Origin of the sequence: Bradyrhizobium sp. NBAIM01, assembly GCF_020194115.1 — a bacterium.
Taxonomy (GTDB): Bacteria; Pseudomonadota; Alphaproteobacteria; order Rhizobiales; family Xanthobacteraceae; genus Bradyrhizobium; species Bradyrhizobium yuanmingense.
Genome location: NZ_JADYVU010000022.1, coordinates 1 through 56368, shown reverse-complemented (window position 1 = coordinate 56368; position 56368 = coordinate 1). Strand labels below are relative to the sequence as shown.

Sequence of the window (56368 nt, the reverse complement as noted above, 5' to 3'; positions counted from 1 at the left end):
GACACCCTCCCCGTTCGATCGAGGAGCTACCGCCGCCCGATATCCGGCAGCCCGCCTGCCTTACTTGAAGTGAAATGCTTCACAAGCCGCAATCCGGGATTGCGGTAGCCTCGTGCCATGGGGCGTGGCGAGTTGGAGGCGACAATGGAGCAGGACCTTCCGAAGCAGGCAGCGCGCACGCGATCCCCGGTGAAGGCGGCGGGTATCTGGCAGAGAATTCAATCCTGGGACAGCCGCCTCTCGGTCACCAAGGGACTGACGGCCGTGACCCTGCTGACCGGCTTCCTGGGCGGATATTTCCAGTACCTGAATTCCTATGAACAGAAGGTCGGCGAGCAGGCCAAGGCGGACATGCAGAAGGCGACCGACACCTTCCTCGAGATCTCGGACGCCTTCGCCGACGTGCAGATCCAGCAGGAGACCATGCTGCGCGAGCAGTTCGGCTCGCTGAAGGCGCAGGCAAGCCCCGCTTTCATTCCGGTGGACTCCAAGACATTCGGCTCGTTCTCGGACTATTGGAAGGCGCGCACGTCGCTGCGGCGGAACGGCGCCATCTTCGCGCGCAAGGCGGAGATCTACATCGACTGGCCCAGCGACCTCGGGCGCGACCCGGCCGCAGAGCACACGCTCGACCAGGATCCCCTGACGGCAACGCTGCTCACCAAGTACAATTTCGATTGCGATTCCGACGCCAACCTTCCGCAGTTCAAGGGTGCGATCTTCAATGGCGCCGATCCCGGACGCCCCAGCGACGAATTGTGCAACGACCCGACGGCCAATGGGCTCAAATCCTACGTCAACCTCTGTGCCAGGCGGGCGGATGGCGAGATCGATGCGTTGCAGAAGGTCGTGACCATCAACTGGTGGAGCGCCAAGCACCACGTCCTGGTGATGCACCATTGCTTCGAGGTGCTCCGCGGCGGACCGAATGCGTTGCAAGCTCCGGCCTCCGGCAACGACGTGCCGAACGATCGCAAGCTCGACAAACCACGCGACAGCAATGAGCACAGGCTACAGCTTCAGGCCCGCCGGCTGGACGCGTTCATGACGCTGACCATGGCGCAGCTGGATCGCATCAGGGTGCGATACCGCCCCACCGGCTTCTTCTGCCATGTTCCGCTCGCGCGCGATGCCATCGGCTATTTCAGCAACCAGTGCCTGCCGAACCAGCCGGTCACGAGCGAGCGCAGCTGAGTCGTAGCGCGGAGACACCTTCCGGCGCCGGCAGCCGGCGTGATCGGCCTGTCATGACGGCCTGTTAGCGTCGGCCGCGTCGATCAACCCGAAAGGACAATCCATGGATCTGAAGGCCGGCGATGTCGTGATGCTGAAATCCGGCGGTCAGCCGCTGACCGTCGCGGAGGTGAAGGAGAACGAGGCGCTGTGCCTGTGGATGGGCATGGAAGGCGACCTGTTCCGCGAGACGCTGCCGCTCGCCGTGCTCGTGCAGGTGGAAGAAGACGACGAGGACGAGAAGACGAAGATGATGACGAGGAGTAGGCACTTCTCGGACTGCATTTCTCGTGCGAGCCGAGTTCGGCTCCGGCGCGCCCGATGTCCGCTTCCCTGTCAACCACAGGGCGATAGCGGACATCGCTGGATGTCGCAGAAGCGCAAGCGATGGATTTCGCAAGCGAAGCTCGCCGCCAATGGCTCGACGGTGAAGGCGCTGTGCGTCGAGGGCCTCACCGCGGCCCCGATGACGGGCGCGGGTTGATCAGACGAGGATACGAGGCGCCGCCGTGGCCTTGTCTCCGGAATTCGGCGTCCCCGTCGGTTCGATCAAGAGGATGTGCACTTCCCCACGCGCCACCGGCCGGTGCTCAACGCCCTTCGGCACGACAAAAACCTCGCCGGGGTTGAGGGTGACCGTGCGGTCCCGCAGCTCGATGTCGAGCGTCCCGCTGAGCACGAGAAAGAAGTCGTCCGTGTCCTCGTGCTTGTGCCAATGAAACGGCCCCTCAAGCTTGGCCACCATGATGTCGTTGTCGTTATAGGTCGCCACCGTGCGCGGGGAGAAGCGATCAGTAAAGGTTGCGAGCTTCTCGGCGAGATTTGCGGGTGCTTTCATGGCGTCTCCCTGGACAAGCAGCAGTCTGGTCCGCGTTTGCAAGACGAGCTGCGCCGGTTAGCACGAGCTGAATCACAATACGAGACTGCTGCGACGCCAGGAGTGGCGCAAGGATGGGTTTCGCAACGGCGAAACCCATCCCTACGAGCTGATGTCGGTCAGATCAGAACCGATAGTTGATGCCGCCCTTGGCTGTATGAAGCTGAACCTCGGTGTCCGTGAAGGACGCTCCGGGGAATGCAAGAGCATTGCCGTTCGACTTTCCGAGATTGATGTAGATGTACTCGGCCTTGAACGTCCAGCGCGGGTCGAAAGCCCATTCAATGCCGCCACCCGCGGAGAAGCCGACCTGGACGTCGGACGATGACGCGCTTCGCGTCAGGGCCGGGAAGAAGCCGTTGAAATTGGCGATATTCGGCGTGGCGAGATTGGAGGTGAAGATGCTGTTCTTGACGTGGCCCCAGGCGAAGCCACCGGTACCGTAGATCAGCACATTGTTCGCCGCGTATCCGAGACGTCCGCGGATCGTGCCGAAGACGTCGATTTCCTGCTTGAGATTGAATACGCCGGTGAAGGCGCCATTGTCGCCGCCGATCGTTCCGGTGACGCTGAAGGGACGGCTCGCCGTTTCCCTGATGGCAGCGCCGCTGACATCCGCTTCCAGACCATACACGAACGTGCCGGACTGCCAGTTATAGCCGATTTGGCCGCCGCCGAATCCGCCCTTGGGGCTCACATCCAGGGTGAACGGCCCAGTGCCACCCGTGACGACATAGCCGGGCACCGTCCCGGTTGCGAGCGCGCCGGGATCGAAGGTCGCCGTCGGATCGCTCCAGCCATAACCGCCATGCACGCCGGCGTAAAAACCGGTCCAGCTGAATGCGACCGGCGCGGGCGGCGCCTTGGTGTAGGCCCTGGCAAGATCGGCCGCGGAGGCGGCGTGGGAGAGACACACAGCCGAGGCCAGAAGGGCAGCAGAGACGATGGATTTGGAGACAATGGATTTCATGACTTCCCTCGAACGCTGTGCGCGTGACAAGGCGGCACCGCTTGAGCCAAGGTATAGAGGTGGTCTCGCAATATTGCTGTAGCGTCGGCGACACAGCGTGGAACTGCGGAACACGGTTTGTGCGCGCGAAGTTCGCCTGACGCGACGCCGCCCAGATTTTCGCGACATCAGATGCTCCTCAGACGCCAAGAACGCCATTTCAGCCGGCGTCGTTAGACCACGAGCTGCCTCGCCGCTGCCGAGATCATCACCAGCCCGCCGGTGATCACGGCGGCATCGAGGATCGCGGTGCGGATGTGCACCGGCATCGACGAAGGCCTTGGCGAAGAACGCCGGGCACGGCCATACCGAAGCAGAAGCTGCAGAAGCTAGATATCGGCGAAGCCCGAGACGATGGTCAATCTTTCTGGTCGCCTCTGATGCGGGCCACGGCTTGATCGGCGAGCGTAGCGAGCGCGGCTTCTTCCAGCGGGAAATCCGCTGCGAGCCAAGCGTCTTCAGCGAGCGCCAACACATGGCCGAGCGCAGGTCCTTCGGCGAGACCGCGGGCGATGAAGTCGGCGGCCTTCAGCGGAAATTTCGGCGCGGTCCAGCGCTGCGGCAGCTCGGCAAGCGCGCGCCAGCGTATCGAGGTGACGTCGCCGCCGTTGCGTGCCCAGCCAAGCAATACGCGATCGTGATAGCTCTCGGGCCCGAGCCGGTACAGCAAGCGCCGTGCATTGGCTTCGTCCTTGGTGGCGAGGCGCCACCAGCGGTGCCCCATCGAATCCAGCGCCTTGGCCTCGGCATTGGAGAGCCGCAGGCGCACGGCGAGGCGCTTGGCGTCTTCGGTGACGGCGACCGAGAGCGCGGCCAGGCGCCGCGTGCTGCTGGGCCTGAGGCCGAGTTCGCGCTCGATCGCGATCATCGTGTCCAGGGGACCCGTATAGACGACGCCGCCGATCAGCGTTTGCAGCAATCCGCCCTCGGCCATGGCCCGCGCGGCCGCAGCCGCACCGCCGGCGACCAGCAGCTTGAGCATCTCCATGCGCACCCGCTCGGCCGACAGGCTGGCCAGGCCCGCGCGTCGGCGGATGCAGGCGAGATAGCCGTCCGGGTCGGGATCGCCGGCGCCGAAGGCGGCATGGATGCGGAAGAAGCGCAGGATGCGTAAGTAATCCTCGGCGATGCGCTGGTCGGGATCGCCGATGAAGCGCACGCGCCGCGCCTTGGCGTCGTTGATGCCGCCGACATAATCGTAAACCACACCGCGTGCATCGACCGACAGGCCGTTCATGGTGAAGTCGCGCCGCTCGGCATCCTTCACCCAGTCGCGGCCGAACGCGACCTTGGCCTTGCGGCCGAAGGTCTCGGTGTCCTCGCGCAGCGTCGTGACTTCATAGGGGTGGGCATCGATCACCAGCGTGACCGTGCCGTGGTCGATGCCGGTCGGCACGCTCTTGATGCCGGCAGCCTTGGCCCGCCGTATCACCTCGTCGGGCAGCGCCGTGGTCGCGATGTCGATGTCACCCGGCGCAAGGCCGAGCAGCGCGTTGCGCACGGCGCCGCCGACCACCCGCGCCTCCTCGCCATGGGTGCCGAGCAGCGCCAGGACGCGCGCGGTGCCGCCTGCGGTCAGCCAGGGCGCATCGGCGAGTAAAGGCTCCGCGCTCATGGACCCGCCCCTACTTTTCCGTGCCCGGCACGAGCTTGCCGTCCTCGATATGGGCGGGGACGTAGGTCGAATCCGGCGGCGCGCCGGAGAACTCCGCCAAGCCGATGAGGCCGGCGATGACCAGCACGATCGCCACCAGCGCAAGACGCGCGACGATCGCGACCGGCCATGAGGAGCGTGCGAACACACCGGACCGCGTCGCCGCCAGGAACAGCGCATAGACGGCAAAGGGGATGAGGAAGATTCCGATCTCGGTCAGAACCGTCCGGATCATGACGAATAGATCCGCTCATACAGCACACGCAGCATGCCCGCCGTCGCCCCCCAGATGTAGCGTTCCGCGAACGGCATCGCGTAGTAGGACCGCGGCGTGCCGCGGAATTCCTTGCTGTGCACCTGGTGGTTCACCGGATTCATCAGGAAGGATAGCGGCACCTCGAAGGCATCATCAACCTCGGAATGGTTGATGCTGAGCGAAAAGCCCGGCCTGACCCTGGCAACCGTCGGCAGGATGCGGAAGCCGAAAGCGGTGCCGTAGAGATCGAGATAGCCGAGCGGCTCGACGAAGTCGCGTGCCAGCCCGACCTCCTCCTCGGCCTCGCGCAGCGCCGCATCGAGCGGCGAGGCATCGATCGCGTCGATCTTGCCGCCGGGAAAGGCGATCTGGCCGGCATGGTCGTTGAGATGCGCCGAGCGCTGCGTCAGCAGGATGGTGGGCTCGGGATGGTCGACCACCGCGATCAGGACCGCTGCGGGACGCACCGGCTGCTCGCGCGCGATGATCTCGAGCATCTTGTCGGTGCCGGGATCGCCCGAGGCGGGGATGATGTTGGGATCATAGAGGCCGGGCGGCACGTCGAAGCCGAGCCTCGCCTTGGAGCGGGCGAAGAAATCCGCAGCGCCAAGCGCGACCGGCTCGTTCGTCAGGATAGGGTTGTTCAAATTCAAAGCGCCGCCCTCACCTGCTCCGCATCGGCCATGGCGAAGAACTCGCCGGCCGACTCGACACCGAACATCGGCTGGCCATCGACCATCCGCTCCTCGCCCATGTCAACCAGATCGTAATAGAGCGCGCGCGTCACCTTGGCCCAGAGGTCCGCGCGGACGTGCAGATAGGGCGTCAGCCCGCCATCCCTAGCCTGCTCGAAGCGCAGCCGGTGCGCCGCGTCGCAGGTGACCCAGTCGTCGACATTGGTGCGGAAGTGCAGCACGCGATGGCTGCCCTCGCCGTCCTTCTGCATCTCGACCGCCATGAACGGCGCATCGTCGACGCGGATACCGACCTTCTCCACCGGCGTGACCAAGAAATGCTTGTCGCCCTCGCGCTTGAGAATGGTCGAAAACAGCCGCACCAGGGCGGGACGCCCGATTGGCGTCCCCATGTAGAACCAAGTACCATCGGAGGCGATTCGGATGTCGAGATCGCCGCAAAACGGCGGATTCCACAGATGCACCGGAGGCAGGCCCTTCTTGGCGCCTTCGGCATTGGCAGCGCTTTTGGCGGCGGCAGTCAGTCCCTCGAGACCCCGATCGGCGCTCTGCCCTTGGTTCGCCATGGTTTGCCCTGACTTTGTGATTGGCACGATTGGTGCAGGTCTACGTTGTACTTAGGTGCGCGGTTCCATCCGGAATAGCCCGGTGTGGAGGTCGCCACTTCGTGATGCCGTACATACCCCGAAGCCGATAAGGTGGGGATAGGTTAATTCAACGAATACATGGCTTTCCTGCAAGTCTAGCATGGGGCCCATGATCTGGCGTGATGACCTGACGTGACAGGCTGACGATGCAAGCAAGCCGCGTTGCACAGGCTGAAGGAGCAAGCGAATGGCGGAGAGTGTCGAGAAACTCGAGGACGGGATCGTCCGTTCGGCCGAGCAGGTGTCGAGCCAGGTTCGCGCGGCCAAGGACGCGATCGCTTCGGTCATCTTCGGCCAGGATCGCGTGATCGAGAACACGCTGGTCACCATCCTCTCCGGCGGCCATGCGCTCCTGATCGGCGTGCCGGGCCTTGCCAAGACCAAGCTGGTCGAGACGCTCGGCGTCACGCTCGGTCTCGACGCCAAGCGCATCCAGTTCACGCCCGATTTGATGCCCTCGGACATCCTCGGCGCCGAAGTGCTGGACGAGAGCACCGCGGGAAGGCGCGCCTTCCGCTTCATTGCCGGTCCCGTGTTCGCGCAGCTCCTGATGGCCGACGAGATCAACCGCGCCTCACCGCGCACGCAATCGGCGTTGTTGCAAGCGATGCAGGAGCAGCACATCACCGTCGCCGGCGCGCGTCACGATCTGCCGAAACCCTTCCACGTGCTCGCGACGCAGAACCCGCTGGAGCAGGAAGGCACCTATCCGCTGCCCGAAGCCCAGCTCGACCGCTTCCTGATGGAGATCGACGTCGACTATCCCGACCGCGATGCCGAGCGCCGCATCCTGTTTGAAACCACGGGCGCGGAGGAGACGCTGGCCAAGGGCGCGATGACGCCCGATGCGCTGATCACCGCGCAGCGCCTGATCCGGCGCCTGCCGGTCGGCGATTCCGTGGTGGAAGCAATTCTCTCGCTGGTGCGCTCGGCCCGCCCGGGTCCGGACTCCGGCGAAGCCGGCAAGTTCATTGCCTGGGGTCCCGGCCCGCGCGCCAGCCAATCCCTGATGCTGGCGGTACGCGCGCGTGCGCTGATCGACGGGCGCCTGGCGCCCTCGATCGACGACGTGCTCGACCTTGCCGAGCCCGTGCTGAAGCACCGCATGGCGTTGACGTTCCAGGCGCGCGCCGAAGGCCGCACGATTCCGGACGTGATCCGGCAATTGAAGACACGGATCGGTTGATGGCAGCGGAGAACGGGCGGGCAGCGAAGGAGATATTGGCGATCCGACGTGCCGATGGCGAAAGCCGCACGCTCGCCGCTTCGTTGCCGCGCCTGGTGCTCGAGGCCCGCCGCATCGCCGCCAACGTCATCCACGGCCTGCATGGACGGCGCCGCGCCGGCTCGGGCGAAAACTTCTGGCAGTACCGCCGCTTCGTCTCGGGCGAACCGTCGCAGAACGTCGACTGGCGCCGCTCGGCGCGCGACGACCATCTCTACGTGCGCGAGCTGGAATGGGAAGCCTCGCACACGGTCTGGATCTGGCCGGACCGCTCGCCCTCGATGGCGTTCGCCTCGAAGACCGCGCGCGAGTCCAAGCTCGAGCGGACGCTGATCGTCGCCTTCGCACTGGCCGAGCTGCTCGTCGCCGGCGGCGAGCGCGTCGGCATTCCCGGGCTGATGGCGCCGACCGCAAGCCGCAGCGTCATCGACAGGATGGCGCAGGCGATGCTGCATGACGATGCAGACCGACTGAGCCTGCCGCCATCCTTCGTTCCGGCCGCGCTGGCCGAGATCATCGTGCTGTCGGATTTCTGGTCGCCGATCGCCGAGATCAGGACGACGCTCGCCGGGCTGTCCAGCTCCGGCGCGCACGGCACGATGGTGCAGGTGGTCGATCCCGCCGAGGAATCGTTCCCCTATTCCGGCCGCGTCGAGTTCGTCGAGCCCGAAGGCTTCGGCGTGATCACCGCCGGCCGCGCCGAGAGCTGGGCGCAGGACTACACCGCGCGGCTTGCGCTGCACCGCGACCAGATCCGTGCCGAGACCAACAAGCTCGACTGGCTGTTCACGACGCACGCGACCGACCGCTCCGCCGCCGAGCTCTTGCTGTTCCTGCATGCCGGCATGCAGGTGAGCAAGTCGGGCGCCCGCACCACGACGATCAAGGCGGGGCCGGCCGCATGATGGGATTGCCGCTCGCCTTCACGCAACCGCTGCTCCTGATCGGCCTCGTCAGCCTGCCCGTGCTGTGGTGGCTCCTGCGCGTGATGCCGCCGCGGCCGCGCCGCATCGAGTTTCCGCCGACGCGGCTGTTGTTCGACATCACGCCGCGCGAAGAGACGCCCTCACGGACGCCGTGGTGGCTGACCGCGCTTCGCCTGCTCGCCGCCGCGCTGGTGATCTTCGCCGCCGCCGGCCCGATCTGGAATCCGCAAACGGGCGTCGCCGGGAGCAAGGCGCCGCTGATGATCATGTTCGACGACGGCTGGAGCGCCGCATCGCACTGGGACGTCAGGATCAGGACCGCCGATGAGCTTATCGCCAATGCCGACAATGACGGCCGCGGCATCGCGCTGGTGCCGCTGTCCGAGCCGAACCGCGACATCACGCTGATGCCGGCGGGTGCGGCGCGCGTCGCGCTGCGGCAGCTGGCGCCAAAGCCCTATTCGATCGATCGCGTCGAGACGCTGGCCGCGGTCGACCGTTTCCTCAAGGTCACCGGCGACTGCGAGATCGCCTGGCTCTCGGACGGCGTCGACACCGGCCGCGGCGAGGACTTCGTGGCCGGCCTCGGCAAGACCATCGGCGACCGCAGCCTGACCGTGTTCGCAGGCGGCACCTCCTCGCCGCTGGCCCTGGTCGCCGCCGAGAACGCCGCAGCGAAGATGACGGTGAAGGTGCTGCGCACCGACAGCGGGATTGCGGTCGGCACGGTACGCGCGCTGGACCAGAAGGCGTCGCCGATCGGCGAAGCGCGCTATTCGTTCGGCCCGCAGGACAAGGAAACCGAGGCGGCGTTCGACCTGCCGGTCGAGCTGCGCAACGACATCACGCGGCTCGAAATCTCCGGCGAGCGCTCGGCCGGCGCGGTGCAGCTGCTCGACAAGCGCTGGCGCCGCCGCGCCATCGGCATCATCTCGGGCGCGACCAGCGAGACCGCGCAGCCACTGCTGGCGCCGACCTTCTATCTCACCCGCGCGCTGGCGCCGTTCGCCGACGTCCGGCTCGCCGACAAAGGCTCGCCTCAGCAGGGCATCACGCAGTTCCTCGACCAGAAGCTGCCGATGATCATCCTCGCCGATGTCGGCACCATCGCCCCCGAGCTGCGCGAACGCCTCAATGCCTGGGTCGACCAGGGCGGCGTGCTGGTGCGGTTCGCTGGGCCCCGGCTGGCACAGGCGGAGGACGACCTCGTGCCGGTCAAGCTGCGCAAGGGCGGCCGCACGCTCGGCGGCAGCCTGACCTGGGAGAAGCCGCAGCGTCTCGCCTCCTTCGCCGTCGATGGCCCGTTCGCCGGCGTCGCGGTGCCCAAGGACGTCACCGTGAGCCGGCAGGTGCTGGCCGAGCCCGACGCCGTGCTCGCCACCAAGAGCTGGGCCTCGCTGGAAGACGGCACGCCACTCGTCACCGGCGAACATCGCGGCAAGGGCCTCGTCAGCCTGTTCCACGTCAGCGCCGACATGCGCTGGTCTGACTTACCGATGTCGGGCACCTTCGTCGAAATGCTGCGGCGGGTGGTCGACATGTCCGGCTACACCGCGAAGCCCGGCGCTGGCGTTGCCGGCGAAGCGACCACTGAGACCGTGGCGCCGCTGCACATCCTCGACGGATTTGGCGCGTTTGGTCCGCCGCCCGCGACGGCCAAGCCGCTTCCTGCGGATTACCGCGACCGCGCCACATCAGATCATCCGCCCGGCTTCTACGGCCCGGCAGAAGGACCGCTCGCCGTGAACACGCTTGCCAGCGCCGACCGCATCGCCGCCCTGAACACCGCGAGCCTGCGCGCCCGGCACGCCACCTACACCAATGCCGAGCCGCGCGATTTGCGCGGCTGGCTGCTGTCGACGGCGCTCGCGCTGTTCCTGATCGACGCCATCATCATCGCGGTGCTCGGCGGCGGCATTGCCGCGCTGCTGCGCCGCCGCGCCGCGCCCGCGATGATCGTGCTCGCCCTGCTCGCGGGATTCGCGGCGCTCTCGCCGGCGCCGTCGCGCGCCGACGGCGTCACGGACGAGTTCGCGATGAAGTCGGTGTCGCAGACCCGCCTCGCCTATGTCGTCACGGGCAATGCGGATGTCGATTCCATCGTCAAGGCGGGAATGAACGGGCTGACGCTGTTCCTGGCCCAGCGCACGGCGCTCGAGGCCGGTGATCCCGTCGGCGTCGATCCCGCGCGCGACGAGCTCGCGTTCTTCCCGCTGATCTACTGGCCGATCGTGCCGGGCGCGCCGAAGCCGCCGCAGGACGCCATCAACAAGATCGACGTCTACATGAAGCAGGGCGGCACCGTGCTGTTCGACACCCGCGACGCGATCGAGGCGCCGCCCGGCGCCAACGGCGCGGCGCAGACGCCGGCGATGCAGACGCTGCGCGAGATCCTGTCCTCGCTCGACGTGCCCGAGCTCGAGCCGGTGCCGCGCGAGCACGTGCTGACCAAGACCTTTTATCTGCTGCGCGACTTCCCCGGCCGCTTCACCGCCGGCCAGACCTGGGTCGAGACCTTGCCGCGCGAAGACGACGATGAGAGCGCGCAGCGGCCGGCGCGCGGCGGCGACGGCGTCTCGCCGATCATCATCACCTCGAACGACCTGGCCGGCGCCTGGGCGGTGCGGCCCGACGGACAGGCCATGCTGCCGGTGACCGGCGGCGACCCCCGCCAGCGCGAATTCGCCTACCGCGCCGGCGCCAACATCGTGATGTACACGCTGACCGGCAACTACAAGGCCGACCAGGTCCACGCTCCGGCGCTGATCGAACGGCTGGGGCAATAGGATCGACATGAACTACGGCATCGCGTTCACACCGCTTGTTCCTACCATCGTGCTGTGGCTCGCGCTCGCCGCGATCGTCATTGTCGCGCTCGTGCTGCTGCTGGCGCGCGCGCGCGGCGCCGCGGTGCGGGTGGCCGCGCTGGCGCTGTTCCTGCTGGCGCTTTCCAATCCCTCCTTCACCCGCGAGGACCGCGATCCGCTCACCTCGGTCGCCGCTGTTGTCGTCGACAAGAGCCCGAGCCAGAACTTCGGCAACCGCAATCGCGAAGCTGCGCAAGCGCAGGAGGCGCTGGTCGACAGCCTGAAGAAGATCAAGGGCCTCGAGGTCCGTGTCGTCGAAGCCGGACAGGCCGACGGCGAGACCGACGGCACCAAGCTGTTCGGCGCGCTGGCCTCGGCCTTGGCGGACGTCCCGGTCGACCGCGTCGCCGGCGCGTTCCTGATCACCGACGGCCGCGTCCACGACATTCCCGCGAACGCCGCCGCGCTCGGCTTCCAGGCGCCGGTGCACGCGCTGGTCACGGGCCAGAAGGACGAGCGCGACCGCCGCATCGCGATCACCGCCGCGCCGCGCTTCGGTATCGTCGGGCAGAGCCAGACCATCTCCTATCGCCTCGACGACCAGGGTGTCACCGGCGAGCGCGCCAGGGTCATCGTCCGCCGCGACGGCGAGGTCATCAACGAGCGCACGCTCTCCAGCGGCCAGGCCGCGAGCGTCGACGTCGACATCAAGCATGCCGGGCCGAACATCGTCGAGATCGAGGCCTCGCCGCTCGAACGCGAATTGACGCCGGTGAACAATCGCGCCGTCGTCGCCATCGACGGCGTGCGCGACAAGCTGCGCGTGCTGCTGGTCTCGGGCGAGCCGCATTCGGGCGAGCGCACCTGGCGCAACCTGCTCAAGTCCGACGCCAGCGTCGACCTCGTGCATTTCACCATTCTGCGCCCGCCGGAGAAGCAGGACGGCACGCCGATCAACGAATTGTCGCTGATCGCGTTTCCGACCCGCGAGCTGTTCCAGCAGAAGATCAACGAATTCCAGTTGATCATCTTCGACCGCTATGCCCGCCAGGGCGTGCTGCCGATCCCCTATTTCGAGAACATGGCGCGTTACGTGCGTGCAGGCGGCGCCGTGCTGGTCTCGGCCGGCCCCGACTATGCCTCTAACAGCAGCATCTGGCGCACGCCGCTCGATTCGGTGCTGCCGGCCGAACCCGTCGGCGTCACCGAGAAGCCGTTCTATGCGCATCTGTCCGACCTCGGCAAACGCCACCCCGTCACGCGCGGGCTGGAAGGCTCCGCCAGCGAGCCGCCGCGCTGGAGCCGGTTCTTCCGCACCGTCGATACCCGCAATGCGGTCAACCCGCCCGTCATGACCGGCGTCGACGGCAAGCCGCTGCTGTTCCTGTCGCGCTTCGGCGAGGGCCGCGTCGCGCTCCTGCTGTCCGACCACATCTGGCTGTGGGCGCGCGGCTATGAGGGCGGCGGTCCGCATCTCGACCTGCTGCGGCGGATGTCGCACTGGCTGATGAAGCAGCCTGATCTCGACGAGGAGGCATTGCGCCTCCAGGTGCAGGGCAAGGACCTCGTCGTGGTGCGTCAGACCATGGCGGACAGCGTCCAGCCCGTCAGCGTGACATCGCCGTCGGGCGTGTCGCAGGATCTGACGCTGAGCGCCGGCGATCCCGGCGAGTGGCGCGCCAGCCTGCCGGCGAGCGAGCTCGGCCTGTGGCAGGCGACCGACGGCACGCTGAAAGCGCTGATCAATGTCGGCCCGACCAATCCGAAGGAATTTTCGGAAGTCACCTCCACGGTCGATACGTTGAAGCCGCTGACACAGGCGACGGGCGGCGATGCCGTGCGCGTGGCTACTAGCTCGAGCGTCGAGCTGCCGCGCATCCTGCCGGTGCGCTCGGTCGGCATGTTCCACGGCGACGGGTGGATGGGTGTGCGGATGCGCGATGCCAGCGTGGTCAAGGGCGTCGGCGTGCTGCCGATCTTCTCCGGCCTGATCGGCCTGCTGCTGCTGCTCGGCGCATTTGCGGCGACCTGGGTGCGCGAGGGGCGGTAGTTGCCCGAACGACACATCGGCTTGGCGGCTTGCATGCGCCGATCCCCCCGCCGTTGACATCGGTGAACCGGTCGGGCGATGTTATACTATAACATCGCGGCGTCCTGGGATTGTCGCCTCGGTGTGGGGGTGGCGTTTTCCAGATGAAGTGGTTCCGGTCGAATAGCAGGCACGGCGCCCGGCTCGCGTTGTTCGCGATGCTGGTGCAGCTCGCGCTGACGTTCGGCCACAGCCATTGGTTCGCGCAGGCCGCGCCTTTTGCTCAATCATCGGTCCAGCACATCGAAGGCGGCGCCAAGGACGTTGCAGCAACCGACGGCGCCGCCGTCGAGAAGCAATCGCCCTCAAGTCCCGACCGCGAGCATTCGCGCGACGAGAGTTGCGCCATCTGCGCCATCATTGCGATGGCGGGCACGATCGTGTCGGCGACGCCGCCCGTGCTGTTGCTGCCGCAGGCGATCGAGCTGCTCCGGCGCAGCCTCGACGCCGAGTTCGCTCATCTGACATCGGCCCGCACGGCGTTCCAGCCGCGCGCCCCTCCTGCGTCCTGACTCCAACGCTTGATCACACCCAGCCTCGCCGCACATCGGCAAGTGCCTGGGAGAAGTTGAAGTCGAATTCCGTCGCGTCGCGACGGCAGGCCGCCTCCGATCAGCAGAGCATCATCCGGACGGCGCCTGAGTGGAATCAGGACCATGTCATTTCAATTGCGACGCGCGCAGCGCCTTGGCGGAGCAAGCCTGCTCCTGCTCGGCGCCGCCGCTACATCCGCGTTCGCCCAAGACTCGGCACAACGACCGGCACAACAGCCGGCACAAGACAAATCGTCGACCGAGCTCCCCGCCATCACCGTAACGGCGCCGAGCCCGATCGTACGCAGAGCAGTGGTGCCGACCCGCAACGCAGGCCGCGGCACGCGGACCGCGCGGGTGCGCAGCCGCGAGCAGACGGCTGAAGCGGCACCGGCAGCTCCCGTGCCCGCCGCGCCTCAGCAAGGCGTGCTGCCTGTTGTGACCGATCAATTCGCGACCGTCACCGTGGTGCCGAACGAGGAGATTCGGCGCAACGGCGGCGGCACGCTCGGCGATCTCCTGTTCTCCAAGCCCGGCATCACCGGCTCTGAATACGCACCCGGCGCATCCAGCCGCCCGATCATTCGCGGGCTCGACACCAACCGGGTCGGCATTATCGAGAACGGAACAGGCAGCAACGGCGCGTCCGATCTCGGCGAGGATCACTTCGTGCCGATTGATCCGCTGGCAGCCACCCAGGTCGAGGTCATCCGCGGACCGGCGACGCTGCGCTACGGCTCCACCGCGATCGGTGGCGTGGTCAGCGCAACCAACAATCGAATTCCGGATGCCTTGCCGTCCTGCACGGCGCCCTTTCCGACTTACGGACTCCCGACCAAGGCGCCGCTGGCAAACGTGGGATCGCCGGGCTGCATCACCGCGGAAACGCGGACGGCCGTAACTTCGGTCGATCGCGGGACCGAAGGTGCCGTGCTGCTCGATGCCGGCGGCGGCAACTTTGCCTTCCACGCCGATGCCTTTGGCCGCAAGGCCGGCGACTACAACATCCCGAGCTATCCGTTCTTGACCGACCCGACGCTGCCGTTCAACGGACGCCAGCCGAATTCGGCATCGCAGGCCTACGGCGGATCTGTCGGCGGCTCCTACATCTTCGACGGCGGCTACGTGGGCGCGGCGATCACGCAGCACAACGCGCTCTATCACATTCCCGGTATCGAGGGCAGCGAGTTCCTGACGCGGATCGACGGACGACAAACGAAGTTCACGACAAAAGGCGAGTATCGGCCGGATGCGGCGGCGATCGATGCGATCCGGTTCTGGGCCAGCGCCACCGACTATAAGCACGATGAGGTCGGGCTCGCCGACTCCGCTGACCTCGGCTCCCTCGGCGTGAGACAAACCTTCACCAACAAGGAACAGGAAGGCCGCGTCGAGGTGCAGCTTGCGCCGTTCGACGTCCGCTTTGCTGCACTGACCACCGCTGTGGGCGTTCAGGCGTCGCACCAGAAGCTGACCGCGCCGAGCCCGGACGATCCAGGCAGCCCGGTCAACGGACTGTTCGATCCGAACAAGAATACAAAGGTCGCCGGGTACATCTTCAACGAGTTCAAGTTCAGCGAAGCCACCAAGGCTCAGATCGCCGGGCGCGTCGAGAGTGCAAGGTTGAGCGGCACGGCGCCGGCCTTCGTCCCCGATGTGTTCGACCTCGCCGTCGATCCGGCCGCGATCGGCCCCGCAACGGCGGTCAACCGCAACTTCACGCCGCTGAGCGGGAGCATCGGCCTGATCCACAGCCTTCCTTGGGATCTGGTCGCCAGCATCACCGGCCAATATGTCGAACGCGCGCCGAAACCGGCGGAATTGTTCTCGCGCGGCGGCCACGATGCCACCACCACTTTCGACATAGGCAATCCCAATCTCGGCATCGAGACCGCCAAGTCGGTCGAGGCGGGACTGCGACGGGCGGTAGGTCCGCTTCGCTTCGAAATCACCGGCTACTACACCAAGTTCAACGGCTTTATCTACCGCCGCCTGACGGGCAACACGTGTGAGGACGGCGTTTGCCAGCTTGGCGCTGGCCTCGAACTGAATCAGGCGGTCTATTCGCAGCGCGACGCGACATTTCGTGGCGGCGAATTCCAGTTCCAGTACGACGTGATGCCGGTCTGGAACGGGATCTGGGGCATCGAGGGTCAATACGACATCGTGCGCGCGACCTTCGACGACGGCACTAACGTGCCACGCATTCCGCCCCAGCGGCTGGGCGGTGGTGTGTACTATCGCGACGCCGAATGGTTTGCCCGGATCAACCTGCTGCACGCGTTCGCGCAAAACGACATCGCACCGATCGCGGAGACGCCGACGCCCGGCTACAACCTGCTAAGGGCCGAGGTCAGCTACAAAACGCAGCTCGATCAACGTTGGTTCGGCGCGCGCGAGATGCATGTCGGGCTCGTCGGCAACAACCTGCTCAACGAGAATATCCGCAATGCCGTCTCCTTCAATAAGGACCAGGTGCTGTTGCCCGGCATCGGCGTCAGGGCGTTCGCGAACTTCAAGTTCTAGGTAACGACACGCGCCGTCATTGCGAGGAGCCCTTGCGACGAAGCAATCCAGACCGCCTCCGCGGAAAGACTCTGGATTGCTTCGCTGCGCTCGCAATGACGGAGTATGACGCGCGCAGCGGCGCGTCTTCTCGACGGTCTCTTAGCCGGATGAGATACGAGCAGTGTCGTAGCCCGGATGGAGCGTAGCGTAATCCGGGGTTCTCTCGTTGCGGAAGACCTTCCCGGATTGCGCTGCGCTCCATCCGGGCTACGGCGTTTCCAACGACGCGCGCCGCTCCTATGTCCGCGCTTTGCTCCAGTCCGGGCCGACCGCGCCCGACACACCCTCGAAGGCGCCGTCGACGAGCTCGAACACCAGGATGCGCGCGGCATCGACCGGGCCGGGCATGGTGACGCGGCCCTTGGCGACCTGCTTGAAGCCGACGCGGCCGTAATAGGGCTCGTCGCCGACCAGCAGCACGAGGCGGTGGCCTTTTTCCCTGGCGTCCTTCAGCGCGCGCTCCATCAACTGACGGCCGATGCCGCGATCGCGGAACGGCGGCTCGACGGTGAGCGGCCCGAGCAGCAGTGCCGGCGTTTGGCCGATCAGAATCGGCAATTGCCTGACGGAGCCGACCAGGAGCGTGCCGATACGGGCCGTGAAGGACAGTTCGAGCAGATGGTCGACGTGCTCGCGGATCCGGTAGGCGCTCAGCACGAAGCGGCCGGGGCCGAAGGTGCGTTCGTGCAGCCGCTCGATCGCCTGAGCGTCGCCGGCGGCTTCGGGAAGAATGGTCAGTGAGAGATCGTTCATGTCAATTCGCGGAGTAGCACTTGCGCCTGCGAAGGTCCATGGGCGGCGGCGGTGCCCCGTTTACCTCCCGGCGGGCGAAGTGCAAGCCTGGCTCAACCTGCGTTCCGTTTCGACGCCGGCTGGGACAGATAGGCCAGCATCTTCATCTCCCGCCGCCCTCGCGTCACCGTATCGAGCACGAGCCCTGACGACACCGACAGCAAGGCCATGATCATCAGGCCCATCGACAGCACGGCAGTGGGCAGGCGCGGCACGAGGCCGGTTTCGATGAAGGTGATCACGATCGGAATCGCGAAGATGATCGACGCCAGCGCCAGCAGGATTCCGATCACCGTGAAGAAGCGCAACGGCCGCTCGCTGCGATAGAGCTTCAGCATGGTGCCGAGGATGCGAAAGCCGTCGCGCCAGGTGTTGAGCTTGGAGAACGAGCCTTCGGGGCGCGCATAATAGGGCGTCTCGACCTCGGCAACCGGCAGCGACAATTCCAGCGCATAGACCGCAAGCTCGGTCTCGATCTCGAAGCCGTCGGAGAGGACGGGAAAGGATTTGACGAAGCGGCGCGAGAACACCCGGTAGCCGGACAGGAGGTCCTTGAAAGCGTGGCCGAAGGTGTCGGACAGGAAGCCCGTCAGCATGCGGTTGCCGGTGCGGTGGCCGAGCCGGTAGGCAGCCTGGACCTGATCGACGCGAAGCCCGACCACCATGTCGAGATGCTCGTCGAGCAGCTTGTCGATCATGATGGGTGCGCTCGGCGCATCGTAGGTGGCATCGCCATCGACCAGCACATAGACGTCGGCCTCGACGTCCGCGAACATGCGGCGCACGACGTGGCCCTTGCCCTGCCGGCGCTCGCTGCGCACGATCGCACCGGCTTCGCGCGCGACCGCGGCGGTCCGGTCGCGCGAATTGTTGTCGTAGACGTAGATCTCCGCCGCGGGCAGCGCCTTGCGGAAATCGGCAACGACGGTCGCGACCGCGGCCTCCTCGTTGTAGCAGGGCACCAGCACCGCGATACGAAGTTGCGTTGTGGTCATCAGGGCAGCACTCCGAGGCTTGTCGGCTCGCGCCCGAGCGGCGTGGCCTGCCGTGCGCGTCGAGCGGGTTACTAGCACAAGCCGCCCTCAGCGCCACGTCGCAATCACGGGCCTGCCATCGAGCACTTCGGCGATCCGCAGCCGCGTGCCGGGCGTGGTGCCCTCGGGCAATGCGGCATTGTCGAAGAACCCGCATTCGACGATCTCGCGGTTGGGCTCAGGGACGCGGTCCTGCCTGAACTGCCTGACCACGTAGACCGCGACGTGGTCGCGGCGGGAGACGTGGCTGTTGAGGAAGACGCCGTGCAGGATCGTCTCGCCGGTCAGATCGATGTCGCCCTCCTCCTTGAGCTCGCGCCGCAACGCCTCTTCCATGGTCTCGCCGAAATCGACGCCGCCGCCAGGCAAATACCAGCCGCTGACGTAGCTATGCCTGACCAGGAAGACGCGATTGTCGGCATCCAGCACCACGGCGCGGACGCCGAGCGTCATGCCGCGGACGAGCAGGAAGTAGACGTGGAAGAACCGCCGCAGCAGCGGCTCGGCTTTCCGTCGGGCTCGGTTCAGACGTTCTCCCATCAGGCTCCTCGACGCCCCCCGTTTCAGGCCCTGCTTGCGCAGCGCGCGCGACCTTGCCATTACAGCGGAGCAATAGCGAGGCATTCGCGCGCCATGACTCCCTCCACGCTGGCTCCCTTCACGCTCGCCCACCTGTCCGATCCGCATCTGGCGCCTTTGCCGAAGCCGCGGCTGATCGAGCTCGCGGGCAAGCGCGCGTTCGGCTATGTCAACTGGACGCGCAACCGCCACAAGTACCAGCGCCGCGAGGTGCTCGACGCGCTCGTCGCCGACATGAAGGCGCAAGCGCCCGACCACATCGCAGTGACGGGCGATCTCGTCAACCTGGCGCTGGAGGCGGAGTTCGCACCGGCGCTGGCCTGGCTCGAAAGCGTCGGCCCGCCCGACCGCGTGACCGCGATCCCCGGCAATCACGACGCCTATGTCAGCGCGACGCGTCATCGCTTCGGCGAGACGTTCCTGCACTACATCGCCGCGGACACACCCGGCGGCGCAGCCTTCCCTGCGGTGCGCCGGCGCGGGCCGCTTGCCCTGATCAGCCTGTCCACGGCGGTGCCGACCCTGCCGCTGATGGCAACCGGCACGCTCGGGCGCGATCAGCTCACCGCGCTTGCGGAGGTGCTCGAGCGGCTCGCCGCGGAAGACGTCTTCCGCGTGCTGCTGGTGCATCATCCGCTGAAGTCCAGCGCGCGGGCGAAGCGGATGACGGACGCGCCGGAATTGCTGGGACTGTTGAAGCGCCACGGCGTCGAGCTGGTCCTGCACGGGCACGACCACATTCATTCGACGATGTGGTTCGAGGGTCCAAACGGCAACATTCCCGCGCTCGGCGTGCCGTCGGCCTCCGCGCTGGCGCACGGACGTTATCCGGCGGCGGCGTATAATCTGTTCACCATCGAGAAGGACAATGCCGGCTGGCGCTGCGAGCAGACGGTGCGAAGCCTCGGGGTGGGGTTTCAGGTCGGGCAGATCAAGCATGTGCGGTTGATCTAGACCCCGGTCGTCATTGCGAGCGCAGCGAAGCAATCCAGGAATCTCTCCGCGGAGGCAATCTGGATTGCTTCGTCGCAAGGGCTCCTCGCAAAGACGAAGGAGAGAGCCTCACCAGCTCCGCAAGACCGCAAGCACTGCCACCCCGAACAACGCGGCAGCGCCGAGCACGAAGCCGAACACGAATGGCCACAGGCGCGAGCGGCGCGGCGGCGCGGCGGTCGGTGCTTGCGGTTCGGGCTGGACCACCATCGCCCGCTCGCGCTCGACCATGCGGCGCGCGACATAGTCGGTGACGGCCTCGACGATCACGGCGGTGTCGTGCGATTCCGCGAGCACGATGCGGCCGAAGCGGGTGTCCTGGACGAAGCGGTACATCCGCTTGTCGCGGCCCATCACGATATGGGCGACGACGTCGATCCACAGCCGCGGCGTATCGCCCTGGCTGATACCGCGGTCGAACAGATCGATCTGGTCGGGCACCTGCGCGAACAGGGGATCGAGCGCGTCGTTGAGGATCTCGAGCCGCGCCACCTCGGCGTCGCGCAAATCGACCACGACGCCGGTGCGGTCGGCCGCCTCGATCCGCGCGCGCAGCAGCGCATCGCGCAGTCGCACCGGGCGCGGCTGGCCGGGATCGGTCCCGCTGGTCTCGGGCTCTGACATTGTCGGCCTCGTCCTCGACTTATCCCCATTAACCTATCAGCAACCAAACCCTCCGCAAAGGCCTACAATTCCAGAGACTTACGGCGCCCACAGCCGTTTCACCTGTGCCAAAAACAGACGATCCCACCCAGGCAGGGCCTGGATGGGACCATCCGTCCTTGGACGTCTTCTTAAGTCGGGGCGATCAGGCCGAGACCCGCGAGGGCTCTTCCACGATCGAGAAGCGGACGCCGGCCTTGTGACGGCTTTCTTCCGAGACTTCCTTCCAGCACTCTTCGGCTTCCTTGCGGGTCTTGAACGGACCTTTGACCTGGGCCGAGCCTTCCACGAGCTTGTGGAAGTTCATCGAACCGAACTCGCCGCCGATCACCCAGAAATTGCTGCCTTTGGTCATTGTCAGTCTCCTGTTGAGGTGCGTGACCGGCCTGGACTCCAACCTGGCTTCCAGACCGGTCCGATCCGCCGTTAGCCGAACTGGTTCATCGTGTTGTGGACGCCGCCCGCCTTCAGCGCAGCTTCGCCCGCGAAGTACTCCTTGTGGTCGTCGCCGATGTCGGAGCCGGCCATGTTCTGGTGCTTCACGCAGGCGATGCCCTGACGGATCTCGGCGCGCTGGACGTTCTTGACGTAGCCCAGCATGCCCTGCTCGCCGAAATACTCGCGGGCGAGATTGTCGGTCGAGAGCGCGGCCGTGTGATAGGTCGGCAGCGTGATCAGGTGGTGGAAGATGCCGGCGCGCTTGGCCGAATCCGCCTGGAAGGTACGGATGCGCTCGTCGGCTTCCTTCGCCAGCGGCGTGTCGTCGTACTCCACCTTCATCAGCTCGGCACGGTTGTACTTGCTGACGTCCTGGCCCGCTTCCTTCATCGCGTCGTAGACCTGCCAACGGAAGTTGAGGGTCCAGTTGAACGACGGCGAGTTGTTGTAGGCGAGCTTGGCGTTCGGCACCACCTTGCGGATGCGGTCGACCATGCTGGCGATCTGCTCGATATGCGGCTTCTCGGTCTCGATCCAGAGCAGGTCGGCGCCGTTCTGCAGCGAGGTGATGCAATCGAGCACGCAGCGGTCTGCACCGGTGCCGGGGCGGAACTGGTAGAGGTTGGAGGGCAGCCGCTTCGGACGCATCAGCTTGCCGTTGCGGTTGATGATGACGTCGCCGTTCTTGGCGTTCTCCGCGGTGATTTCCTCGCAATCGAGGAAGCTGTTGTACTGGTCGCCGATGTCGCCGGGCTTGTGGCTGACGGCGATCTGCTGCGTCAGGCCGGCGCCGAGCGAGTCGGTGCGGGTCACGACGATGCCGTCTTCGACGCCGAGTTCGAGGAAGGCGTGGCGGCAGGCACGGATCTTCGCCAGGAAGACGTCATGCGGCACCGTGACCTTGCCGTCCTGATGGCCGCACTGCTTCTCGTCCGAGACCTGGTTCTCGATCTGCAGCGCGCAGGCGCCCGCCTCGATCATCTTCTTGGCGAGCAGATAGGTCGCCTCCGCGTTGCCGAAGCCGGCGTCGATGTCGGCGATGACGGGGACGACGTGGGTCTGGAAGTTGTCGATCTTCTCGATCAGCTCCTTCTCGCGGTTCTTGTCGCCTTCCTTGCGCGCCTTGTCGAGCAGACGGAAGATGTCGTTGAGCTCGCGCGAATCGGCCTGACGCAGGAAGGTGTAGAGCTCCTCGATCAGCGCCGGCACCGCGGTCTTCTCGTGCATGGACTGGTCGGGCAGCGGACCGAATTCGGAGCGCAGCGCCGCGATCATCCAGCCGGAGAGATAGAGGTAGGTGCGGTCGGTCTTGCCGCCGAAATGCTTCTTGACCGAGATCAGCTTCTGCTGGGCGATGAAGCCGTGCCAGCAGCCCAGCGACTGGGTGTACTTGGTGGGATCCTTGTCATAGGCGGCCATGTCGGCGCGCATCACGGCCGCGGTGTAGCGGGCGATGTCGAGGCCGGTCTTGAAACGGTTCTGCAGGCGCATGCGCGCGACGGCCTCGGCCGACACGCCGTTCCAGGTCGGCTGGGTCTCGAGGAGCGCCTGAGCCGCCTTGACTTCGTCCTGATACGAGGACGGACCCTGGAGGGTGCTGATACCGCGGGGCTGGTAATTCATGTGCCTGATCCTTTCGCTGACGATGGCGACGCAGCCATCGACATTCTTGACAATGCATTGCGAGATGCGTGTCAGAAGCTAAACGCGAAAAGGAAAAGTTCGTACAGATGGCTTGTTTTTTATTGGTGATGTCATGTAACATCTGAACGTGTAATACATGTCACTTTGTAAAATTTGTAAATAATAGGTCAACTGTTCTGACCTTGATTGAGTCTGGAGGCCTGAGACATGCCCGCCGATTCCGGCAAGAAACTCTTCGTCGGCCCGCGCTTCCGGCGAATCCGGCAGCAATTGGGGCTGTCGCAGACCCAGATCGCCGAGGGGCTCGGGATCTCGCCCAGCTATGTCAACCTGATCGAGCGCAACCAGCGCCCGGTCACGGCGCAGATCCTGCTGCGGCTGGCCGAGACCTATGACCTTGACCTGCGCGATCTCGCCACCGCGGACGAGGACCGCTTCTTCGCCGAGCTGAACGAGATCTTCTCCGATCCCCTGTTCCGGCAGATCGACGTGCCCAAGCAGGAGCTGCGCGACCTCGCCGAGCTCTGCCCCGGCGTCACCCATGCGCTGCAGCGGCTCTACGCGGCCTATACCGAGGCGCGTCAGGGCGAGACCCTGGCCGCGGCGCAGATGGCCGACCGCGACGTCGGCACGCGCTTTGAAGCCAATCCGGTCGAGCGCGTGCGTGAGCTGATCGAGGCCAACCGCAACTATTTTCCGGAGCTGGAGCAGGCGGCGGAAAATCTGCGCGACGAGTTGAACGAGCCCGCCGAAGGGCTGTATGCCGCGCTAATAACGCGCTTGCGCGAGAAGCACTCGATCCAGACCCGCATCATGCCGGTCGACGTGATGCGCGAGACGCTCCGCCGATTCGACCGCCACCGCCGGCAGCTGCTGATCTCGGAGCTGGTCGATCCGCCCGGCCGCGCATTCCAGCTCGCCTTCCAGCTGGGCCTGGCGGAATGCGCGCAGGCGCTGGAGACCATCATCGGCCGGGCCGGCCCGCTGGACGATGCGCCGCGGCGGCTGTTCCGGATCACGCTCGGCAATTACTTCGCGGCCGCCGTGATGATGCCCTACCCGGCGTTCCTCGCGGCCGCCGAAGCGCTGAACTACGACATCCACGTGCTGGCACAGCGCTTCAATTCCGGCTTCGAGCAGGTCTGCCACCGCCTCACCACGCTGCAGCGACCGAATGCGCGCGGCATTCCGTTCTTCCTCTTGCGCGTCGACAATGCCGGCAACGTCTCCAAGCGTTTCTCCTCCGGCACCTTCCCGTTCTCGAAATTCGGCGGCACGTGTCCGCTCTGGAATGTGCATTCGACCTTCGACACGCCGGATCGCCTGCTCAAGCAGGTGATCGAGCTGCCCGACGGCACGCGCTATTTCTCGATCGCGCAGATGGTGCGCCGCCCCGTGGCGCCGCATCCGCTGCCGCAGCCGCGCTTTGCCATCGGCCTCGGCTGCGAGATCCGCCACGCCGCCCGCCTGACCTACGCCACCGGCATGGACCTGGAGAAGGCCGAGGGCACCCCGATCGGCGTCAACTGTCGCCTCTGCGAGCGCGAGAACTGCGCCCAGCGCGCCGAGCCGCCGATCACGCGCACGTTGATCCTGGACGAGACGACGCGGCGGGTGTCGAGCTTTGCGTTCTCGAATGCAAGGGAGTTGTGAGGCACACACTCTCTCTTCCGTCATGGCCGCGGTTGACCCGGCCATCCACGCGCTTCCGCGTACGCAGAAAGACGTGGATGCCAGGGTCAAGCCCGGGCATGCCGACCAAGTGTGTGGTCGCCGCTCCGGTCATCAATAGCGCGCGCCCTCACGCCAGCGTATGCACGATCACCGGTCCCGCCACGGCGCGGGCGTCGCCGGCGAGCAGCGGGCCGAGATCCTTCTCGATCCAGGCGATGGCGCGCTTGTTGGCTTCCTCCGCCTGCTCGAACTTGTCGAAGATCGAGATCGCGGTGACCGTGTCGTCGCCGCCATAGACGACGTAATAGGCGCGGAAACCGTCGACGTCGCTGATGATGGGAACGGCGCCGTCCTTGATGCGGCGCGTCAGCTCTTCCGCGCTCCCGCTTTTCGCCTTGGCCTGACGGATGGCGGCATACATGGCATCCTCCCCTTCCGGCTATGATGTGAGGGCCTCGAGCCCGGGCGGATGTTACGCCGAAGCGCGCAGCCGATCCACGCTTGGTTAACCCGACCCTAATCCGCCCGCGCGATCTGCAACCAACGGTTAAGCACGCCTCAACATCAGTGCCTTAGTCTCGCCGCACTCACTTTTCGCAAACAAGGGCGGCTTAATCTGCTGGGCGAAGTGACATCAGGGGGTTCACCATGCGCATTGGGTTGCTGCTGACCGCGGCCATTGTCGGCGCGCTATTCGCCAGTCCAACCATCGCCGGGTCGCTCGATGCCGGCGCGGCGCAGCCGCTGCCGCCGGGCTTCCAGAGCTACCGCGGCTACATGTTCGACATCTCCGAGAACCGCGACCGCAAGGATGTCGACAAGCTCACCGAGAACCTGAAGAGCCAGATCGACGTCGTCGAAGGCGTCGGCCTCTCCCCGCGCGTGCTGCGCTTCTTCCACACTGTTCCGATCGTCGCGAGCGAACTCGCCTGCCTCGACGAAGGCGCCGCCACCGCCTGCTACGGCCGGGTCACGCCGGACATGCAGCGCACCGCGCCCCGGACCCTGACGGTCTGGGACCCCGCCAAGCAGCGCTGGACCAATCCCAATGCCGTCGACCTCGCGGTCGATTCGGGCCTCGGCGTGATCATGCTGCGGCCGGACATGATGCGCTACGAGAAGGAGGCCGTGCTGCTGCACGAGATGCTGCACGCCTTCCACGCGCGGCTGCTGCCGGACGGCTACGCCAACAAGGGCGTGATCACCTACTACGCCCTCGCCAAGTCCAAAGACCTCTTGCCCAAGGAATCCTATGCGATGAAGAATCCCATGGAGTTCTTTGCGGTGACCGCCAGCATCTTCCTGGCCGGCAAGAGCGAATTCCACGATCCGAAGTCGCGCGAGGCGCTCAAGGAGAAGATGCCGGACTATTACAAATATCTGGTCGGCGTGTTCGGCTTCGACCCCGAGCCGGCGGCCTCGAACGGCCCGGTCGCCTCGCTGAAATGAGCGGACGGCGCCAAGCCAAGCCAAAGAGCCGCGCGAACAGCGCGGCTTTTTTGTTTCGCACGCTCGGTAAGCTGCGGATGACGCACAGCCGGGAATTGCCAAGCCGGGGTCCGATCTGCATAGTCCCGCCCGCATCGATACCGTTTCGAAGGGGATGAGAGACCATGGCGGAAGCCGACCTGGATGTCGTGATCCGGCAACTGGCCAGACAGCTGCATGCGGGCCTGATGACCCGTGCCAAGGAGCGGCGGGATCGCTTCAACAGCCTTGCGGCCAAGGCCAAGGGCAAGGAGACCGGCGAGCGCTTCAAGATGATGGCCAAGGCCACCATGGAGCAGGCGACTGCGGCCGCCAAGCGCCTGCAGATGTCCGCCGATAACGTCGCCGACAGCTACGCGCGGTCGATGCGCCTCGCCGCCAGCACGCCTGTTACGGTGAAAGCGGAGAAGAAGGCAAAGGACGAGAAGCCGGCGAAGAAGGCCGCAAAGAAAGCCAAAGCGAAAAAGAAGACGTAGTCGTTGCACGTTCCTGATCGCCGCCACGGGATTGGCGATCTGGAGGCTCGCCGGCCTGTCTCCCAATTATCTCCGGCTTGATCGGATCGCCGCGTTGCGCGTTTGCGACGCGCTCCCTAGCGGCCGCCGCAATCGGGCCGGCCGCGACCTCAACGATTCCTCCGCCCCAGGCATGGGCTGGTCGAACAGTCGAGCGACATCCCTCACATGTATTGCCTCACACTTTGGAGAAAGCGCTCTTTCTCGCCAGGCGCGTAACCTTGGGATGCCCCATAATAGGGTTCATTGAAGTGATTATAGGGTACCGCCCGGTACTGGACCGGCGGCCTCGGTGGCGCGTAGGTCTGGCGATGATGCCGCCGAGCGTTTCCTCTCGCCGGAGGACCGGCGTAGTAGGGATTGAGGACGCACATCTGGCCGTTTGCCGACGCCCTGCATTGGTCCATCGTCGTGAAGCTGCATCGGTAGTATGGCGTCATTCCGCGAGAAATGACGTTCAAGCAAACGGGATAATCCGGGTCATATTTTTGGGCTCGAGCCTGCCCCGCTGTCAGAGCGATACTCAGGGTCAGAATCGTCAAAGCCCATTTGCACATTGGAAGCTCCTCCAGGGGCGCACGACATGGATGCACTCTGGACCCTGCCAGTATTGATCCAACTCAATACTAGTTGAATTGGTTCATACGCGCAGCAGACAGCCGCGACAGTCTCGCTTTCCGCATCTCTCACCGATCTCGCCGCTATGCGGCAAGCCACCTGTCCTAAAGACGTGAGAGGGTGCCGCCGCAAATGCCGCGCCAGATCCTCATCTTCGCGGCGCGGCCACCAGTGTCGGCTCGGCGCTGGCGAGTTCCGCGAGCTTGGCGCGCGCGGCCTCTCGCGCGCGACCGTCCTTGCCGGCGGGCAGCGCCAGCGCGGCCTCGAAATCGGCGCGGGCGTCGTCCGTCTGGCCGCGGGCGAGGAATGCAAGGCCGCGGTCGAGACGGGCCTGCGCATCGGTGGGGTCGAGGCGGACCGCCGTGCTGTAGCTCAGGATGGCGCGGTCGAGATCGCCCATTGCGGCGAGCGCGAGACCGCGCTGGTGATAAGGTGCCGCGCGCTTGGGATCGTGCGCGATCGCCTCGTCGTAATCCGCAATGGCAAGCTCGAAGTCGCCGTTCTGCCGGCGCGCCAGCGCCCGGTCGCGATAGAGCGAAGCGCGGTTGGGATTGAGGTGGATGGCCTCGTCGAAATCGGCGATCGCCCGCTTGAAGTCGCCGTGACGCAGCGCGATCCGTCCACGTCCCGCATAGGCGAAGGCGATCAGCGAGCCGCGCAGCGGCGAGAAGCCGATCACGGCCGAGCAGATGTCGGGATCATCCTCGTCGCCGCAATTGACGACCATGTGCGTGGACAAGCCGACGAGCACGCAAAGGACGATCAGCAATGGTACGGCAATTCTGGTCATCTTCGACGGTGGCCGGCAGCGCGCCAGCCACCCATCCCCTTTCGAAGGAATGGTCACGCCGAGGAGTTAACACTGGTTGGGGACCCCCCTGTGTGCGCCAGATCACAAAGCCAGACGCAATCCTTGCCGGCTCCGTCAGCCCCAGGGACTACGACGTGAGGAGGAGCGGCCCCACGGCCCGCGCGGTGGATAGTTCTCGTTGGCGCCGACCGACGGCGCCGCGCGCGCGCCGAGCTCGGCCGCCAGTTGCTGGAGCGCGGCGACGCGGTTCTGCGTCGAGGGGTGGGTGGCGAACAGGTTGTCCACCCCGTGGCCCGACAGCGGATTGATGATGAACATGTGCGCGGTCGCAGGGTTTCGCTCGGCCTCGTAGTTCGGGACCTGGTGCGCAGCGCCCTCGATCTTCACCAGCGCAGAGGCCAGCCACATCGGCTGTCCCACGATGCGCGCACCGAGATTGTCGGCGGCATATTCGCGGGTCCGGCTGATCGCCATCTGCACCAGCATGGCACCGAGCGGAGCGAGGATCATCAACAGGATCGAGCCGATGATGCCCGGACCGCTGTTGTTGTCTCGATTGCCGCCAAAGAACATGCCGAACTGCGCCAGCATCGAGATCGCACCGGCGATGGTCGCGGTGATCGTCATCAGCAGCGTGTCGTGATGCTTGATATGCGCGAGCTCGTGCGCAATCACGCCGGCGAGCTCCTCGCGGCTGAGCTGGTTCATTAGACCAGTGGTGACGGCGACCGCGGCGTTTTCCGGATTGCGGCCGGTGGCGAACGCGTTGGGCTGGATCTCATCCATCACGAACACGCGCGGCATCGGCAGGCCGGCACGGCCCGCAAGCTCGGCGACGAGGCCGACCAGCTCCGGCGCGGTCGAACGATCGACCTCATGGGCGCCGTACATCGACAGCACCATGCGGTCGGAGTTCCAGTAGGTGAAGAGGTTGGTTGCGGCGGCAATGACGAGCGCGATCATGGCGCCCGAGGCGCCTCCGATCAGATAGCCGACGCCCATGAACAGGGCGGTCAGGCCAGCGAGCAGCATTGCGGTACGAAAATAGTTCATGGCCGTCTCCTGGGGCGGCCGCGGGCGAACCTCTGGCCGGCACCTTCGAAGTATGAATGCGGCCGCCGGCTGCAAGGTTCGTGCGTCGTGGAGCCGCAGACGCCAGCGGCGCCAGCCAGCCTTTCCGCCGCCACTAAAGCTTGACCGGGATTTGCGCAAAAACACACGCAGAGGCTTAGCAACCTGGAAAGCGCAATTTCCGCATAACTCGCGGTAACCGGGCACGCGGCATTGGCCTTGTGCATTGACCGGGTTCCCGTTGGCCTCCCGTCAGCAAGGTGACCGCCATGGTAGACCGCTCGAGCGCCGCCTCCGTCGCCCCCTCATCCGCCCCCTCCCCTCACGACGCCAGAACTGATGCGAAGGGTTTGCAGGACTCCCTGCACGAGCACCTCTTCACCAATGACGAGTCCGACCATGCTTCCACGACGCAGAGCGGGCAAGAATCGGGACGCCGCTGGCCGTATTTGCGGCGCGGAGCCAAGGTCGCGATCGGGCTCGCCATCGTCGCCGTGTTCGGCTGGCTGCCGCTGCGCGCGATCTGGGAAAATTCGAGCGTCGAAGCCGTGCTAAATTCCCGCCTCGTCACCTTGCGCACCCCGATCGGTGGCCGCGTCGCGGCCGCCCAGCGCGCCACTGACCAAGCCAAGCTCGAAGCCGGGACCGTCGTCCTGCGCGTCTTCAACTCGCGCGGCGATCGCACGCGGCTCGACGATCTCCGGCGGCAGAAATCGCGCCTGGAGAACGAACGGCCGAGCCTTGCGGCGAAGCTCGCTTCGGCGCAGGCGGCACAAAAGGATCTGGCGCGGCAGGCCGCGCTGTTTCGCGACGGACGCGTGCTCCAGCTCGAGGCCCGCATCGCGGAGATCCAGACCTCGATCGAGGCGGCGGCGGCGCGGCGGGACGAGGCCAGTGCCGCCGTCGAGCGCGCCTCCTCACTGGCAAAATCGGGCAATGTCTCGACCGTCGAACTGGCACGTCTGACGCGCGAGCTCTCCGTGTCGCAACAGACCGAGCTCGGTGCGCGCAAGCGGCTGGACGCGGCCAAGGTCGAGCTCGCCGCGGCACGGAACGGATCCTTCCTCGGCGACAGCTACAACGACCGGCCAAGCTCGGTTCAGCGCGAGGAAGAGATGCGCCAGCGTGCCGGCGACCTCGAGGCCGATCTCGCGCGCACCGACACGGAGATCGCCTGGCTCGCCAACGAGATCATCGTCGAGGAGGTTCGGTTCGCGGATCTCACCGAAGCCAACATTACGACACCCGTCGCAGGCCGCGTCTGGGAAATGATGACATCGCCGGGCGAGGACGTGCAGGCAGGCCAGCCGTTGCTCAAAGTGCTCGATTGCAGCGGCGCCGTGATCACCGCCAATGTCACCGAGAACGTCTACAACCGCCTGCAGCTCGGCGACCACGCGACGTTCGAGCCCAATGACGGCGGCGAGCCGATCTCCGGCACCGTGGTCAACCTGACCGGCGCTGCCGGTGCGCCGGCCAATCTCGCCATCAATCCGGATGCGCTGAGCAAGGAGCCCTATCGTGTGACCGTGGCCTCGCGCGATGCCGCAGCTCGCGCCTGCACGGTCGGCCGCACCGGCCGCGTGGTGTTTGCGCGGCACGAGACCGCACCGTGACGGCGGCGCTGACGCCCGGCCTGATCGCGCTCGGCGCCTTCATGGCTATCGTACCGCTGCTGAGGCGCGACAGCACGATGGCACGCTCGTTCCTGGCCATTGTGTCGGTGACCTTGCTGCTGCGCTATCTCTATTGGCGGATCATGTCGACGCTTCCGCCGCCGCGCCTGACCGTCGATGCCGTGATCGGCTACCCCTTCATGCTGCTGGAGGCGGCCTCGCTCGTCGCGGTCGCGTTGTCGCTGCTGTTCCTGAGCCGGACGCGCGACCGCACCGGCGCAGCGAAGGTCGACGGCCGCACCACCGATCCGGGCGCACCGCTGATCGACGTCTTCATCTGCACCTACAACGAGGAACGAGGGATCCTCGAGCGTACGATCATCGGCGCGACGGGCATGGACTACGGCAATTACCGCGTCTGGGTGCTCGACGACGGAAGACGGCCCTGGCTGCGGCGGCTGTCCGGCGAGCTCGGCTGCCACTATCTGACGCGGCCCGACAACCAGCACGCCAAAGCAGGCAACATCAATCACGCACTGAGGCATGTCGGGGCGCTGCCGGAGCGGCCGCAGTTCGTCGCCATTCTCGATGCGGACTTCGTGCCGCGGCCCGATTTCCTTGCGCGCACCGTCTCGCTCATGGACGATGCGTCGGTCGGCGTGGTCCAGACCCCGCAGCACTTCATCAATCCCGACCCGATCCAGACCAACCTCGCCGCGACCGACGTCTGGCCCGACGAGCAGCGCTTCTTCTTCGACATCCTGCTGCCGGCCAAGGACGCCTGGGGCGTCGCGTTCTGCTGCGGCACCTCCTCCCTCATCCGCTATTCCGGACTGATGCGGATCGGCGGCTTTCCGACCGATTCGGTGACGGAGGACTATCTCGTCACGCTGCGCCTCAAGGAGCGCGGACTCAATACGATCTATCTCAACGAGCGCCTGACGATCGGGCTCGCGCCGGAAGGGCTGAAGGAATACATCACCCAGCGCGCCCGCTGGTGCCTCGGCTTGATGCAGATCGTGCGCGGCCGCAGCGGACCGCTCTCGCGGGACTCCAAGCTGCCCTTCATCGACCGCCTCTCGCTGGCCGACGCCTTCATGAGCTGGTCCGCGGTCTACACCTCGAAAGTGGCGGGCCTTGTGGTGCCCTGGCTGTTCCTGCTGTTCGGCATCCAGGCGGTGCGGGCCGATCTGAGCGAGCTGTTGCGGGTCTTTCTGCCCTTCTATGTCTGGAACGGCCTCAGCATGGCCTGGCTTTCGCGCGGCCGCTCGCTCGCAATGATGACGGATGTCTCCCAACTGATTGCCGCGCCTGCCGTGCTAAAGGCGGTGGCGACCGGCCTGCTGAAGCCGAAGGGACACAAGTTCAAGGTCACCGCGAAAGGCGGCGACCGCGACCGACGCTTCGTCGAATGGCCGCTGCTGCGCATCTACGGCTGCGCACTTTTCATCACGCTCGCATCGATCGCCTATGCCTTTATCCTGCAGCAGCGCGGCGAGAACATCGCCTATGGCGGACTGGCGCTGGCCTGGAGCTTCTACAACGCGTTCATCCTCACCGTGGTCTGCTTCGTCTGCATCGAGCAGCCGCGCAAGCGCAAGGCGGAGCGCTTCAATCGCAATGAGCCGGTGCTGCTGCGCCAGGACGGCAGGTCGCATCTGGCTCGGCTCGCCGATATCTCCATCACCGGTGCGCGGCTAATCGATCCCGATCCGCCGGCGCCTGGGAGCACCATCGAGTGCCAAATCTACGGCCGCTCGATCGCGGCCATCGTGGTGCGGCGGACCATTGATGGATTTGCCGTGCGGTTCGCGGAAGGCATGGACACGCGCGTGCATGCAATCAGGGCGTTCTATGCCGGCGAATATGTTCGGGCCTATCGGGGCGTCAGGGCGCTCCCGGTCGGTAAGGCGCTGCTGATGCGGCTGTTCGGCTAGCGCCACGCACTGTTAGCGGCAAGGTCGGCTTCCTCGCCGCTAGGGGGCGGGATGCACCTCTCTCGAGCTATCCGACTCGACGCCTGTGGCCACTCGAGCGCTCTGGATATCGATCATCAATTGCTTCGCCATCTTCTGCAGGCGGTCACGATCCCGGTCGGTGAACTCACGCGGCTGAGTATCGATGACACAAAGGCAGCCTACAACATGACCGGATGAAGTCCGGAGCGGGACCCCCGCGTAGAAGCGAATGCCTCGCTCCAGCACATGCGGATCGTCGGCGAAGCGCGGGTCTTCGGTCACATCCTCCGAAACCAGCATATCGCCTGCAGCGATCACATGCGCGTCGAGGGAGCCCTCGTGATTGCTCGGCAGACCTGCTTGAACTTCTTGGGCGCGGGCTTCAGCGGCGGTTAGCTGAATATGATCGACCAATGTCACCAGCGCGATCGGAACGTTGAACGCTTGCGCGACCTTTCTGGACGCCTCATCCAGGTCCTGGCGTTTCGAGGCGTCCAAGCCAAGTCCGCGCAGCGCGGCGAGCTGCGCACGTTCGGCGTCGGCCGTGAGCTGGGGCGTATCGCCGAGAGCTGCCGCGCGACCGACCCATGCTTCAACCTGCTCGACGCATGCTTGGAGAGAGGCGAATGCCGCGTCGGCCGCCATCTGGGTCTTGAGCTCTCCCGTCTGTTCCGTTCCGGCGATCAAATTCCAGCAGCAGGCGGCAAGCTTCACCTGTGGAGCCCGACGGCGCAGGCGACGAAAGACATAGCGGGCGTAGACCTGCGGCTGCGGGTGAAAGTAGGACAGACACACCACGTCGACCCCCTGGAGATCGAGTTGCTCCAATGCTCCCCGACTGACCGCGATCGGCGGCAAGACCTTGGCGCCGATGGTGCGCTCCTCGAGCACCTGCGCGAGCATCTCCGCCGCTGCATGATCGAGCTCCGTGCGTCCAGCGAGACAGAGGACGCATGGTCGCTGCGCGGTGTGATTTCCCTCGTCCACTGCATTCGCCTTTTCGCGGATGTGGTCATCAACCTCCCGGACAACCGAGATAGCCGTATCCGCAACGAGACGCCGGTAATTGGTGTCGATGCTGCTGCGCTGACGATCATTCTCCGCCAGGCGCAGCGCCGGAATTCCGACGTTGTCGTACAGCTCGCGCGAGGAACACTCGTCGACATAGTTCTCGGCGAACTCAACCGCCTCCTCCAGATTGCCGGCCAATAGGCGCTGGTAGAGTTGCTCCTCCGGCGCGAGCACAGGGTCGCTGCCGAGCAGAACGCCCAAGAACTCCAACTGCGGGACGTAGCGCCCCATGACGACAAGGCAGACGGTCAAAGGTGTCGCCAGAAACAGCCCGACGGGTCCCCACAGCATCGTCCAGAAGATCGCGGCGATGATAATTGCGAGGGACGACAGCCCGGTGCTGGATCCGTAAAGCCAAGGCTCGACAACATTGTTGCTGACGAGTTCAGCCGTAACGAACAAACCGACGACCCAGAACAGCATCGTCCAGCCGGGATCGACGGCGATGGCCAGGGCAACGGGAAATATAGCAGCCAGGAAAGGACCGAGGTAGGGAATGAATCGAAGTACCGCTGCGAGCAAGCCCCAAAGAATCGCGTTCGGCACGCCAACAAAGTAGAGTGCAACACCGATCGGCACGCCGTAAGTCAGATTGACAACAAGCTGCATCAGCAGATAGCGGCTGACCCGCGAGGCAGCATCGTTGATGGCCTGAGTACTCTTCTGAAGGTCACCGGCTCCGGCTAACTTGATGAATCGGTCGCGCAGGTCTTCGCGCTCGAGCAGCACGAAGATCACGAAAATGACGACCAGCCCGGAAGTCGCAAGCGGCGCCAGCAATGGACCTATGACCGATCGAATGAGCTCCAGCGGTCTCGGCTGTGGCGGCTCCACCCGCACGGTGACAGGCTCCCGACTCTCACTGCCGGTGCCAAGCCGGGAGGATGCAGCCGCCGACTTTTTCTCATCTCCCGAGATCTCTCTGCCGAGATCCTGCATCGTCGTGGTAACGGCGTCGACGACCCCGCCGCCCGGCGCAGAGCTTTGCAACGAGCGGATCTTCTCGGTGATGGTGGTCTGATAATTGGGAAGGTTGCTGGCGAGTTGGACCAGTTGGCGCCCAACGACCAAGGCGACCCCTGCGACGACGATGAAGGCAATGGAAACGGCAATTAGCACCGCTGCAATGCGGGGCACTTTCCAACGTCTCAGCCAATTGACCAAGGGCGTGAGAACGAAGCTCAGCAGGATGGCAAGGGCAAAGGGAACGAAGATTTCCCGGCCGAGATACAGGGCTCCGATGGCTAGGACGATGCCGCCGGCCGTGAGCATGGGCGAGGTTGCGGCTCGCACGGCCGGTGTTCGTTGCGTCGACGCCGGAGGCAACTCGGCCACAGATCGAGCCTTTCCGTAACGGTTTCGACAGGTCAACCCCGATTCGGCGGGATTGATCCAACCGAGCCGATGGCTTGATTTCTGAATACATGCCCCTGCGCACCAAGGCGGGCGACCTATCGTCCTCCAGATCAGGTGCAGGGTGGGGATGGCCTGGGGCGGCCGCTTCCCCTAAACTTCGGCCGAATCCACGCCTGCCCTTCCCCGCCGGAACCCCCATGGTCCAGACCCGATTTCCGATCGCGGCCCTCGCGCTTATCGCATGCACGGCCACGGCATCCGCCCAAATGCTTCCGCCTCCTGCCAAGCCCGCAGTGCCGAAGGCCGCCTCGCCGCGCGCCGCCTCGTGCCACAATGGCGCGAGCTTCGATCGCTTCCTGACCGAGGTGAAGCAACAGGCGGTGGCCGCCGGCGTGTCGCAGCGCACGATCGCGGAGGCATCGCCCTATCTCGTCTACGACCAGGGCATCGTCAACCGCGACCGCGGCCAGCGCGTGTTCGGACAGCTCTTCACCGAATTCGCCGGCCGCATGGCCGCGGCCTATCGCATGCAGAACGGGCAGCAGCACATCAAGCAATACGCCGCGGCGTTTGCGCGCGCGGAAAAGGAATACGGCGTGCCGCCCGCGGTGATCGCCGCGTTCTGGGGCCTTGAGAGCGATTTCGGCGCCAACATGGGCAATTTGCCGACGCTGAAATCGCTGGTGTCGCTCGCCTATGATTGCCGCCGTTCGGAGATGTTCGTGAACGAGACCATCGCGGCGCTGAAGATCATCGACCGCGGCGATCTGCATCCCGACGAGATGATCGGCTCCTGGGCCGGCGAGCTCGGCCAGACCCAATTCCTGCCCGTGCACTACGTCAACTACGCGGTCGACTTTGACGGCGACGGACGGCGCGATCTGTTGCGCTCGCCGGCCGACGTGATCGGCTCGACCGCGAACTACATCGCAAACGGATTGAAGTGGCGGCGCGGCGAGCCGTGGCTGGAGGAGATCAAGGTGCCGCCGAACCTGCCGTGGGAAAAGACCGATCTCACGATACGCGAGCCGCGCTCGACATGGGCGCAACTCGGCGTCACCTATCCCGACGGCCGGCCCTTCCCGAACGACAATCTCGCAGCCTCCGTGCTGCTGCCGATGGGACGCTTCGGGCCGGCCTTCATGGCCTATCCGAATTTCGCGGCTTACACCGAGTGGAACAACTCGCTGATCTACGCGACCACCGCGGGCTATCTCGCCTCGCGCATCGCCGGGGCCGCGCCGATGCGCAAGCCGGCTGCGCCGGTCGCGCAGCTGCCGTTCAACGAGCTCAAGGAATTGCAGCAGCTGCTGGTGCGCGCCGGCTTCAACGTCGGCAAGGTCGACGGTGTGCTGGGGCAGCAGAGCCGCGCCGCGGTGAAGGCGACGCAGATCAAGTACGGCCTACCGGCGGATTCCTGGCCGACCGCCGAGCTGCTTGCGCGCATGCGCGGCGGCACGGCGCAGGCGCCGCCACAGACGACGGTGCGCTGAATAACTATCCGTGGTCATTCCCCGCGAAGGCGGGGAATCCAGTACGCCGCGGCCTGACGGTTCAATCACAACTGCCTCGGAGTACTGGATCGCCCGGTCAAGCCGGGCGATGACAGCGAGGGTGTGGCGGCGATGACGGCGAAGACGGTGGCGCGATGGAATTTTCGCATCGCACAAGTGGCTTTCCGCGATTGCAATTTTCCATGAGGCTCCCATGTGAGTGGCTCAGGTTTTCTCCTGAGATTTCCCACCCTTTGAAGCGAGCATCACATGTCCTTCTACGACGCCGTCGTCCCCGCTTATTTGCAGATGCTGAACAGCGTGACCGGGCTGCTCACCAAAGCTGAGGCGCATTGCGCGGCCAGGAAGATCGATCCCAGCGTCCTGCTCGGCTCGCGCCTCTTCCCGGACATGCTGCCGCTGTCGCGGCAGATACAGCTGGTCAGCGACTATCCGACCAGAGGCTGTGCGCGGCTGACGCATAGCGAGGTCCCCTCGACGCCCGACACCGAAACGAGCTTTGCGGAGTTGAAGCAGCGGCTGGCGAAAACGATCGACTATGTCAAATCCTTCAAGCCCGAGCAGTTTGAGGGCGCCGACGCCAAGGACGTCACCTTTCCGATCGGCCCCGGCAAGACCATCACCATGACGGGACAGCAATTCCTGAGCTCGTTCTCGCTGCCGAACCTCTATTTCCACGCCGCGATCGCCCACGGCATCTTGCGTCACAACGGCGTTGAGATCGGCAAGCGCGATTTCCTCGGCGCGAACTGATTTCTGAAATCGCACGGCCGCGACAGTGGGATTTCACTGTCGCAGCCGACATTGCACACGAATTATGCTACGCGCGCCCTGCCGCGCAGCTCGTCTGCACTTTGCGTATGGCTCATCCCTTGCGCCCGATGCCGCGATGCACAATTGTTCGAGACCTCTCATCGCCTGGAAGCATTCCCATGAGCCGTTCGACCAAATTGTTTGAGACCTACAAGCTCGGTCCCATCACGCTGGCCAACCGTCTGGTCATGGCGCCGCTGACGCGCAACCGCGCCGTACCCGGCACCTTCGTGCCCGGTCCGCTCGCCGCCGATTATTACGCCCAGCGTGCATCCGCGGGCCTGCTGATCACCGAGGCGAGCCAGGTCTCGCAACAAGGTCAGGGCTACCAGGACACGCCCGGCATCTATAGCAAGGAGCAGGTCGCCGGCTGGCGCAAGGTCACCGACAAGGTGCATGAACGCGGCGGCAAGATCTTCATCCAGCTCTGGCATGTCGGCCGCATCTCGCATGTCGATCTGCAGGCGAATGGCGCAGCCCCGGTGGCACCGAGCGCGATCCGAGCCAAGGGCAAGACCTTCGTCAACGGCGGCTTCGCCGACGTCTCCGAGCCGCGCGCGCTCGAGCTCTCCGAGATTCCCGGGATCATCGACGACTTCAAGCGCGCCACGAAGAACGCGCTGGAATCCGGCTTCGACGGCGTCGAAATCCACGGCGCCAACGGCTATCTGCTCGAGCAGTTCGCCAAGGACGGCGCCAACAAGCGCACTGATGCCTATGGCGGCTCGATCGAGAACCGCGCGAAGCTGATGCTGGAGGTCTCCAAGGCCGTCGTCGCCGAGGCCGGCGCCGGGCGCACCGGCATCCGCATCTCGCCGGTGACGCCGGCCAACGACATCTCGGATTCCAACCCGCAGGCCCTGTACGATCACATCGTCGACGGCCTCAGCGCGTTGAAGCTGGTCTATCTCCACGTGGTCGAGGGCGCCACCGGCGGGCCGCGCGACATCGCGCCGTTCGACTATGCATCGTTGCGCAACCGCTTCTCGGGCGCCTACGTCGCCAACAATGGCTACGATTTCGACCTCGCCAGCAAAGTGCTGGAGGCGAACGCCGCCGACCTCATCGCCTTCGGCAAGCCGTTCATCTCCAACCCCGACCTGGTCGAACGCTTGAAGGCGGGTGCGGCGCTGAACGACTGGGACAAGAACACCTTCTACGGCGGTGGTGCGAAGGGCTACACGGATTACCCGACGCTGGCGGCCGAGCCGGCGGAGTAGGTTCTTCTCCACACATGACGCTGGTCATGCCCCGCGAAGGCGGGGCATCCAGTACGCCGCGGCTTCTCGGTTCAACCACGACCGTCTCTGGAATAATGGATTGCCCGCCTTCGTGGGCAATGACACCGAGGGTGTGAAAAACCCTCGCACCACAACGACAAAAGAAAAAGGCCGGGATCGCTCCCGGCCTTTCGTGTTTGATATCGCTCTAAGCGCCGCTTACTTCACTTCCGCGCGCTTGGGCGGAGTGGCGGGCCACGACTTGATCAGGGTGTCGTAGTCCACCGTCTCGCCCTTCGGCTTCTCGTTGGCGAGCTTGCGCTGTGGCGCGATGGTGCCGTCCTTCTGGGCCTTGGCGAACCAGTACTCGGCCGACTCCTTCTTGTGCAGCTTCGGACCGCAGGCGCCCTGCACGCCGGACTTCTCCAGACGCTCCAGCACGGAGTCCTGGGCCGCCGCGAGAGCATCCATCGCCTGCTGCGGCGTCTTCGCACCGGACGACGCATCGCCGATGTTCTGCCACCACAGCTGCGCGAGCTTCGGATAGTCGGGCACGTTGTTGCCGGTCGGGGTCCACTGCACGCGCGCGGGCGAGCGGTAGAACTCGATCAGGCCGCCGAGCTTCGGCGCACGCTCGGTGAACGACTTGTCCCAGATGTCGGATTCACGGATGAAGGTGAGACCGACATGGCTCTTCTTCAAGCTCACCGACTTGGAGACGATGAACTGGAGATAGAGCCAGGCTGCCTTGCGGCGATCCGGCGGAGTCGACTTCAGCAGCGTGGCGGAGCCAGCGTCCTGGTAGCCGAGCTTCATGCCTTCCTTCCAGTAGGAGCCGTGCGGCGACGGAGCCATACGCCACTTCGGCGTACCGTCCGCATTCACCACCGGCAGACCCGGCTTCACCATGTCGGCAGTGAAGGCGGTGTACCAGAACATCTGCTGGGCGATGTTGCCCTGCGACGGCACGGGGCCGGACTCGGAGAAGGTCATGCCCTGCGCCTGCGGCGGGGCGTACTTCTTCATCCAGTCGAGATACTTCGTGATCGAGTAGACTGCGGCCGGACCATTGGTGTCGCCGCCACGCTCCACCGCAGAGCCGACCGGGCGGCAGCCCTCCATCCGGATGCCCCATTCGTCGACCGGCAGACCGTTCGGAATGCCCTTGTCACCGTTGCCGGCCATCGACAGCCAGGCGTCGGTGAAGCGCCATCCGAGCGAGGGGTCCTTCTTGCCATAGTCCATATGGCCGTAGACCTTGACGCCGTTGATCTCCTTGATGTCGTTGGTGAAGAACTCGGCGATGTCTTCATAAGCCGACCAGTTCACGGGCACGCCGAGCTCGTAGCCATACTTGGCCTTGAACTTGGCCTTGTAGTCGGCATTGGTGAACCAGTCGTAGCGGAACCAGTAGAGGTTCGCGAACTGCTGGTCGGGCAGCTGGTAGAGCTTGCCGTCCGGCCCGGTGCCGAACGACTTGCCGATGAAGTCGTTGACGTCGAGCATGGGGTTGGTGACGTCCTTGCCCTCGCCGGTCATGTAGTCGGAGAGCGCAATGGTCTGGCCGTAGCGGAAATGCGTGCCGATCAGGTCGGAGTCGTTGATCCAGCCGTCATAGACGTTCTTGCCCGACTGCATCTGGGTCTGCAGCTTCTCGACGACGTCACCTTCCTGGATGAGATCGTGCTTGAGCTTGATGCCGGTCAGCTCGGAGAATGCCTTGGCGAGCGTCTGCGCCTCGTATTCATGAGTCGTGATCGTCTCGGAGACGACGTTGATCTCCATGCCCTTGAAGGGCTCGGCGGCCTTGGCGAACCACTCCAGCTCCTTCTTCTGGTCTTCCTTCGACAGCGTCGAAGGCGTGAATTCCGCGATCCACTTCTGGATCACGGCCTCGTCGGCGGCGCGAACCGGCGCCGAGACGGCGAACGACACCGCGATGATCGCAGCGGCGCTGGACATGGTCAGAAAACTATTCTTGGTCAATGGACCTTTCCTTCTCCTAAACTGTCGCATGTTGTTCCTCCGTTGCAGCGACAAACTTTTATACAGGCCCGGGTTGGTCCCGGATCTGGCCGTCCCTTCGCAAGCTTCAGACCGTGCGGAAAATGAGCGCGGCCGTGACCAGCGAAATTCCTGATGCGAGCCACAGGCTCGAGATTTCAAACCCCTCCTCGCCGATAGGCAGCGTAGCGATCGCGTCGGTGCCGACGAGGCCGATCCACGCGAGGTGGATGACGGCGGCCGCAATCAGCGAGATGAACAGGCGGTCGCCGCGCGTGGTCGGGATGCGCAGCACGCCGACACGCTCGGCCTCGGGATAGACCGCGGCGAGCCAGGTCATCACGAGAAGCGTGCAGGCGAGCGCGGCGAAGAAGATCGCGGTCGGCAGCGTCCAGGCCATCCATGCGATGGATTCCATTGATGCCTCCTCAGACGCGGCCGAGCGCGAAACCGCGCGCGATGTAGTTGCGGACGAACCAGATCACCAGCGCGCCCGGAATAATGGTGAGCACCCCGGCGGCGGCGAGCAGGCCCCAATCCATGCCGGCCGCCGACACCGTACGCGTCATGATCGCTGCGATCGGCTTGGCATGCACCGACGTCAGCGTGCGCGCGAGCAAGAGCTCGACCCAGGAGAACATGAAGCAGAAGAAGGCGGCGACGCCGATGCCGCTCGCGATCAGCGGCACCAGGATCTTGATGAAGAAGCGCGGGAAGGAATAGCCGTCGAGGAACGCGGTCTCGTCGATCTCGCGCGGCACGCCGGAGACGAAGCCTTCGAGGATCCACACCGCGAGCGGCACGTTGAAGATGCAGTGCGCGAGCGCGACGGCCCAGGGGGTGTCGAACAGGCCGATCGCCGAATAGAGATTGAAGAACGGCAGCGCATAGACCGCCGCCGGCGCCATGCGGTTCGACAACAGCCAGAAGAATAAATGCTTGTCACCGAGGAAACGGTAGCGCGAGAAGGCGTAAGCCGCCGGCAGCGCCACGGCGATCGAGATGATGGTGTTGAGGACGACGTATTCGAGCGAATTGATGTAGCCCGAATACCAGCTCTCGTCGGTGAAGATGCGCTTGTAGTGCTGCAGCGTCGGAGTGTGCGGCCACAGCGTCATCGTCGAGACGATCTCGCTGTTGGTCTTGAAGCTCATGTTGACGAGCCAGTAGATCGGCAGCAGCAGGAAGATCAGGAACAGCCCCATGATGAGGCGACGGCCGGGGATCGAATGCATCAGGCCACTCCTTCCCTTGGCTCGAGTGCGGGCACGGGCTTGAGCGCGGCCGCGGGCTTGGGCTCCGCCGCCGGCTCGCTCGAAGCCTGGACTTTGCGTTCGACACCGGCATTGGTCATGACGGTGTAGAAGATCCAGCAGACGATCAGGATGATGAGGTTGTAGACCAGCGACAGCGCCGCGGCCTTGCCGAGGTCGAACTGGCCGAGCGCAATCTTGACCAGCTCGATCGACACGAAGGTGGTGGAATTGCCGGGCCCGCCACCGGTGACGACGAACGGCTCGGTGTAGATCATGAAGCTGTCCATGAAGCGCAGCAGCACCGCGATCAAGAGCACGCGGTTCATCTTCGGCAGCTGGATCGCCTTGAACACGGCCCAGCGCGAGGCGCCGTCGATCTGCGCGGCCTGGTAATAGGCTTCGGGAATCGACTTCAGGCCGGCATAGCACAGCAGCGCGACGAGGCTGGTCCAGTGCCAGACGTCCATCACGATGACCGTGAACCAGGCATCGACGTCGTTGGAGACGTAATTGTAATCGAAGCCCATGGCATTGAGGACGTAGCCGAGCAGGCCGATGTCGGGACGCCCGAAGATCTGCCAGATGGTGCCGACCACGTTCCAGGGGATCAGCAGCGGCAGCGCGAGAATGACGAGGCAGGCTGCGACGGTCCAGCCCTCGCGCGGCATCGACAACGCGACGACGATGCCGAGCGGCACCTCGATGGCCAGGATGACGAGCGAGAAGAACAGGTTGCGGCCGAGCGAGGCGAGGAAGCGGCCGCCGAGGTCGGTGGAGGGATCGAGCAGCTCCTTGAACCAGCCCACGCCGTTCCAGAAGAACTGGTTGTTGCCGAAGGTGTCCTGCATCGAATAGTTCACCACCGTCATCAGCGGCAGCACCGCCGAGAAGGCGACGACCAGGAACACCGGCAGCACCAGGAACCAGGCTTTTTGGTTGACGGTCTTGTCCATCAGGCGGCTCCCTCCACCAGAAGGCTGTCGGCATAGACGTGGACGTGCGACGGATCGAATTTCAGCCCGGCGGTACCGTCCGCGCTGGTGAAGCCGCCAGGAGCGCGCGCCGCGAGCTTGGCGTCGACGACGCGCACGCGCGCGAAGCGGATGCGGCCGAGATCGTCGATGCGCTCGATCCTGGCGGTGAGCAGGCCAGGTGCGGGCGCGACCACCTCGACGAATTCGGGACGGACGCCGATCTCGATCTTCGCCCCTGCAGGCAGGTTGTCGTAGCTGCGGTTCAGCGCGATGACGTGGCCGTCGATCCTGGCCTCGCGCCCCCTCACCTCGGCCGGCAGGATGTTCATGCCGGGCGAACCGATGAAATAGCCGACGAACGTATGCGCCGGCCTGTCGAACAGCTCGGCCGGCGTGCCGCTCTGCACGACGCGGCCGTCATGCATGACGACCACGGTGTCGGCGAAGGTCAGCGCCTCGGTCTGGTCATGGGTGACATAGATCATCGTGAGGTCGAGCTCGCGATGCAGCGCCTTCAGCTTGGAGCGGAGCTGCCATTTCAGCTCGGGATCGATCACCGTCAGCGGCTCGTCGAACAGCACGGCGGCAACGTCGTTGCGCACGAGACCGCGGCCGAGCGAGATCTTCTGCTTGGCGTCGGCGGTCAGGCGCGTGGCCTTGCGGTTCAGATAGGGCTCGAGATCGAGCAGGCGACCGATCTCGGCGACGCGCCTGTCAATGTCGGCCTTCGGCACGCCGCGATTCTTCAGCGGAAACGCCAGATTCTCCCCCACCGTCATGGTGTCGTAGATCACCGGAAACTGGAACACCTGCGCGATGTTGCGCTTCTGGGTTGACAGCGGTGTGATGTCCTTGCCGTCGAACAGGATCTTCCCCCGCGACGGCGTGATGATGCCGGAGATGACGTTCAGAAGCGTGGTCTTGCCGCAGCCGGAGGGGCCGAGCAGCGCATAGGCGCCGCCCTGCCGCCAGGTCATGGTGACAGGCTTGAGCGCAAAGCTCTCCTGCGGCGCATCGTTGCCGCCGTAGGAATGGGCGAGATCGACGAGGTCAATGCGGGCCATGGCGCATCTCCCTCCTAAGAGCCCGGTGCCGCGACCAGACGGTCGGCAGCATCGAAGACGAAGACATCATTGGGATCGAGCACGGCATCGAGCATCTGGCCCGGCTCGAACTCGTGCACGCCGTGCAGCACCGCCACCCAATTCGATCCGTCGCGGGTCAGATGCACGAAGCTCTCCGAACCCGTGATCTCGGTCACCGTGACAGTGGCGTGGAAGGCGTGACGGTCGGCCTCGCCATTGGCAAGCCCGAGCTGATGGGCACGAAAGCCGACGCGATAGAAGCCGTCGGGCAGACCGGCATAAAGCCCGGACGCGGGCGCTGCACTCCCGCCCGCATATTGGACCATGCCGTTCCCCTTCTCGAGGCCCACGAGATTCAGCGGCGGATCCGAAAACACCTGCGCAACGCGTAAGGTCTGCGGCCGGCGATAGACATTGGTGGTCTCACCCATCTGCAGCGCCTGGCCCTCCCACATGCACACCGTGTTGCCGCCGAGCAGCAGCGCCTCGGTCGGCTCGGTTGTGGCATAGACGAAGATCGCGCCGGAGGCCTCGAAGATGCGCGGCAGCTCCGCCCGCAGCTCCTCGCGCAGCTTGTAGTCGAGATTGGCGAGCGGCTCGTCGAGCAGCACGAGGTCGGCACCCTTGACCAGCGCGCGTGCGATCGCGGTGCGCTGCTGCTGGCCGCCGGAGAGCTGGAGCGGCGTGCGCTTCAGGAACGGCTCGAGCCGCAGCAGCTTTGCGGCCTCGGCGACGCGCGCCTCGATCTCGTCGCGCGGCTTGCCCTGCACGCGCAGGGGCGAGGCGATGTTCTCGTAGACCGTGAGCGAGGGGTAGTTGATGAACTGCTGGTACACCATCGCGACCGAGCGCTGGCGCACGTCGGCGCCGGTGACGTCCTTGCCGTTGACGAACACCTTGCCCGTGGTCGGCTTGTCGAGGCCGGCGAGCAACCGCATGATCGAGGTCTTGCCTGACAGCGTCGGCCCGAGCAGCACGTTGAGCGTACCGCTCTCGAGCCTCAGCGAGACGTCACGGATGTGCGGCACGCCTTCCACGGTCCGGGTCACGTGATCGAGTGTCACGGTCATGAGCGTCCTCCCGTTTCCAGCAGGGGACTTTGCGCCACGGCATGGCTCCTGATCCAGTCGTCGAGGGTCGCGATCTCGTCGGCAGATAGTCGCAGGCCGAGCTTGGAACGGCGCCAGACCACGTCGTCGGCGGTGACGGCCCATTCATTGGCCATGAGATAGCGGACCTCGCGCTCGGTTAGCGTGGCGCCAAAGGCCTGGCCGAGATCCGCAGCCGATTTTGCATCGCCGAGCAGCTTGATGGCACGGGTGCCATAGGCGCGCGCCAGGCGCCGCGCATGCTCATGGCTGAGGAAGGGATAGCCGCGCTGCAGCTCGGCGATCAGGCCGTCGATGTCGGATACGTTCATGTCACCGCCCGGCAGCGGCCATTTGCCGGTCCAGCCCTCGCGCGCTTTCGCACTGCGCAAGTAAGGCGCAAGGCGCTCCAGGGCCTCTTCGGCGAGCCTGCGATAGGTCGTGATCTTGCCGCCATAGATCGACAGCAGCGGCACGCCGCCGGGCGTGTCGAGCTCGAACACGTAGTCGCGCGTCGCGGCCTTGGCCTCGCTGGCGCCATCGTCATAGAGCGGACGCACGCCGGAATAGGTCCAGACCACGTCGGCGGGCGCGACGGGCTTGGCCAGATATTCGCTGGCCGCCTTGCAAAGATACTCGATCTCTTCAGTCGTCGCCTTCACCTTGGCAGGATCGCCGTCATAGTCGCGGTCGGTGGTGCCGATCAGCGTGAAGTCGTCCTGGTACGGGATCACGAAGATGATGCGGCCATCGGCATTCTGGAACATGTAGGCGCGGTCGTGGTCGTAGAGCTTCTTCACGACGATGTGCGAGCCCTGCACCAGGCGCACCTTGGCTTTCGCATTCACGCCGGCGCCGCGGCCGAGCACGTCCTCGACCCAGGGTCCGCCAGCATTGATCAGCGCCTTGGCCTGGATCTGCGAGCGCGCGCCGGTCAGCGTATCGACCATGCTGACGGTCCAGACGCCGTCCGACTGGCGAATCTCGGTGGCGCGGGTTCGGGTGCGGATCTCGGCGCCCTTGTCGGCGGCATCGCGCGCATTGAGCACGACGAGGCGGGCGTCGTCGACGAAGCAGTCCGAATATTCGAAGGCGCGGCTGTAGCGGTTCGGGATCAGCGGCTTGCCGACCTCATCGCGCTTGAGATCGACCGAGCGGGTCGCCGGCAACAGGTGACGGCCGCCGATGTGATCATAGAGGAAGAGGCCGAGGCGCAGCAGCCAGGCCGGGCGCAGGCCGGCGTGATGCGGCAGAACGAATCGCAGGGGCCGGATGATGTGGGGCGCGATGCCCCAGAGGATCTCGCGCTCGATCAGGGCCTCGCGGACCAGCCGAAACTCGTAATATTCGAGATAGCGCAGGCCGCCATGCACGAGCTTGGTCGACCACGACGATGTCCCGCTCGCCAGATCGTTCATTTCGCACAGGAAAACGGTATTGCCGCGGCCCACCGCGTCACGCGCAATGCCGCAGCCGTTAACACCGCCTCCGATGATGGCGAGATCGAAAATACGCTCCAACAGACGCATCCCCCGGCGACCGCCCGTTCCATCAAGCGGCTACTTTCGCTTTTGATTAGATCACACCGAAAAACGAAAGCAAGATGAAAGAGAGGCGAAAGGAAGCGAAAGCGGAAGTTTCTTGGTGAGCAAGAGGAGTTCATGTTGGGCAGCGCCACGGCGATTTGGGAGGCACCAGCACCTTGATTGGTCAGCGTCGAGCGATTATAGTCATACTAGTCAAAATGGTTAATCCCTATGGTCAATCGTAACGTTGAACCCGACGCGCTTCCAACGAATGACAGCTGGACGTTGGCCAATGCCAAGGCGCGACTGTCCGAGGTGCTCGACCGCGCTCAGACCGGCCCGCAGGTCATCACCCGTCACGGCAAGCCGAATGCCGTCATCGTTTCCGTCGAGGAATGGGCGCGCAAGACAGCGCGCAAGGGCACCCTGGCCGAATTCCTGCTGGCCTCGCCATTACGCGGCGTTGACCTTGAACTCGACCGGCTGCACGACACGCCACGCGACGAAGTGCCATGAACCTTTTGCTGGACACCAACGTGCTTTCGGAAGTTCAGCGGCCCGCGCCTTCGCCAAAAGTTGTGGCATGGCTGGATAGGATCGATGAGGACCGTGCGTTCATCAGCGTCGCCTCGATCGCCGAGCTTCGCCGTGGCATCGCATTGCTTGAGGATGGTCGCCGACGCACCGCGCTGGCCGTCTGGCTTGCCCACGATTTGCCTGCGCGGTTTGCCGAGCGCGTCCTGCCGATCGACCAAACAGTGGCCGAGCGTTGGGGTGACCTCATGGCGCAGAGCCGCAAGAGCGGCGTCGCATTGTCCGTCATGGACGGCTTCTTTGCGGCGACTGCGCTGGTCAACGATCTCACACTCGTCACACGCAACGTGAAGGATTTTGCGGCCTTCGGCGTTCCGCTGCTCAACCCCTGGGACGACGCTTAGCCTCTATCTCAGCCGCACCACTGGTGCGGCTTCCGGTGCGGCATCCTGCACCTCGGCCGACGCATCGTCGACCTCCGCGCCCTTCGGCATCGCCTCGACCACCTCGATGCCCTTGCTGTGGCAGATGGTGGCGAGGCGCTCGGGCAGCTCCTGGTCAGTGACGAAGGTCTGGATCTGGGTGATGTGGGCGATGCGCACCGGCGCGCTGCGGCGAAGTTTTGTGGAATCGGCGACCAGCATGACGCTGCGGGCATTGGCGATGATGGCCTGCGCCACCTGCACCTCGCGATAGTCGAAGTCGAGCAGCGCGCCCTCCTCGTCGATCGCCGAGGCGCCGATGATGGCATAGTCGACCTTGAACTGTCCGATCAGCTGCGTCGCGGTCGAGCCGACCACGGCGCCATCGGCGCGCCGCACCGTGCCGCCGGCGACCACCACCTCGATGCGCGGATGGCGGTAGAGCAGCATGGCGACATTGAGGTTGTTGGTGATGACGAGCAGATCCTCATGCGAGGTCAGCGCGCTCGCCACCTCCTCCGTCGTGGTGCCGATGTTGATGAAGAGCGAGCAGCCGTTCGGGATCAGCGAGGCGGCGGCAGCGCCAATCGCCTTCTTCTCGTCGGCGGCGACGAAGCGGCGCGCCTCATAGGCGAGGTTTTCCACGCCCGAGGCGATGATGGCGCCGCCATGGATGCGGGTCAGCGAACGCCGCTCACAGAGATCGTTGAGATCCTTGCGGATGGTCTGCGCCGACACCTCGAAGCGGCGCGCCAGCTCCTCGACCATGACGCGGCCGGAGGCGCGCGCGATGTTGAGGATTTCGGCTTGGCGATGGGTCAATCCGGTCACGGCAAAGGCCTCAAATCAGAATGATGCATGGTGCGGCGGTTCGCGCCTGCGGTCAATGCGGACGCCGATCACGGTTGACGGATGAAGGTCCTCACCATGCCATTTCTTACCACCCCATGGCACTTGCAAGACGTGCGAGCAGCGTCGGGTCGTCGAACGCGCTGGCGGAGGCGACCGCGCCTGCTCCAACCAGGTCAGCATGGCTGAGGCTGGTGCGGATGCCGACAGTCGGAATGCCGGCGGCCGTTGCGGACTGCACGCCGGTGCGGGAGTCCTCGAATGCGATCGAGGCTCGCGGGCTCGCGCCGACGAAACGCAGCCCCTCCTGATAGGGCAGCGGATGCGGCTTGCCGTGCGGCAGCTCGGCGCCGATCACCAGCGCCTTGAAACGATGCGTGATGCCGAGTCCTGAGAGCAGCAGCTCGGCGTTGAGACGCGGCGCGTTGGTCACGGCGACCATGGGGATGCCGGCGCCATCGGCGCGGTCGAGCAGCGCCATCAGGCCCGGCAGCGGCGCGATCTGCCCGGCCACCAGCGTGCGGAAGACCTCCTCCTTCTCTTCGAGGATGAGGGCGCGCCGCTCCGGCGCCTCGTGGGGCAGAAAGCGCTCGCCGATCGCGACATTGGCGAAGCCCTGCAGCTCGAGGGAGAAACGTGCGTGATCGAAGACGTGTCCGTGCGGGCCGAGCACCTGGTTGAAAGCCTTCAAGTGCAACGGATCGGTGTCGGCGAGCGTGCCGTCGATGTCGAACAACAGCGCCCGGCCCATTCCATCGTGTCTGGTCTCGATCATTTCCGTACTTTCCCAAATGCGCGGCGCATCGATGCGGAAGGCGTATCAATACGGCCTCGATCGCGCAATGACGCATCCACATGAGGCAGGTGACACTCGACAAAGCCGCGTGCGACTGCAACACTGATTGCAAGATCAAAAAGGAGGAAACGATGACGATCAACCGACGCGATCTGGCTCTCTCGACGCTCGCCGTGTCCGCGCTTGCGTTCGCCACGCCGGCGCTCGCCGCTTCGGCAGACGAGGACGCCGTGGCGAAGAGGGTCGAGGCCTTCCGCCTCGCCCAGATCGCGGCCGATCCCAAGGCGCTCGGCGCGCTCTGCGCGGAGGAACTGAGCTACAGCCATTCCAGCGGCAAGGTCGAAGACAAGGCGGCGTTCATCGCCAACGCCACCGACGGCAAATCGAAGTTTCTGTCCATCGAATACAAGGATCCCACCATCAAGGTCGTCGGCCCCGCAGCGATCGTGCGTTTCCACTGGCTGGGCGAGCAGGAGATGGCGGCCGATGGGAAAAAAGTATCGACCAACCTTCACATCCTGATGAACTGGCAGAAGCAAGGCGACGAGTGGAAGCTGTTGTCGCGGGCGGCGACGAAGTTGTGATCACGTCTTTCCCCTCTCCCCTTGCGGGAGAGGGTGGCTTCGCAAAGCGAAGCCGGGTGAGGGGTATCTATCCGCGGGTCTAACTCTCTGTTGAATTCGCGGAGCCACCCCCTTATCCGGCGCTTCGCGCCACCTTCTCCCGCATCCGCCTTCGCCAAGGCTTCGGCGGACATGAGGGGAGAAGGAAGAAGGCAGCAACATCAAGGGCGGCAAAAAATTCCGACCACGCCTCGCGGGCCGGAATGACAGTTACGCCGCCTCCTTCACGTCGCCATTCACCAGCCTGCGCGCGGCGCGCTCGGCTTCGCGGGCGTTGCGGAAGAGCTGGCCTTCGAGACGGTTGAAACGGTGCGATGAGGCGAAGAAGCAGTAGCCTCCAGAAGAACGAACGACGATACCTGCGGTCTGCGAATCGACTTCGATGATGTAGCTGTCCGGCATAGTCCGTGGCTTCCTCAGTGCGGGCAAACAACGGCGCTCCTGCCCAAAGGTTCCCAAGGGCATTTGCGGCGTTTCCACCCCGAATCGACACGCAATTGAGTACGCCGGGACCTCATCCGTTTTATGACTGGTTCTTGACTGGTTCTTGGCGAAGCCGCGACGATGTGACTTGCTCGTGCCGCGTTCTGCGGCGCTGCAAGGCCTCGCAATATGGGGACAGTGCGTCGCGCGCGATTACGTCGCGATCGGCGGATCGTTTTGCTGGATCGCCTGGGGACGGCCGTGGTCGTCGATCGAGACGTAGGTGAAATGACCGTCGGTGACGAGGAACGGATGCAACTCCTTGCGCCGCAATGCCCAGGCCTCGAGATGCACGGTCAGCGAGGTGCGCCCGACGCGCACGAGATTGGCGTAGACCGAGACGAGATCGCCGACATAGACCGCTTTGCGAAAATTCATCGCCTCGATCGCGACCGTCACGGTGCGCGACCGCGCGACCTTCGAGGCGAACACGCCGCCGCCGACGTCCATCTGGCTGAGCAGCCAGCCGCCGAAGATGTCGCCATTGGCATTGGTGTCGGCCGGCATCGCCAGCGTGCGGATGCAGAGATCCCCGCTCGGTCCGGTCGCTTGTTCGCTCATATGGCTCTCACTTGAAATTGTCCCAGCCCGGATCGGGCGCGAAGCGCGCGCCGAATCGTTCCGCCAGCGCGCGCAGAGTGGATACGATGTTCTCCACGCCGCGCGTGCGCGCGTAATTCAGCGGGCCACCGCGGAAGGGTGCATAACCGGTGCCGAAGATCATAGCGCCATCGACCGCGTCGGCATCGTCGACAATGCCCTCGCGAAGCGCCGCGACGCAGACATTGGACATCGGCAACACCAGGCGGTCGATCATCTGGTCGGTGACCCGCGGTCCGGTCTCCGGCAACGCTGCTTTCTCCGCCTTGCCGTCCTTCCAGGTGTAAAAGCCCTTGCCGGTCTTGCGGCCGAGCTCGCCCTTGGCGACCTTCTCGCGCAGCCAGGCCGGCGTCGGCGGCAGGAGATCGCCGAACTTGGTGCGCAGCATATCGCCGACGTCGAGGCAGATATCGAGCCCGACCTGATCGGCCAGCTCGATCGGACCCATCGGCATGCCGAACTGCACGGCCGCTTCATCGATCAGGCGCTGGTCGATCTTCTCGTCCAGCATCACCATCGCTTCCAGCATGTAAGGCGTCAGCGCGCGGTTGACGAGGAAGCCGGGCGAGCTCTTCACAGGCAATGGCAGGCGGTCGATCGCTCCGACGAAGGCGAGCGCCTCTTTCAGCACGTGTGCATCGTTGCCGTCATGGCTGACAACCTCGACCAATTGCAGCCGCGACACCGGGTTGAAGAAATGCAGGCCGACCAGCCGCTCCGGCCGCGCCAGCGTGGTGCGCAGATCCTGCAGCGGAATGCTGGACGTGTTCGTCGCAAGGATGGCTCCGGGCTTCATCCGCGGCTCGAGTCCGGCATAGACCTTCTGTTTCAGCTCCAGCTTTTCCGGCACCGCCTCGATAATGAGGTCGGCGTTGCGGACGCCCTCGCCGTCCATGTCGGGAATGAGGCGGTCGAGCGCGTCGCGCTCGTCGGTGGGCTTGCGGATGATCTTGCCGTAGAGGTCGGCCGCGCGCTTGACCGCGCCTGCGATCGGCTCGGGCTTCATGTCGGCGAGCGAGACGCGAAGGCCCTGCCCCGCACACCAGGCCGCGATGTCGCCGCCCATCGCGCCGGCGCCGATGACGTGGACATGCTTCACCGTGTCGCCGGCGCCTGCCGCCTTCTTCATCTGCTCGCGCAGGAAGAAGACCCGGATCAGATTCTGCGCGGTCGGCGTCACCATCAGCTTGGCGAACGAGGCCTGTTCCGCCTTCAGCATCGCGGATTTGCTGCCGCCATGCGCTTCCCAGAGATCGATCAGCGCATAGGGCGCTGGATAATGCTCGCGCGATGCGGCCTTCGCGGCCTCCGCTCGCATGCGCTTGGCCAGCAGGCCGCGCACCGGCCCGAGATTGGCGGCACGCATCAGCAGACCAGGCTTGGCCCGCTTCAGACGGCCGAACAGCGCATCCTTCACCGCGCCCTGGACATGCCGCTCCTGCGTCACGGTGTCGACGAGGCCGAGCGATCTGGCTCGGCGCGCATCGATGGTGCGCCCGGTCAGCATCAGCGCCATCGACTGCGTCGGATTGACGAGCGCAGTGAAACGCGCGCTGCCGCCAAGGCCGGGATGCAGGCCGAGCATCACCTCCGGGAAGCCGAAACGCGCCCCATCGATGGCGATGCGCGCCTGGCAGGCCAGCGCCACCTCGAGCCCGCCGCCGAGGCAGAAACCGTGGATGACCGCGACCGTCGGCAGCCTCAAGGCTTCCAGATGGTCGACCACCGCATGCGCGGCGCGGATGCGCGTCTCCACCATGCCGGGATCGTTGGCACCGCGGAATTCATTGACGTCGGCGCCGGCAATGAAGCCGGACGGCTTTGCCGAGCGGATGACGAGACCGGCGGGGCGCTCGGTCTCGATCGCCGCGAGCACGGCGTCGAACTCCTCCATCACCTCGGAGGACAGCGTGTTGGCGCTGGCATCAGCGCGGTCGAACAGCAGCCAGGCGACGCCGTCTTCATCTCGCGTCAGCTTGAAATGCTTGTAAGGACCATCCGGCGCAGGGCGCGGCCCGAGCTCCAGCACGCGGTCGGCGAGCACGGTCATGATCTTGGAATCCATGGTCATACCGCCTCGATCAGCATGGCGCCGCCGAGCCCGCCGCCGATGCATTCGGTGGCAATTCCGCGCCGCGTGCCGAGCCGCTTCATCGCGTTGACGAGATGCAGCACGATGCGGTTGCCGGAGGTGCCGACGGGGTGGCCCAGCGAAATCGCACCGCCGTCGACGTTCAGCCGCTCGCGGTCGATCTCGCCGGCCGCGCCGTCGAGCCGCAATATTTCGCGGCAGAACTTGTCGTCGTTCCAGGCCGCGAGACAGCCGAGCACCTGCGTTGCAAAAGCCTCGTTCAGCTCCCAGGTCTCGACGTCCTTGAGGGTGAGGTCGTTGCGCTTCAGCAGCGGCGTCACCGACATCACCGGACCGAGCCCCATGATGCTGGGGTCGAGCGCGGCCCAATGGCTGTCGACGATCGCAGCTTTCGGCGTCAGCTTGTGCTTTGCAACGGCAGCGTCAGAGGCGAGGATCACCCAGGAGGCACCGTCGGTGATCTGGGAGGAATTGCCGGCGGTAACCTGGCCCCACGGGCGCTCGAACACCGGCCGGAGCTTGGCGAGCGTCTCCGCCGTGGAGTCCGGACGCACGCCATCGTCGTGGTCGAAGAACTTGCCGTCGCGGGAAAACGCGGTTTCGACCTCGCCCTTCAGATAACCCGCGCTTTGCGCATGCGCGAGCCGGCGATGGCTGTCGGCCGCGTAGGCATCCGACTGCGCGCGCGTGATGCCGAAGAGATGGCCGACGACCTCGGCTGTCTGGCCCATGTTCAGCTCGGTGACGGGATCGGTCAGGCCGCGCTCGAGGCCGATGATCGGCTTGAGATCGCGCGGCCTCAGCTTGAACGCCGAGGCGAGCTTCGCGGCCATACCCTTTGCGGTGGCAAGGCCGGCGAACCAGCGCACGCCGGAATTCGGCCAGACCAGCGGCGCGTGGCTGAGCGCCTCGGTGCCGCCGGCCAAAACCATGTCGGCATGGCCTTCGCGGATATAGCGGTAGGCGGTGTCGATCGACTGCATGCCCGAGCCGCAATTGATCTGCACGGTGAAGGCGACCATGTCCTCGCCCATGCCGAGCCGGAGCGCGGCGACGCGGGCCGGGTTCATCTCGTCCGCGATCACGTTGACGCAGCCGAGGATGACCTGGTCGAAGCTATCGGGCGAGAACGGCTGGCGCGCCAAGAGCGGTCGGCCGCATTGCACGGCGAGATCGACCGGCGTGAACGGCCCTGGCCCCGAACGCGCCTTCAGGAACGGCGTCCGGCTGCCGTCGACGATGAATACCGGTCGTGCCATCAGCTCGCCGCCCTCTGCTCACCGAGTTCCTGGAAGAACTGATGCACATTGACGGTTTTCTTGTAAATCGGCGACAGCGCCTCCGGCGCAAAATCGTCGACCTCTATCACTTTTGTGACGGCTTCGCGGGCAGCGGCGAGTTGCTCGCCCTCGGCTTGCGTGATTACGCCCTTGGTCACCGCCTCCTTCCAGTCGCGGATATGCGCAGCACGCATGCGCCTGGCGATCGCATCCGTCGCCGCGACCAGCTTGAACGCGCGCTCCAGCCGGGCAAAGCCGCCGTCGTCGTCGACATGGGCCAGATCCGGCGTGAGGCGCGCGCGTGCCGCCGACGGCTCCAGCACGATGGCAGCGCATTGGTGCACGATGCGGTCGGACGGGCCGAGCACGCGGGCGCCGAACGGCTGCACCACGAGCCTGAGGAAGCCGGCGACGAAGCGGTTCGGCAGATTGGCCAGGATTTCGGCGAGCCGGTTCTCGATGGTTTTGAACCCGGTCGCCATGCACCATTCCAGCGCGGCAAAATCCTCCTTCTGCCGCCCCTCGTCCTGCCAGCGCTTCAGCGCGGCCGAGAGCAGATAGAGCTCGGACAGGATGTCGCCGAAGCGGGCCGACAGCATTTCCTTGCGCTTGAGCGCGCCGCCGAGCGTCAGCAGCGCCATGTCGGCGCAGAGCGCAAAGGCCGCCGAGTAGCGCGAGAGCTGGCGATAGAAGGGCGTGGCATCGCCCGCATCGGGCACTGGGGCGAATGCGCCAAAGGTCCAGCTGCGACCCATGGCGCGGAAGAGTGTCCTGAAGCTGTGGCCGACATGCTTCCAGAACGCCTTGTCGAACGCGCCGAGGCCGCGCTCGCGATCGCTATCGGCGAGCGCGTTCATCTCGTCGAGCAGGTAAGGATGGGCGCGGATGGCTCCTTGTCCGAACACGATGAGATTGCGGGTCAGGATGTTGGCGCCTTCGACGGTGATGCCGACGGGCACGGCGCGGTGGAGATTGCCCAGATAATTTTGCGGACCGTCGATCACGGCCTTGCCGCCATGAATGTCCATGGCATCGTCGACCGCGGTGCGCATCCGCTCAGTCGCGTGCAGCTTCATGATGCCGGAGATGACGGCGGGATGGATGCCGGCATTCAGTGCCGCGCAGGTGAGCCGGCGCGCGGCGTCGAGCTGGTAGGCGGTCGCGACGATGCGGGCGAGCGGCTCCTCGACGCCTTCGAACTTGGAGATCGAGATGCCGAACTGCTCGCGGATGCGCGCATAGGCGCCGGTGGTGCGCGCGGCATAGGCGGCCCCGGCCGCCGACAGCGACGGCAGCGAGATGCCGCGGCCGGCGGCGAGCGCCGTCATCAGCATCTTCCAGCCCTGCCCGAGCCGCTCCTTGCCGCCGATGACGTAGTCGAGCGGGATGAAGACGTCGCGGCCCCAATTCGGGCCGTTCTGAAAGACCTGCATCGAGGGCAGATGACGCTGCCCGATCTCGACGCCGGGCAGGTTAGTCGGGATCAGCGCCACGGTGATGCCGAGCTCTTCCCGGCCGCCCACGAGATGATCGGGATCATAGGCCTTGAAGGCGAGACCGAGCAGCGTCGCGACCGGACCGAGCGTGATGTAGCGCTTGTGCCAGTTGAGGCGGAGGCCGACGACCTCGCGACCCTCGAATTCGCCCTTGCAGATGATGCCGGTGTCGACCATCGAGGCGGCGTCGGAGCCGGCTTCCGGGCTGGTGAGGCCGAAGCAGGGAATCTCGCGGCCGTCGGCGAGACGCGGCAGCCAGCGCTGCTGCTGCTCTGTGGTGCCGAAGCGCATCAGGAGCTCGCCCGGGCCGAGCGAGTTCGGCACCATCACGGTGACCGCGGCCGCGATCGAGCGCGTCGAGATCTTGCGCACCACTTCCGAATGCGCGTAGGGCGAGAAGCCGAGGCCGCCGTACTCCTTCGGAATGATCATGCCGAAGAATTTCTCGCGCTTGACGAAGTGCCAGACGTCCGGCGGCAGGTCGCGCGACTCCCAAAAGATCTTCCACTCATCGAGCATGGCGCAGAGCTCGTCGACGGGGCCATTGAGGAAGGCCCGCTCCTCGTCCGTCAGCGTCGCCTGCGGGACCTTCAGCAGCTTCGACCAGTCGGGGTTGCCGGTGAAGAGATCGGCATCCCACCAGACGTCCCCCGCCTCCAGCGCCTCGCGCTCGGTGTCGGACATCGCCGGCAGCACGCCGCGCGCCCATGAGAAGATCGGCTTTGTGATGGTGTCGCGGCGGAAGCTCATGGCGGACCTCATGCATCGGCGCGGTTTTCCGGCATTTTAGCGGAAAGTGGCTGGCGGAGGCGAGCATCTCGCCTGCAACATTGACGCGGCCGGGCGGCCGCCCGAGCCATAACGGCGGGGGCG

50 protein-coding genes and 2 pseudogenes are annotated in these 56368 nt (G+C 65.3%); 20 read left to right on the top strand and 32 right to left on the bottom strand.

The genetic code is table 11. The features are described from left to right. Nucleotides 1-144 precede the first annotated feature (144 nt). Nucleotides 145-1194, top strand: a complete 1050-nt coding sequence (locus I6F31_RS34610) for a hypothetical protein (protein ID WP_128263021.1) — start codon at nt 145-147, stop codon at nt 1192-1194. Nucleotides 1195-1297: 103 nt separating this feature from the next. Beyond that, nucleotides 1298-1500, top strand: a pseudogene (locus I6F31_RS34605) (DUF2158 domain-containing protein). Between the two features lie 217 nt (nt 1501-1717). Here I6F31_RS34605 and I6F31_RS34600 read toward each other — a convergent pair. The 7 genes and pseudogenes from I6F31_RS34600 to I6F31_RS34570 all read right to left on the bottom strand — a co-directional run bounded on the left by I6F31_RS34600 (nt 1718) and on the right by I6F31_RS34570 (nt 6290). Then, the gene (locus I6F31_RS34600; RefSeq protein WP_036024830.1) at nt 1718-2071 is read right to left on the bottom strand and encodes a cupin domain-containing protein; all 354 of its coding nucleotides are present in this window, start codon (nt 2069-2071) and stop codon (nt 1718-1720) included. Between the two features lie 163 nt (nt 2072-2234). After that, nucleotides 2235-3080, bottom strand: coding sequence for an outer membrane beta-barrel protein (locus I6F31_RS34595; protein WP_225143179.1), 846 nt, complete (start codon nt 3078-3080; stop codon nt 2235-2237). A 212-nt stretch (nt 3081-3292) separates the two neighbouring features. Then, nucleotides 3293-3413 (bottom strand): annotated as a pseudogene (locus I6F31_RS34590) (sulfite exporter TauE/SafE family protein); the annotation flags it as partial. 64 nt (nt 3414-3477) lie between these two features. Continuing rightward, entirely contained in the window at nt 3478-4734 is a 1257-nt protein-coding gene (locus I6F31_RS34585; RefSeq protein WP_225186898.1) for a CCA tRNA nucleotidyltransferase, read from the bottom strand. A 10-nt stretch (nt 4735-4744) separates the two neighbouring features. After that, a complete protein-coding gene (locus I6F31_RS34580; protein WP_036013774.1) occupies nt 4745-5008 on the bottom strand; it encodes a DUF6111 family protein in 264 nt (87 codons plus the stop codon). Then, complete coding sequence (locus I6F31_RS34575) at nt 5005-5676, bottom strand: CoA pyrophosphatase (protein WP_057026264.1); 672 nt, start codon at nt 5674-5676, stop codon at nt 5005-5007. Before I6F31_RS34575 ends, I6F31_RS34580 begins: the two co-directional genes overlap by 4 nt. 2 nt (nt 5677-5678) lie before the next feature. Further along, on the bottom strand, nt 5679-6290 hold the full coding sequence (locus tag I6F31_RS34570) for a DUF1285 domain-containing protein (RefSeq protein ID WP_225147874.1): 612 nt from the start codon (nt 6288-6290) through the stop codon (nt 5679-5681). Between the two features lie 268 nt (nt 6291-6558). Between I6F31_RS34570 and I6F31_RS34565 the strand changes: the two genes are divergently transcribed. The 6 genes from I6F31_RS34565 to I6F31_RS34540 all read left to right on the top strand — a co-directional run bounded on the left by I6F31_RS34565 (nt 6559) and on the right by I6F31_RS34540 (nt 16477). Beyond that, complete coding sequence (locus I6F31_RS34565; protein ID WP_036013780.1) at nt 6559-7557, top strand: MoxR family ATPase; 999 nt, start codon at nt 6559-6561, stop codon at nt 7555-7557. Further along, a complete protein-coding gene (locus I6F31_RS34560; RefSeq protein WP_036013782.1) occupies nt 7557-8501 on the top strand; it encodes a DUF58 domain-containing protein in 945 nt (314 codons plus the stop codon). The genes I6F31_RS34565 and I6F31_RS34560 overlap by 1 nt, the downstream gene beginning before the upstream one ends. Beyond that, nucleotides 8498-11308 carry a DUF4159 domain-containing protein gene (locus I6F31_RS34555; RefSeq protein WP_225186897.1) on the top strand — a complete coding sequence of 937 codons (2811 nt, stop codon included), beginning with the start codon at nt 8498-8500 and terminating at the stop codon, nt 11306-11308. Before I6F31_RS34560 ends, I6F31_RS34555 begins: the two co-directional genes overlap by 4 nt. 7 nt (nt 11309-11315) lie before the next feature. Beyond that, a complete protein-coding gene (locus I6F31_RS34550; protein WP_036013786.1) occupies nt 11316-13379 on the top strand; it encodes a membrane protein in 2064 nt (687 codons plus the stop codon). 143 nt (nt 13380-13522) lie between these two features. Further along, nucleotides 13523-13930 carry a DUF2946 domain-containing protein gene (locus I6F31_RS34545; protein ID WP_036013788.1) on the top strand — a complete coding sequence of 136 codons (408 nt, stop codon included), beginning with the start codon at nt 13523-13525 and terminating at the stop codon, nt 13928-13930. Nucleotides 13931-14074: 144 nt separating this feature from the next. Then, nucleotides 14075-16477, top strand: coding sequence for a TonB-dependent receptor (locus I6F31_RS34540; RefSeq protein ID WP_225186896.1), 2403 nt, complete (start codon nt 14075-14077; stop codon nt 16475-16477). A 279-nt stretch (nt 16478-16756) separates the two neighbouring features. On the opposite strand, the gene I6F31_RS34535 is transcribed toward I6F31_RS34540, so the two are convergent. The 3 genes from I6F31_RS34535 to I6F31_RS34525 form a co-directional block, all read right to left on the bottom strand. After that, entirely contained in the window at nt 16757-17272 is a 516-nt protein-coding gene (locus I6F31_RS34535) for an N-acetyltransferase (RefSeq protein ID WP_057026259.1), read from the bottom strand. A 92-nt stretch (nt 17273-17364) separates the two neighbouring features. Further along, complete coding sequence (locus tag I6F31_RS34530) at nt 17365-18306, bottom strand: glycosyltransferase family 2 protein (RefSeq protein WP_036013795.1); 942 nt, start codon at nt 18304-18306, stop codon at nt 17365-17367. Nucleotides 18307-18393: 87 nt separating this feature from the next. Then, entirely contained in the window at nt 18394-18885 is a 492-nt protein-coding gene (locus I6F31_RS34525) for an NUDIX domain-containing protein (protein WP_225186895.1), read from the bottom strand. A 108-nt stretch (nt 18886-18993) separates the two neighbouring features. Between I6F31_RS34525 and I6F31_RS34520 the strand changes: the two genes are divergently transcribed. Then, nucleotides 18994-19878, top strand: a complete 885-nt coding sequence (locus I6F31_RS34520; RefSeq protein ID WP_225186910.1) for a metallophosphoesterase — start codon at nt 18994-18996, stop codon at nt 19876-19878. 108 nt (nt 19879-19986) lie between these two features. Here the strand turns inward: I6F31_RS34520 and I6F31_RS34515 are convergent, their stop codons facing one another. From I6F31_RS34515 to I6F31_RS34505, 3 genes are all read right to left on the bottom strand, one after another. Beyond that, nucleotides 19987-20541 (bottom strand): hypothetical protein, encoded by a 555-nt coding sequence (locus I6F31_RS34515; RefSeq protein ID WP_225186894.1) that lies wholly within the window; start codon nt 20539-20541, stop codon nt 19987-19989. A 184-nt stretch (nt 20542-20725) separates the two neighbouring features. Beyond that, nucleotides 20726-20935 carry a hypothetical protein gene (locus I6F31_RS34510; protein WP_036013800.1) on the bottom strand — a complete coding sequence of 70 codons (210 nt, stop codon included), beginning with the start codon at nt 20933-20935 and terminating at the stop codon, nt 20726-20728. A 71-nt stretch (nt 20936-21006) separates the two neighbouring features. Beyond that, complete coding sequence (locus I6F31_RS34505; protein WP_225186893.1) at nt 21007-22641, bottom strand: isocitrate lyase; 1635 nt, start codon at nt 22639-22641, stop codon at nt 21007-21009. 228 nt (nt 22642-22869) lie between these two features. On the opposite strand from I6F31_RS34505, the gene I6F31_RS34500 reads away from it, so the two are divergent. Next, nucleotides 22870-24315 carry a short-chain fatty acyl-CoA regulator family protein gene (locus tag I6F31_RS34500; protein ID WP_036013804.1) on the top strand — a complete coding sequence of 482 codons (1446 nt, stop codon included), beginning with the start codon at nt 22870-22872 and terminating at the stop codon, nt 24313-24315. Nucleotides 24316-24463: 148 nt separating this feature from the next. Here I6F31_RS34500 and I6F31_RS34495 read toward each other — a convergent pair whose 3' ends face one another. Beyond that, on the bottom strand, nt 24464-24757 hold the full coding sequence (locus tag I6F31_RS34495) for a hypothetical protein (protein ID WP_036013813.1): 294 nt from the start codon (nt 24755-24757) through the stop codon (nt 24464-24466). A 227-nt stretch (nt 24758-24984) separates the two neighbouring features. Between I6F31_RS34495 and I6F31_RS34490 the strand changes: the two genes are divergently transcribed. Further along, nucleotides 24985-25785: a hypothetical protein gene (locus I6F31_RS34490; RefSeq protein ID WP_225186892.1), complete on the top strand. Its 801-nt coding sequence runs from the start codon at nt 24985-24987 to the stop codon at nt 25783-25785. A gap of 164 nt (nt 25786-25949) precedes the next feature. Beyond that, nucleotides 25950-26300, top strand: coding sequence for a hypothetical protein (locus I6F31_RS34485; RefSeq protein ID WP_225127863.1), 351 nt, complete (start codon nt 25950-25952; stop codon nt 26298-26300). 203 nt (nt 26301-26503) lie between these two features. On the opposite strand, the gene I6F31_RS36750 is transcribed toward I6F31_RS34485, so the two are convergent. The 3 genes from I6F31_RS36750 to htpX all read right to left on the bottom strand — a co-directional run bounded on the left by I6F31_RS36750 (nt 26504) and on the right by htpX (nt 28821). Beyond that, nucleotides 26504-26896, bottom strand: coding sequence for a DUF3551 domain-containing protein (locus tag I6F31_RS36750; RefSeq protein WP_346276469.1), 393 nt, complete (start codon nt 26894-26896; stop codon nt 26504-26506). Nucleotides 26897-27105: 209 nt separating this feature from the next. After that, nucleotides 27106-27747 carry a tetratricopeptide repeat protein gene (locus I6F31_RS34475; RefSeq protein WP_192893321.1) on the bottom strand — a complete coding sequence of 214 codons (642 nt, stop codon included), beginning with the start codon at nt 27745-27747 and terminating at the stop codon, nt 27106-27108. 135 nt (nt 27748-27882) lie between these two features. Beyond that, entirely contained in the window at nt 27883-28821 is a 939-nt protein-coding gene (htpX, locus tag I6F31_RS34470; protein WP_036037078.1) for a zinc metalloprotease HtpX, read from the bottom strand. Nucleotides 28822-29108: 287 nt separating this feature from the next. On the opposite strand from htpX, the gene I6F31_RS34465 reads away from it, so the two are divergent. Next, nucleotides 29109-30455, top strand: a complete 1347-nt coding sequence (locus tag I6F31_RS34465) for an HlyD family secretion protein (RefSeq protein ID WP_225186891.1) — start codon at nt 29109-29111, stop codon at nt 30453-30455. Beyond that, entirely contained in the window at nt 30452-32392 is a 1941-nt protein-coding gene (locus I6F31_RS34460; RefSeq protein WP_074448122.1) for a glycosyltransferase, read from the top strand. The genes I6F31_RS34465 and I6F31_RS34460 overlap by 4 nt, the downstream gene beginning before the upstream one ends. Before the next feature lie 39 nt (nt 32393-32431). Here I6F31_RS34460 and I6F31_RS34455 read toward each other — a convergent pair whose 3' ends face one another. Beyond that, nucleotides 32432-34756, bottom strand: a complete 2325-nt coding sequence (locus I6F31_RS34455) for an AI-2E family transporter (protein WP_225186890.1) — start codon at nt 34754-34756, stop codon at nt 32432-32434. 281 nt (nt 34757-35037) lie between these two features. On the opposite strand from I6F31_RS34455, the gene I6F31_RS34450 reads away from it, so the two are divergent. From I6F31_RS34450 to I6F31_RS34440, 3 genes are all read left to right on the top strand, one after another. Beyond that, nucleotides 35038-36333, top strand: coding sequence for a lytic murein transglycosylase (locus tag I6F31_RS34450; protein ID WP_225186889.1), 1296 nt, complete (start codon nt 35038-35040; stop codon nt 36331-36333). Nucleotides 36334-36603: 270 nt separating this feature from the next. Then, nucleotides 36604-37107, top strand: a complete 504-nt coding sequence (locus I6F31_RS34445) for a DUF1993 domain-containing protein (protein ID WP_036013837.1) — start codon at nt 36604-36606, stop codon at nt 37105-37107. A gap of 179 nt (nt 37108-37286) precedes the next feature. Beyond that, entirely contained in the window at nt 37287-38387 is a 1101-nt protein-coding gene (locus I6F31_RS34440) for an alkene reductase (RefSeq protein WP_225150149.1), read from the top strand. Between the two features lie 219 nt (nt 38388-38606). On the opposite strand, the gene I6F31_RS34435 is transcribed toward I6F31_RS34440, so the two are convergent. The 7 genes from I6F31_RS34435 to glpD form a co-directional block, all read right to left on the bottom strand. Then, complete coding sequence (locus I6F31_RS34435; RefSeq protein WP_225186909.1) at nt 38607-40349, bottom strand: ABC transporter substrate-binding protein; 1743 nt, start codon at nt 40347-40349, stop codon at nt 38607-38609. Between the two features lie 130 nt (nt 40350-40479). Then, entirely contained in the window at nt 40480-40809 is a 330-nt protein-coding gene (locus I6F31_RS34430; RefSeq protein WP_036013844.1) for a DUF2160 domain-containing protein, read from the bottom strand. 10 nt (nt 40810-40819) lie between these two features. After that, a complete protein-coding gene (locus I6F31_RS34425) occupies nt 40820-41626 on the bottom strand; it encodes a carbohydrate ABC transporter permease (RefSeq protein WP_036013847.1) in 807 nt (268 codons plus the stop codon). Next, nucleotides 41626-42600, bottom strand: a complete 975-nt coding sequence (locus I6F31_RS34420) for a sugar ABC transporter permease (RefSeq protein WP_036024799.1) — start codon at nt 42598-42600, stop codon at nt 41626-41628. The genes I6F31_RS34425 and I6F31_RS34420 overlap by 1 nt, the downstream gene beginning before the upstream one ends. After that, nucleotides 42600-43685, bottom strand: coding sequence for an ABC transporter ATP-binding protein (locus tag I6F31_RS34415; RefSeq protein ID WP_225150147.1), 1086 nt, complete (start codon nt 43683-43685; stop codon nt 42600-42602). Before I6F31_RS34415 ends, I6F31_RS34420 begins: the two co-directional genes overlap by 1 nt. A gap of 14 nt (nt 43686-43699) precedes the next feature. Beyond that, on the bottom strand, nt 43700-44776 hold the full coding sequence (locus I6F31_RS34410; RefSeq protein WP_225150145.1) for an ABC transporter ATP-binding protein: 1077 nt from the start codon (nt 44774-44776) through the stop codon (nt 43700-43702). Then, a complete protein-coding gene (glpD, locus tag I6F31_RS34405; protein WP_128262995.1) occupies nt 44773-46323 on the bottom strand; it encodes a glycerol-3-phosphate dehydrogenase in 1551 nt (516 codons plus the stop codon). The genes I6F31_RS34410 and glpD overlap by 4 nt, the downstream gene beginning before the upstream one ends. Before the next feature lie 228 nt (nt 46324-46551). On the opposite strand from glpD, the gene I6F31_RS34400 reads away from it, so the two are divergent. Then, on the top strand, nt 46552-46836 hold the full coding sequence (locus tag I6F31_RS34400) for a type II toxin-antitoxin system Phd/YefM family antitoxin (RefSeq protein WP_036024793.1): 285 nt from the start codon (nt 46552-46554) through the stop codon (nt 46834-46836). Then, a complete protein-coding gene (locus I6F31_RS34395; protein ID WP_036013859.1) occupies nt 46833-47258 on the top strand; it encodes a type II toxin-antitoxin system VapC family toxin in 426 nt (141 codons plus the stop codon). The genes I6F31_RS34400 and I6F31_RS34395 overlap by 4 nt, the downstream gene beginning before the upstream one ends. 3 nt (nt 47259-47261) lie before the next feature. Here I6F31_RS34395 and I6F31_RS34390 read toward each other — a convergent pair whose 3' ends face one another. Both I6F31_RS34390 and I6F31_RS34385 read right to left on the bottom strand, forming a co-directional pair. After that, a complete protein-coding gene (locus I6F31_RS34390; protein WP_036013860.1) occupies nt 47262-48107 on the bottom strand; it encodes a DeoR/GlpR family DNA-binding transcription regulator in 846 nt (281 codons plus the stop codon). Nucleotides 48108-48213: 106 nt separating this feature from the next. Further along, entirely contained in the window at nt 48214-48900 is a 687-nt protein-coding gene (locus tag I6F31_RS34385; protein ID WP_225147889.1) for an HAD-IA family hydrolase, read from the bottom strand. 152 nt (nt 48901-49052) lie between these two features. Between I6F31_RS34385 and I6F31_RS34380 the strand changes: the two genes are divergently transcribed. Continuing rightward, on the top strand, nt 49053-49505 hold the full coding sequence (locus I6F31_RS34380; RefSeq protein ID WP_036013866.1) for a nuclear transport factor 2 family protein: 453 nt from the start codon (nt 49053-49055) through the stop codon (nt 49503-49505). 249 nt (nt 49506-49754) lie between these two features. Here the strand turns inward: I6F31_RS34380 and I6F31_RS34375 are convergent, their stop codons facing one another. From I6F31_RS34375 to I6F31_RS34355, 5 genes are all read right to left on the bottom strand, one after another. Continuing rightward, a complete protein-coding gene (locus I6F31_RS34375; protein WP_036013862.1) occupies nt 49755-49946 on the bottom strand; it encodes a hypothetical protein in 192 nt (63 codons plus the stop codon). Between the two features lie 234 nt (nt 49947-50180). After that, the gene (locus tag I6F31_RS34370) at nt 50181-50588 is read right to left on the bottom strand and encodes an acyl-CoA thioesterase (RefSeq protein ID WP_225186888.1); all 408 of its coding nucleotides are present in this window, start codon (nt 50586-50588) and stop codon (nt 50181-50183) included. Nucleotides 50589-50595: 7 nt separating this feature from the next. After that, a complete protein-coding gene (locus tag I6F31_RS34365; RefSeq protein WP_225186887.1) occupies nt 50596-52692 on the bottom strand; it encodes a 3-hydroxyacyl-CoA dehydrogenase NAD-binding domain-containing protein in 2097 nt (698 codons plus the stop codon). 2 nt (nt 52693-52694) lie between these two features. Beyond that, the gene (locus I6F31_RS34360; protein ID WP_036024789.1) at nt 52695-53978 is read right to left on the bottom strand and encodes an acetyl-CoA C-acetyltransferase; all 1284 of its coding nucleotides are present in this window, start codon (nt 53976-53978) and stop codon (nt 52695-52697) included. Next, nucleotides 53978-56245, bottom strand: a complete 2268-nt coding sequence (locus tag I6F31_RS34355) for an acyl-CoA dehydrogenase (protein ID WP_225186886.1) — start codon at nt 56243-56245, stop codon at nt 53978-53980. Before I6F31_RS34355 ends, I6F31_RS34360 begins: the two co-directional genes overlap by 1 nt. Nucleotides 56246-56368 lie beyond the last annotated feature (123 nt).

What these genes read in the sequence shown, in the direction of transcription:
- I6F31_RS34610 (WP_128263021.1), top strand. Translation starts at nt 145, where the DNA reads ATGGAGCAGGACCTTCCGAAGCAGGCAGCGCGCACGCGATCCCCGGTG.
- I6F31_RS34600 (WP_036024830.1), bottom strand. Translation starts at nt 2,071, where the DNA reads ATGAAAGCACCCGCAAATCTCGCCGAGAAGCTCGCAACCTTTACTGAT.
- I6F31_RS34595 (WP_225143179.1), bottom strand. Translation starts at nt 3,080, where the DNA reads ATGAAATCCATTGTCTCCAAATCCATCGTCTCTGCTGCCCTTCTGGCC.
- I6F31_RS34585 (WP_225186898.1), bottom strand. Translation starts at nt 4,734, where the DNA reads ATGAGCGCGGAGCCTTTACTCGCCGATGCGCCCTGGCTGACCGCAGGC.
- I6F31_RS34580 (WP_036013774.1), bottom strand. Translation starts at nt 5,008, where the DNA reads ATGATCCGGACGGTTCTGACCGAGATCGGAATCTTCCTCATCCCCTTT.
- I6F31_RS34570 (WP_225147874.1), bottom strand. Translation starts at nt 6,290, where the DNA reads ATGGCGAACCAAGGGCAGAGCGCCGATCGGGGTCTCGAGGGACTGACT.
- I6F31_RS34565 (WP_036013780.1), top strand. Translation starts at nt 6,559, where the DNA reads ATGGCGGAGAGTGTCGAGAAACTCGAGGACGGGATCGTCCGTTCGGCC.
- I6F31_RS34560 (WP_036013782.1), top strand. Translation starts at nt 7,557, where the DNA reads ATGGCAGCGGAGAACGGGCGGGCAGCGAAGGAGATATTGGCGATCCGA.
- I6F31_RS34555 (WP_225186897.1), top strand. Translation starts at nt 8,498, where the DNA reads ATGATGGGATTGCCGCTCGCCTTCACGCAACCGCTGCTCCTGATCGGC.
- I6F31_RS34550 (WP_036013786.1), top strand. Translation starts at nt 11,316, where the DNA reads ATGAACTACGGCATCGCGTTCACACCGCTTGTTCCTACCATCGTGCTG.
- I6F31_RS34545 (WP_036013788.1), top strand. Translation starts at nt 13,523, where the DNA reads ATGAAGTGGTTCCGGTCGAATAGCAGGCACGGCGCCCGGCTCGCGTTG.
- I6F31_RS34540 (WP_225186896.1), top strand. Translation starts at nt 14,075, where the DNA reads ATGTCATTTCAATTGCGACGCGCGCAGCGCCTTGGCGGAGCAAGCCTG.
- I6F31_RS34535 (WP_057026259.1), bottom strand. Translation starts at nt 17,272, where the DNA reads ATGAACGATCTCTCACTGACCATTCTTCCCGAAGCCGCCGGCGACGCT.
- I6F31_RS34530 (WP_036013795.1), bottom strand. Translation starts at nt 18,306, where the DNA reads ATGACCACAACGCAACTTCGTATCGCGGTGCTGGTGCCCTGCTACAAC.
- I6F31_RS34525 (WP_225186895.1), bottom strand. Translation starts at nt 18,885, where the DNA reads ATGGGAGAACGTCTGAACCGAGCCCGACGGAAAGCCGAGCCGCTGCTG.
- I6F31_RS34515 (WP_225186894.1), bottom strand. Translation starts at nt 20,541, where the DNA reads ATGTCAGAGCCCGAGACCAGCGGGACCGATCCCGGCCAGCCGCGCCCG.
- I6F31_RS34510 (WP_036013800.1), bottom strand. Translation starts at nt 20,935, where the DNA reads ATGACCAAAGGCAGCAATTTCTGGGTGATCGGCGGCGAGTTCGGTTCG.
- I6F31_RS34505 (WP_225186893.1), bottom strand. Translation starts at nt 22,641, where the DNA reads ATGAATTACCAGCCCCGCGGTATCAGCACCCTCCAGGGTCCGTCCTCG.
- I6F31_RS34500 (WP_036013804.1), top strand. Translation starts at nt 22,870, where the DNA reads ATGCCCGCCGATTCCGGCAAGAAACTCTTCGTCGGCCCGCGCTTCCGG.
- I6F31_RS34495 (WP_036013813.1), bottom strand. Translation starts at nt 24,757, where the DNA reads ATGTATGCCGCCATCCGTCAGGCCAAGGCGAAAAGCGGGAGCGCGGAA.
- I6F31_RS34490 (WP_225186892.1), top strand. Translation starts at nt 24,985, where the DNA reads ATGCGCATTGGGTTGCTGCTGACCGCGGCCATTGTCGGCGCGCTATTC.
- I6F31_RS34485 (WP_225127863.1), top strand. Translation starts at nt 25,950, where the DNA reads ATGGCGGAAGCCGACCTGGATGTCGTGATCCGGCAACTGGCCAGACAG.
- I6F31_RS36750 (WP_346276469.1), bottom strand. Translation starts at nt 26,896, where the DNA reads ATGTGCAAATGGGCTTTGACGATTCTGACCCTGAGTATCGCTCTGACA.
- I6F31_RS34475 (WP_192893321.1), bottom strand. Translation starts at nt 27,747, where the DNA reads ATGACCAGAATTGCCGTACCATTGCTGATCGTCCTTTGCGTGCTCGTC.
- htpX (WP_036037078.1), bottom strand. Translation starts at nt 28,821, where the DNA reads ATGAACTATTTTCGTACCGCAATGCTGCTCGCTGGCCTGACCGCCCTG.
- I6F31_RS34465 (WP_225186891.1), top strand. Translation starts at nt 29,109, where the DNA reads ATGGTAGACCGCTCGAGCGCCGCCTCCGTCGCCCCCTCATCCGCCCCC.
- I6F31_RS34455 (WP_225186890.1), bottom strand. Translation starts at nt 34,756, where the DNA reads ATGCTCACGGCCGGCGGCATCGTCCTAGCCATCGGAGCCCTGTATCTC.
- I6F31_RS34450 (WP_225186889.1), top strand. Translation starts at nt 35,038, where the DNA reads ATGGTCCAGACCCGATTTCCGATCGCGGCCCTCGCGCTTATCGCATGC.
- I6F31_RS34445 (WP_036013837.1), top strand. Translation starts at nt 36,604, where the DNA reads ATGTCCTTCTACGACGCCGTCGTCCCCGCTTATTTGCAGATGCTGAAC.
- I6F31_RS34440 (WP_225150149.1), top strand. Translation starts at nt 37,287, where the DNA reads ATGAGCCGTTCGACCAAATTGTTTGAGACCTACAAGCTCGGTCCCATC.
- I6F31_RS34435 (WP_225186909.1), bottom strand. Translation starts at nt 40,349, where the DNA reads ATGTCCAGCGCCGCTGCGATCATCGCGGTGTCGTTCGCCGTCTCGGCG.
- I6F31_RS34430 (WP_036013844.1), bottom strand. Translation starts at nt 40,809, where the DNA reads ATGGAATCCATCGCATGGATGGCCTGGACGCTGCCGACCGCGATCTTC.
- I6F31_RS34425 (WP_036013847.1), bottom strand. Translation starts at nt 41,626, where the DNA reads ATGCATTCGATCCCCGGCCGTCGCCTCATCATGGGGCTGTTCCTGATC.
- I6F31_RS34420 (WP_036024799.1), bottom strand. Translation starts at nt 42,600, where the DNA reads ATGGACAAGACCGTCAACCAAAAAGCCTGGTTCCTGGTGCTGCCGGTG.
- I6F31_RS34415 (WP_225150147.1), bottom strand. Translation starts at nt 43,685, where the DNA reads ATGGCCCGCATTGACCTCGTCGATCTCGCCCATTCCTACGGCGGCAAC.
- I6F31_RS34410 (WP_225150145.1), bottom strand. Translation starts at nt 44,776, where the DNA reads ATGACCGTGACACTCGATCACGTGACCCGGACCGTGGAAGGCGTGCCG.
- glpD (WP_128262995.1), bottom strand. Translation starts at nt 46,323, where the DNA reads ATGCGTCTGTTGGAGCGTATTTTCGATCTCGCCATCATCGGAGGCGGT.
- I6F31_RS34400 (WP_036024793.1), top strand. Translation starts at nt 46,552, where the DNA reads ATGGTCAATCGTAACGTTGAACCCGACGCGCTTCCAACGAATGACAGC.
- I6F31_RS34395 (WP_036013859.1), top strand. Translation starts at nt 46,833, where the DNA reads ATGAACCTTTTGCTGGACACCAACGTGCTTTCGGAAGTTCAGCGGCCC.
- I6F31_RS34385 (WP_225147889.1), bottom strand. Translation starts at nt 48,900, where the DNA reads ATGATCGAGACCAGACACGATGGAATGGGCCGGGCGCTGTTGTTCGAC.
- I6F31_RS34380 (WP_036013866.1), top strand. Translation starts at nt 49,053, where the DNA reads ATGACGATCAACCGACGCGATCTGGCTCTCTCGACGCTCGCCGTGTCC.
- I6F31_RS34375 (WP_036013862.1), bottom strand. Translation starts at nt 49,946, where the DNA reads ATGCCGGACAGCTACATCATCGAAGTCGATTCGCAGACCGCAGGTATC.
- I6F31_RS34370 (WP_225186888.1), bottom strand. Translation starts at nt 50,588, where the DNA reads ATGAGCGAACAAGCGACCGGACCGAGCGGGGATCTCTGCATCCGCACG.
- I6F31_RS34365 (WP_225186887.1), bottom strand. Translation starts at nt 52,692, where the DNA reads ATGGATTCCAAGATCATGACCGTGCTCGCCGACCGCGTGCTGGAGCTC.
- I6F31_RS34360 (WP_036024789.1), bottom strand. Translation starts at nt 53,978, where the DNA reads ATGGCACGACCGGTATTCATCGTCGACGGCAGCCGGACGCCGTTCCTG.
- I6F31_RS34355 (WP_225186886.1), bottom strand. Translation starts at nt 56,245, where the DNA reads ATGAGCTTCCGCCGCGACACCATCACAAAGCCGATCTTCTCATGGGCG.